Annotated in this window: 34 protein-coding genes and 1 pseudogene; 24 read left to right on the top strand and 11 right to left on the bottom strand. The window is 33.5% G+C overall.

All coding sequences use genetic code 11. The features are described 5' to 3' along the window. The 4 genes from A3EM_RS47735 to tnpA form a co-directional block, all read right to left on the bottom strand. Nucleotides 1-108: sigma factor-like helix-turn-helix DNA-binding protein (locus A3EM_RS47735; RefSeq protein ID WP_245576558.1), on the bottom strand; the 108-nt coding region annotated here is incomplete at its 3' end. Between the two features lie 162 nt (nucleotides 109-270). After that, nucleotides 271-1,563, bottom strand: a complete 1,293-nt coding sequence (gene tnpC, locus A3EM_RS43760; RefSeq protein ID WP_020531253.1) for an IS66 family transposase — start codon at nucleotides 1,561-1,563, stop codon at nucleotides 271-273. A 52-nt stretch (nucleotides 1,564-1,615) separates the two neighbouring features. Continuing rightward, nucleotides 1,616-1,960 (bottom strand): IS66 family insertion sequence element accessory protein TnpB, encoded by a 345-nt coding sequence (gene tnpB / locus A3EM_RS0126395; protein WP_020531252.1) that lies wholly within the window; start codon nucleotides 1,958-1,960, stop codon nucleotides 1,616-1,618. Then, nucleotides 1,948-2,253, bottom strand: a complete 306-nt coding sequence (tnpA, locus tag A3EM_RS43755; protein ID WP_020531251.1) for an IS66 family insertion sequence element accessory protein TnpA — start codon at nucleotides 2,251-2,253, stop codon at nucleotides 1,948-1,950. The genes tnpB and tnpA overlap by 13 nt, the downstream gene beginning before the upstream one ends. Before the next feature lie 376 nt (nucleotides 2,254-2,629). Between tnpA and A3EM_RS0126375 the strand changes: the two genes are divergently transcribed. The 3 genes from A3EM_RS0126375 to A3EM_RS48240 are packed head-to-tail and all read left to right on the top strand — an operon-like array spanning nucleotide 2,630 to nucleotide 7,802. Continuing rightward, complete coding sequence (locus A3EM_RS0126375) at nucleotides 2,630-3,943, top strand: TIR domain-containing protein (protein ID WP_020531248.1); 1,314 nt, start codon at nucleotides 2,630-2,632, stop codon at nucleotides 3,941-3,943. Continuing rightward, on the top strand, nucleotides 3,933-4,919 hold the full coding sequence (locus tag A3EM_RS0126370) for an AAA family ATPase (RefSeq protein ID WP_020531247.1): 987 nt from the start codon (nucleotides 3,933-3,935) through the stop codon (nucleotides 4,917-4,919). Before A3EM_RS0126375 ends, A3EM_RS0126370 begins: the two co-directional genes overlap by 11 nt. A gap of 51 nt (nucleotides 4,920-4,970) precedes the next feature. Continuing rightward, nucleotides 4,971-7,802, top strand: coding sequence for a sugar transferase (locus A3EM_RS48240; RefSeq protein WP_245576557.1), 2,832 nt, complete (start codon nucleotides 4,971-4,973; stop codon nucleotides 7,800-7,802). A 13-nt stretch (nucleotides 7,803-7,815) separates the two neighbouring features. On the opposite strand, the gene A3EM_RS0126360 is transcribed toward A3EM_RS48240, so the two are convergent. Further along, nucleotides 7,816-8,172: a response regulator gene (locus A3EM_RS0126360; protein WP_020531245.1), complete on the bottom strand. Its 357-nt coding sequence runs from the start codon at nucleotides 8,170-8,172 to the stop codon at nucleotides 7,816-7,818. A 741-nt stretch (nucleotides 8,173-8,913) separates the two neighbouring features. On the opposite strand from A3EM_RS0126360, the gene A3EM_RS48235 reads away from it, so the two are divergent. From A3EM_RS48235 to A3EM_RS47730, 4 genes are all read left to right on the top strand, one after another. After that, the gene (locus A3EM_RS48235) at nucleotides 8,914-9,210 is read left to right on the top strand and encodes a hypothetical protein (protein WP_157638097.1); all 297 of its coding nucleotides are present in this window, start codon (nucleotides 8,914-8,916) and stop codon (nucleotides 9,208-9,210) included. A gap of 975 nt (nucleotides 9,211-10,185) precedes the next feature. After that, the gene (locus A3EM_RS0126340; RefSeq protein ID WP_020531241.1) at nucleotides 10,186-11,157 is read left to right on the top strand and encodes an RHS repeat domain-containing protein; all 972 of its coding nucleotides are present in this window, start codon (nucleotides 10,186-10,188) and stop codon (nucleotides 11,155-11,157) included. A gap of 4 nt (nucleotides 11,158-11,161) precedes the next feature. After that, entirely contained in the window at nucleotides 11,162-11,644 is a 483-nt protein-coding gene (locus tag A3EM_RS0126335) for a hypothetical protein (protein ID WP_020531240.1), read from the top strand. A 190-nt stretch (nucleotides 11,645-11,834) separates the two neighbouring features. After that, nucleotides 11,835-12,014, top strand: coding sequence for a hypothetical protein (locus tag A3EM_RS47730; RefSeq protein WP_157638096.1), 180 nt, complete (start codon nucleotides 11,835-11,837; stop codon nucleotides 12,012-12,014). A 280-nt stretch (nucleotides 12,015-12,294) separates the two neighbouring features. Here A3EM_RS47730 and A3EM_RS0126325 read toward each other — a convergent pair whose 3' ends face one another. The 5 genes from A3EM_RS0126325 to A3EM_RS0126305 form a co-directional block, all read right to left on the bottom strand. Then, nucleotides 12,295-12,798 (bottom strand): hypothetical protein, encoded by a 504-nt coding sequence (locus A3EM_RS0126325; protein ID WP_020531238.1) that lies wholly within the window; start codon nucleotides 12,796-12,798, stop codon nucleotides 12,295-12,297. 41 nt (nucleotides 12,799-12,839) lie between these two features. Further along, nucleotides 12,840-15,086 (bottom strand): SulP family inorganic anion transporter, encoded by a 2,247-nt coding sequence (locus A3EM_RS43750; RefSeq protein ID WP_020531237.1) that lies wholly within the window; start codon nucleotides 15,084-15,086, stop codon nucleotides 12,840-12,842. A 44-nt stretch (nucleotides 15,087-15,130) separates the two neighbouring features. Beyond that, entirely contained in the window at nucleotides 15,131-17,002 is a 1,872-nt protein-coding gene (locus A3EM_RS0126315) for a proton-conducting transporter transmembrane domain-containing protein (RefSeq protein WP_020531236.1), read from the bottom strand. A 6-nt stretch (nucleotides 17,003-17,008) separates the two neighbouring features. Then, on the bottom strand, nucleotides 17,009-19,507 hold the full coding sequence (locus A3EM_RS0126310) for a YbcC family protein (RefSeq protein ID WP_020531235.1): 2,499 nt from the start codon (nucleotides 19,505-19,507) through the stop codon (nucleotides 17,009-17,011). 138 nt (nucleotides 19,508-19,645) lie between these two features. Continuing rightward, nucleotides 19,646-20,074, bottom strand: a complete 429-nt coding sequence (locus tag A3EM_RS0126305; protein WP_020531234.1) for a hypothetical protein — start codon at nucleotides 20,072-20,074, stop codon at nucleotides 19,646-19,648. A gap of 1,774 nt (nucleotides 20,075-21,848) precedes the next feature. Between A3EM_RS0126305 and A3EM_RS0126295 the strand changes: the two genes are divergently transcribed. The 12 genes and pseudogenes from A3EM_RS0126295 to A3EM_RS47355 all read left to right on the top strand — a co-directional run. Next, complete coding sequence (locus tag A3EM_RS0126295) at nucleotides 21,849-23,429, top strand: hybrid sensor histidine kinase/response regulator (RefSeq protein ID WP_020531232.1); 1,581 nt, start codon at nucleotides 21,849-21,851, stop codon at nucleotides 23,427-23,429. A gap of 338 nt (nucleotides 23,430-23,767) precedes the next feature. Then, the gene (locus A3EM_RS0126290; protein ID WP_020531231.1) at nucleotides 23,768-25,756 is read left to right on the top strand and encodes a sensor histidine kinase; all 1,989 of its coding nucleotides are present in this window, start codon (nucleotides 23,768-23,770) and stop codon (nucleotides 25,754-25,756) included. Nucleotides 25,757-26,108: 352 nt separating this feature from the next. Beyond that, nucleotides 26,109-26,687 (top strand): Crp/Fnr family transcriptional regulator, encoded by a 579-nt coding sequence (locus A3EM_RS0126285; protein ID WP_020531230.1) that lies wholly within the window; start codon nucleotides 26,109-26,111, stop codon nucleotides 26,685-26,687. Between the two features lie 118 nt (nucleotides 26,688-26,805). Continuing rightward, nucleotides 26,806-27,663 carry an SDR family oxidoreductase gene (locus tag A3EM_RS0126280; RefSeq protein ID WP_020531229.1) on the top strand — a complete coding sequence of 286 codons (858 nt, stop codon included), beginning with the start codon at nucleotides 26,806-26,808 and terminating at the stop codon, nucleotides 27,661-27,663. A 14-nt stretch (nucleotides 27,664-27,677) separates the two neighbouring features. Next, nucleotides 27,678-27,986, top strand: a complete 309-nt coding sequence (locus A3EM_RS0126275) for a hypothetical protein (protein WP_026210609.1) — start codon at nucleotides 27,678-27,680, stop codon at nucleotides 27,984-27,986. A 238-nt stretch (nucleotides 27,987-28,224) separates the two neighbouring features. Beyond that, nucleotides 28,225-29,277 (top strand): SDR family oxidoreductase, encoded by a 1,053-nt coding sequence (locus tag A3EM_RS0126270; RefSeq protein ID WP_020531228.1) that lies wholly within the window; start codon nucleotides 28,225-28,227, stop codon nucleotides 29,275-29,277. Between the two features lies 1 nt (nucleotide 29,278). Continuing rightward, on the top strand, nucleotides 29,279-30,472 hold the full coding sequence (locus A3EM_RS0126265) for an SDR family NAD(P)-dependent oxidoreductase (RefSeq protein ID WP_157638095.1): 1,194 nt from the start codon (nucleotides 29,279-29,281) through the stop codon (nucleotides 30,470-30,472). A 32-nt stretch (nucleotides 30,473-30,504) separates the two neighbouring features. Further along, complete coding sequence (locus A3EM_RS0126260; protein ID WP_245576556.1) at nucleotides 30,505-31,275, top strand: helix-turn-helix domain-containing protein; 771 nt, start codon at nucleotides 30,505-30,507, stop codon at nucleotides 31,273-31,275. Between the two features lie 2 nt (nucleotides 31,276-31,277). Continuing rightward, on the top strand, nucleotides 31,278-32,087 hold the full coding sequence (locus tag A3EM_RS0126255; RefSeq protein WP_044239900.1) for a helix-turn-helix domain-containing protein: 810 nt from the start codon (nucleotides 31,278-31,280) through the stop codon (nucleotides 32,085-32,087). An 82-nt stretch (nucleotides 32,088-32,169) separates the two neighbouring features. Beyond that, nucleotides 32,170-32,670, top strand: coding sequence for a hypothetical protein (locus A3EM_RS0126250; RefSeq protein ID WP_020531224.1), 501 nt, complete (start codon nucleotides 32,170-32,172; stop codon nucleotides 32,668-32,670). A gap of 10 nt (nucleotides 32,671-32,680) precedes the next feature. Beyond that, entirely contained in the window at nucleotides 32,681-33,493 is an 813-nt protein-coding gene (locus tag A3EM_RS0126245) for an oxidoreductase (RefSeq protein ID WP_020531223.1), read from the top strand. A gap of 458 nt (nucleotides 33,494-33,951) precedes the next feature. Further along, nucleotides 33,952-34,642: pseudogene (locus tag A3EM_RS47355) on the top strand (IS256 family transposase); the annotation flags it as partial. On the opposite strand, the gene A3EM_RS0126230 reads toward A3EM_RS47355, so the two are convergent. Continuing rightward, nucleotides 34,606-35,607: a transposase gene (locus tag A3EM_RS0126230; protein WP_083925308.1), complete on the bottom strand. Its 1,002-nt coding sequence runs from the start codon at nucleotides 35,605-35,607 to the stop codon at nucleotides 34,606-34,608. The pseudogene A3EM_RS47355 and the gene A3EM_RS0126230 sit on opposite strands and share 37 nt — an antisense overlap. Before the next feature lie 352 nt (nucleotides 35,608-35,959). On the opposite strand from A3EM_RS0126230, the gene A3EM_RS0126225 reads away from it, so the two are divergent. From A3EM_RS0126225 to A3EM_RS43740, 5 genes are all read left to right on the top strand, one after another. Then, nucleotides 35,960-36,538 (top strand): RNA polymerase sigma-70 factor, encoded by a 579-nt coding sequence (locus A3EM_RS0126225; RefSeq protein WP_020531221.1) that lies wholly within the window; start codon nucleotides 35,960-35,962, stop codon nucleotides 36,536-36,538. Nucleotides 36,539-36,728: 190 nt separating this feature from the next. Next, nucleotides 36,729-37,802 carry a FecR family protein gene (locus A3EM_RS0126220; RefSeq protein ID WP_020531220.1) on the top strand — a complete coding sequence of 358 codons (1,074 nt, stop codon included), beginning with the start codon at nucleotides 36,729-36,731 and terminating at the stop codon, nucleotides 37,800-37,802. Nucleotides 37,803-37,943: 141 nt separating this feature from the next. Further along, a complete protein-coding gene (locus tag A3EM_RS0126215; RefSeq protein WP_169513406.1) occupies nucleotides 37,944-41,558 on the top strand; it encodes a SusC/RagA family TonB-linked outer membrane protein in 3,615 nt (1,204 codons plus the stop codon). 26 nt (nucleotides 41,559-41,584) lie between these two features. Further along, nucleotides 41,585-43,165 carry a RagB/SusD family nutrient uptake outer membrane protein gene (locus A3EM_RS0126210; RefSeq protein WP_020531218.1) on the top strand — a complete coding sequence of 527 codons (1,581 nt, stop codon included), beginning with the start codon at nucleotides 41,585-41,587 and terminating at the stop codon, nucleotides 43,163-43,165. 565 nt (nucleotides 43,166-43,730) lie between these two features. Then, on the top strand, nucleotides 43,731-44,054 hold a 324-nt coding region (locus tag A3EM_RS43740), incomplete at its 3' end, for an FAD-dependent oxidoreductase (protein WP_044239897.1).

The raw sequence follows: 44,054 nt of genomic DNA, 5'->3' as shown, positions 1-44,054 counted from the left end.
CAAGGCCATATACTGATTGACAGTATTGCGGCTGATACCCAGGGTTTTTCCGATTTTACGGTTACTCAACCCATCTAAATGTAGCGTAATAATTTGTTTTAAATCCATAGGATCAAGTTTATTTGCCATATCACTGTCTTTTTTTTCAGCGATATAACACATTATACCTGATCTTTTAAAGTGGCACAGTTTAATCCGAAACCGATGGCACAACTTAATCCGAAAATGGCACAGTTTGAACCGAAATTACTGGCACGGTTCACTCCGTTTTTACTGGCACTGTTTAATCCGGTTTATCCACCTGCCCTCATTTATGTATACCTGAAGCTTGTTATATCTTTCAGCCAGATAATGCATGGCTTTGCCTATAGTGGATTTGGGTAACACTTTGGGATATTCTTCTACGATCCATTGTCCTAATCGCTCCATTATAGGCTGGGATTTTTCTTCTCGTAACTGCTGTCTTTGCTCAGCAGTGAGTTTTCGGTCTCGAGCTTCTTGTTCCACCGCATACAATTGTTGGAATAAGAGCATAGCATAGCCTGCTCTGGAAGGATCATTATCCAGTGCTTTTTCAAAATACCTGCGAGCATGGGCCATACAGCCTACCAGTACAATGTTGAGGCCTTCTTTTTTGAGTAATTCCTCATAAACCTGATAGCCATCAGTCTGCAAATAGCCTTCATAATTTTTCAGGATACCGGATGGACCTTCCCTGGAACGTCCTTTTTGGTAGTCAAACAATACCAAACGCTGTTCAGGAGCGTAATACACCCAATGGTAGCCCCTATGCGTTTTCCCTTTTTTATTTTTATCCAGTACTTGGATCGTTGTTTCGTCTGCCTGTAAATAATTGGTTTGAAGCGCTTCAAACTTTAAGGTTTCAAATACCGGTTCGAGTACATCACAGGCAGGGATTAACCAGTAACTCAGGGTACTGATCGGTATTTTCATACCCATCTGCATCAACCTGACCTGTTGTCGGTGAAAAGGCAGATGATGGCAGAATTTATCCACCAGAATTTGGGCGATTAAACCTGGACCTGGAATGCCTTTTTCAATCGGACGAGCTGGTAAAGCTGCGATATGAAAGGTTTCTGTTTGACTCACATAACGGGGTCTGATGTAACGCAGCACAATCAATTTAGCCGGGATCATTTCCAGTTGTTCAGTGACTTCTTCACCCACTTTGCGCATCTGGCTGGTATCCACATCGGGTTTCAGTACGATTTCTTTTCGGGGTAAATTGGCTGGAAGAGGCTGGCGACCCACATGCCTGGACGGCTGAGTGCCTTTTACCGCTCTTTGGTAAGAAATGGTTTGTTTTACCTTAGCCGGATCTTCTGCCGGCACATTGTCATCCAATGCCAAAGTAAGCTGCTGATCATTGGTCTGACTGGCCACAAAGCGTTCCCGTTTACTGCCAAACAACATGTGCTTCAATTCAGAAAGCTCTGACCTGAGGTTGGCTACCTGCTCAAGCAGTTGTTGCCGTTCGGCTAATAAAGCCTGTTTAGCCTGCTTTTCTGCTAATAATTGAGCGGTGAGTTCCTGTGTTGACATGCCTCTAAATACCCTTCAATGAGCAATTAGACAACTTATTCCCCTTTTATTTTTAGGATGATCCAAACCTTTTTCTACGTCTGGTGACCTGAACTTCAAGCCCCTCAATTAACAAACAAAATTCACTGTAACTCAAATGAATGGATGCACCCTGACCTTTAGGAAGATGGAAAGTACCGGATTCCAGGCGTTTATAATATAGCATGAAGCCGGTGGGTTCCCAAACCAGTATCTTTAACCTGTCCAGGCGTTTGCCCAGAAAAATAAAAGCATCTCCCGAAGTGAGTGCCCCACCCATATAATTGGTCACCAGGCCACTTAACCCATCAAATCCTTTGCGCATATCGGCAGGCTGGTCACACACAAAAAAGCGCTGCTGACCATTCAGACCGAACATCCTTTCAAGACTTGCTGTAGATAATTTACCGATACCGGTTGGCCAAAGCGAATAATAATCCCATTGGGTAAAATAATTTCCAAAGGACTAGTTGCCGGTTTTTCATAAGTAACAGGAATAAACTTGGCCTGATCTGAAACAGGAGATTTCAATTTGCGATACCGTACCGACCAGTAAGCCAATACATGAACCGGAATATTATGGACTTTACCATACTCCTTCTGGGTAAGCCCACTAGAATGCCAGGCTTCTATGATAGGAAACATCTCTGCTGAATTACGAATCTTTTGCATCTTTCTTTTTGCCCACTAAATAAACCCCTTCCTCCCAAAATCAAAAGGCTACTTCGTTAGATGGATACAATAGTCGTACCCAAAATTGGACTTTGAGCAACTGCCCATCTTCCCATTCTAGTGCCGCCCCAGGCGTATGCCTGATCTTGGGCTTTCTGACATATTCCTCCAAAATTTCCAATAACTTTATGTTAATTAAAAAAGCTGGCTATTTCGGAGGGTCCGAAATTACTGGCACGGTTCACTCCGTTTTTAATGGTATTGTTTAATCTGGTTTATTCAGTGTAACCATTGATAATCAAAAATTTATGTAAACTTTTCCTTTTTAAATTAATATTATTATTATTACCTTCTTTTTTATAATTTTTTTCTTTCAATGACTAGTAAAACAAATGTAAAAGCATTTATTTCATATGCTCATAAGGATAGAAAATACTTTAAAGCACTAGTTGAAGGGTTAAAGGTCCATTCAAAAAATTCTATCCATTTTAATTGGGAAATATGGGATGATAGAGAAATAGTTTTAGGGGAAGAATGGGATGAACAAATCCAGCAAGAGGTTAAAAAGTGTGATTTTGCAGTTTTATTAATATCAGCAAACTTTTTAAGTTCGCCTTATATCAAAAAAGATGAGTTTGAAAATTTCGTTTTACGACAGAAAAATGACGGATTTCTATTTTTTCCTGTTTTAATAAGTGATTGCGAATTTTCGAATTGGGAGAATTTATCTAGAATTCAGTTTTTTTTGCCAGCAGGAGAAGATTACGGATATCCTAAGTTAGGTGAAAAACCTATTTCTTATGATAGATTGATACATTATGATACTGAGGGTGTGGCTCATCATCAGCCCTCAATTCATACGTATCATAAGAACTTTGTCAAAAAAATAGAATTAGCACTAAAAAAAAAAGTCAATAGTATTTTTAATACTTCTAAAAATCTAATTCCAGAAAAATTTTATTTAGGTTGTAATAGAACAATACAATTTCAAGATTTACAATACATTCTTGAAATTTCAACAAAAAAGCCATGTATGTGCATTTTGTATGGTAATCGTGAAGATTGTCATAGAAGCCTTATTGAAAGGTTTTATTATTATCTTTTAAATAAAGGTAAGTATGTTGTTATACCATTAATAAATATTGGAAAGTGGGATGTAAGGAATAGAAAGGAAAGAATTATTAAGTCTAGTTTTGAAGCATTTAATTTAACTGATATTAAAGCTGTGCCAGATAATGCTCAAATGATAATAGATTCATATAATCAAAAATGTGATGTGTTATTAATTGAAATCGAAATTGATTGTAATGAACAAAAATGGAATAATAATCTTAAATCAACTCTAAAATGGTATATCAATGAATTTTGGAATGTTGATACACAAAATTTAAAAGTTCTCCATTTAATAAAGCTTGTTTCTAAACCTTCAAATAATTGGTATTTCAAATTATTTGATTTTTCTGAAAGAAGGATAGAAAAAGATTTAAGAGATTTATACTCCTCCGAAATAAGGTTCAAAGTATTACCTAAATTATCTCCAATTAAAAAATATCATGTTAAAGAACTTCTTATTGAGAAAGGTTTAGCAAGTTATGTTGATAAAATTGATAAACTTTTTTTAAAGAAGAGTGAAATAACAATGTTAAACTTTGAAATGTTTGTAACTAAAGAATTTTTAAATGGAGAATAAGTATAAAATTTATAAAGGACCAGAGAAAATTACTGACAACGTTGGTATATTAGATTTTGATAATCCAAAATACTATAAACCTTCAAAAAGTTTATCAGATGCAGTTAATGTGGCTATATTATTAGGTAAACCATTATTAATTACTGGTGAACCAGGAACTGGAAAATCTCAACTAGCTAATAGTATTGCATATGACCTTGAATTAAACCTTTATAAATACATTGCTAAAACAAATTCTATTTCACGAGATATATTTTATTATTATGACTCGATTAGACATTTTCATGATGCTAACCTTGCTAAATCGACTATAAATCAATTAGATATAGTTAATACTAGTGACTATACTAAATATATTAGATTTGAAGCTTTGGGAATGGCTATTAAAGAAGCTTCTATTAATAAAAGTGAAAAAGAAAAAAAAAGATCTGTGGTTCTTATAGATGAAATAGACAAGGCTCCTCGTGATTTTCCAAATGATATTTTATATGAGTTAGAAGAATTGTATTTTAAAATAAATGAAACTGGGGAGGAATATTTAGCTGATAAAAAATATAGACCAATTATTATTATTACGAGTAATTCTGAAAGGTTATTACCTGATGCATTTTTGAGAAGATGTTTATACTATCATATTGAATTTCCAAATGAAAATCAACTAATGGAAATTATTCTTAATAGAATAAAAGATGGAAATGCTAAAAATGGAGGGTTGAGGTTAAGTTATTCAAATCAGGAAATTGAAATAATTATCCAACATTTTTTTGAAATTCGTGAAATATGTACATTAAAACCCCCTGCTACTGCTGAATTACTTTCATGGCTTCAACTATTAGAGAAACTAAATTTAAATATTGAAAAATTAAAAGATATTTCATCATTAGGAGAAACAGAAAGAGAAATATTAGGATTAAGCTATTCAATTCTGGCAAAACATAAGGAAGATATTTTAAAACTAAAAGATAGGTTTTTATAGCAAATTATGCATTTAGCTTTTCCAAATACCGAATTGATACAACCTTTGTATTTGAAAAATTTTATTCAATTTCTGATTTCAGAAGGTTTTTATTTGTCTCCTGATAAACAATTAGAAATTACTTATATAACAGATACATTTGGTAAAGATGTAACAACTAAAAATCTTAAAAATATCTTAAGTCCTATTATTGTAAATAACAAACAGGAACAAGAAAGGTTTTTTCATTTGTTTAATTTGTTTTTTATAGAAAATCCAATTTTTTCACAAATTGAATCGGAAGAATTACCGAACTTAAAGGTTAGACCTCCTCATAAAAAAACTAGAAGTGTAAAATATAATAGTAACCTAAGTGCTTTTTTAGGTGTATTTATTACGATAATCACCCTAATTACAGCAGGATTTTTTTTTAATTGGTATATAACCTCAATATTTTCTCTTTTAGGTTTAATTACTTTTGTTATTGTTAAATTTGAATTATATAATTTTATAAAAGCCAAAGAAATTCTTTTTCAATTATTTAAAAAAAATGTCAAAATTAAAGAACCTCCTTATAAATTTAATTTTCAAATTAGTTTGCCAAAACTAAAATTGTTTGATAAAGAAAAAACAGATTTTTTATATTACCATTTCAATAAGAAAAGTAAAATCAATTTAGATAGTATAGAGGTTAATGTTCCTGGAACTTTACAAAAGACAATTAAGAGTGCAGGGTTTATTAATTTAGTTTACCAAGATAAAATTTTCCCAATACAATATTTGGTCTTGATCGATGAGAATTCGTTTAATAATCATTTATTAGGTTTTTTTAATGCAATTATTGATTGTATTAAAACTGAAGGAATAGATGTGAAATTAATGTATTACAAAAGTGATTTTAGAAGATGTATTGATGAAAATCGAGAGGTTTGTAATTTTGATAATATTGATTATCAAGGTAAACGATTAATTTTTTTTAGTGATGGAAATAGTTTTATAGATCATTTAAATGGGGGTGTTTTCGCTTGGATTAAAACCCATCTTTTAAGATGGGGAAAAGTCGGGTTAATTTCTTCCAAACCAATACATCAATGGAGTTATCATGAAAAACAATTAGATAACTTTTTTTATATTGCTCCAGCCTCATTAGATGCTTTTTTAAAATTAATAAGAAACTTCGATTCGACTAGTAAAACCGATTATGCCTATTGGAAAAATTATTATTTAAAGAATTCAACCTTTCAAGCCACGACAAAAGATTTGGAAGAAAGATTGAATGAAAAATTATTTCATTGGATATGTTCGTGTGCAATATATCCTGAAATTGATTGGAATTTAACACTAAATATTGCAAAAAAACTAGAAAGCTTTCCTGGTGAATTAATTAATTTAGATTCCATCAAGATTATCTCAAAAATAGATTGGTTTAGAGATGGTAAAATTCCATACTCCGAAAGACTAAAGTTACTTTCCAAGCTTCCTCAGGAATATAATATTGTAATTAGAAATTTCATAGTTAACCATCTCCAAAAATCTGTAATTATACCACCTATTAATTCCTTTGCAAATGATATATACACTATTCATCTGTTAAGAAACAAAATAGAAATAGCTAAAAACAAAAGCTCAAATTTAGATAAACAACTTATTAATAAATTTAAAACATTATATCTTTTAAGCTTAAAGGATAATCCTGATATTATTGATGAAGAACTGAAAGTTTTTTTTACAAACCTTAAAAGCAGAGAATTCATTAAGAATGATGAAGAATTATCATATAAAAAGACAAAATCTGAGTTTGAATCAATACTTAATGAAGGTAAAGGAGTGAATGTAAAGGTTTTGAAAAATCTAGGAGATAACATAACTATATTATATTTTGGTTCCTCAAGTTCATTTCTTACAAAAAATGAAAATTTTAATATAGTTAATTATTCTTCTTGTGAAGAAGGTTTAACCTGGATTGTTAATAATCAACATCTTGTCGTTAATAATAAATTATCCATATTCTGTGAATTAAGTAAATTAGATTCCTCTTTCTATACTTTTTTAGAAGTTCTTCAACAAAATGCAAAGTATAAAAGTATCCCAAAATTTGTTTTAACGAAAAATGATTTCATTAATTTAGAAGATAAAAAGCAATTCTTAAAAAAGGGAATAGATGATATTTTTTATTATAATAATCATCTTAATGATATAGAATCAAGAATTAAGATGATTCTAAATTTAAAATCAATTTTAGAGAAAGAGAAAATATTTAATGTTGATAAAGAGCGTACGTCGAATAGTAAAATTTTCAGAAGATTTATAGATATAATCTTTTCCTCATTATCATTAATAATACTGTCTCCAGTTTTTTTATTAATTTGTATAATGGTGAAATTAGACTCAAAAGGAGCTGTTTTTTATATTTCAAAAAGAGTAGGAATGAATTATAAGATATTTAATTTTTATAAGTTTAGAACGATGGTGGTGGATGCTGATAAAAAGATTAAATCACTTAGCCATCTGAATCAATATAGTTCAAAAAATGACTCAGGGGTCTTTTTTATGTTGAATAAGGACCCAAGTATTACAAGAGTGGGTTCTTTTTTAAGAATATCCAGCCTTGACGAGCTTCCACAACTAGTTAATGTATTATTTGGACAAATGTCTTTGGTTGGTAATCGACCTTTGCCAATCTATGAAGCGGCTTCTTTGACAAGAGATGAATGGGCAGAAAGGTTTTTGGCTCCTGCAGGTATTACAGGTTTGTGGCAGGTAGAAAAAAGAGGTAGAAGGGACATGTCAGTGGAAGAAAGAATAAATTTGGATATACAATATGCTAAAAAAAATAACTTCTGGAATGATATTCTGATTATGCTTAAAACAATTCCAAGTTTGATTCAAAAAGAGGACCTATGAAAAATCTAGTTGACTAAAGAATCTTTAATCTATATATTCGATGCAGCAAGTTAATTAAATCAACAGGTTTATTTAAAATAGTCTCAAACTGTGCATTTGGTTGATTATTACTAGTATCAGTTATAGCAATTATTGGAATATGATTAAATAATTCAATAGTAGATAATTTTTTACAGAGAGAATTACCATCTAATTTAGGTATATTAATTTCAGTAATTATTAGATCTGGCATATTTCCTTCATACAACCATTTTAAGGCTTGTAAACCATTTTTTTGGAGGTTTGCCTTAAATTTATTTTCGTTTAGAAAATTATAAAGCAACATTCCCATTCCTTCATCTGGTTCTATAATTAAAATTTCAGGTTTCATTTGTTTTTTAAAATAGGTAGTCTTTTACACATGGGCTAATATCACCTTCAACTTAAATTTATAATAAAATATATTAAGAGGTCACCATTTTTAAAAGTTTTTAGTTTCATAATTTTGGTTTATAGTAGGTCTGGCTGTAGCCTTCTCCTCCCCACTTCCCCAAAACCAGGCCTAGTCGACAGAAACAGGTAGAAAGTCGTGTAGAGGATAAAAAATAGAATTTATAAATCTCTAATAATCAGCAAGTAATACTACTTTTTCCTCTAATTTCCATGTCCAAAAATTAGATAGTTTTATAGAATTGAAATTTGGACATATTTTTAATATCATAGGCTATAATTTACTTTGAAACTAAATAAGTTGTATATATTAATTCAAAAGTATACCACGGGTGTACGAAGAACTTCCTGAAGGTAAAAAAACTAGGCATTGGGAAATAAAAAGTATTATCTTGTAAAAGTACAATAACCAAACCATCCAAAAAATGAATCAAGAACAGTTAGCCAAAAAATTTAAGGAAGAATTAGCCAACTGGTATGCTTCACAAGCCAACCAAACAAGTGGCTATGAATATGAAAAAAGCTTTACCGAATTGTGGTTAAAGTTAGGTCGGGAAGTCTTTCANGAAAGTCTTGGAGATGGTGTTTATCAAAAGAATAAGAAAAAAAAATAAAATCGCTTTATGGGACAGTAGTTTTGGAAAAGCAACATGTGTTGGCNAGTTGTCCAAATGGGTTTCGTATGAGCAGTTATTTACAAGATATAGTAGTTTATTTAGGGAGTAATTATGTGTTTGAGGAAGCCAGTGGGGTATTAAATAAGCTGTTATTCTTGGATATTTCGGCTAAACAAATAGAAAATGTTAGTGAAAAAATAGGGCAAATCCTGCAGGAAGAAGAACAGGAAAAAATAGATCATCAAGAAGCTCTTCCCAGTGATTTGATTGATAGTCAGGAGGTATTGACCTATGTAGAAATGGATGGCTCAATGGTATTTACAAGAGAAGAAAAGTGGAAGGAGTGGTCCGTCACACGGTGAAACTTGGGAGGATTTTTCAATTACCAATTCAGGAAGCACCTGCAGGTATAAAGCATAGTGAATATTTTGGCCATCTAGGTGATGCGGCAACCTTTCTAAAGGGACTTAAATGTTTAATTCCCTCAGTTAAATGTCCAATATTCATTGGAGATGGAGCTCCTTGGATATGGAATTGGGTAAGTAAGTGTTATCCCAAAGCTATCCAAATACTGGATTTCTATCATGCCATGGAATATGCTCATAGATTTGCCAAAGAAGCNTTTCCGGACGAAATAAAAAGAAAATCCTGGATAGATGGAGTTAAAAATTACCTGTTGACTGATCGGATTGGTGCATTGATTCGACACTTTGAATTACTGGAATCCCGAGTGAAACCAGAACATTTATCGCTACTTTTAACCTTAAAGGAATATTACCAAAGAAATCAGGAGCGTATGTATTATGGTTTTTATAAAGATCAAAAGTTATTGATAGGCAGTGGTGCTATAGAATCAGCCCATAAAGAGGTCATCCAAAAAAGAATGAAATTATCAGGGCAAAGATGGTCAAAGAAAGGGGCACAAGCCATCTTGCAATTAAGAACAACTAAGAAAAGTGCAAAATGGAATCAAGTTATCCAAATCGCAAAATATGGAAAAATGGCAGCATAATTGGGAAGTTCTTCGTACACCCGGGATCCCACTGAATTTTTTCTAGTGTTGAACAAACCTAATGGGGGTTAGGTCCGGAAAAAACGCTGTGTAATTTCAATTTTTTTCTTGCTTGTATGAGAGCTTTTTGGTGAGGTGATTTTGTTTGGAGTAACGTTTTTTGTAGCTAATTTCCATTTCAGTATTCATTTTTAGAACTTTTGAGGATGAGAAAACTTGATAAGGGGCTATATGTTAAGTAGGGGAGGGGAGAGCTGTAATTTTGCTTACAAAGGCTTTAATGGAAAATACTGAAGCACTTTTTTTATCCATTTATGGTAAATGAATGGGATTGATGATTATTCAAAATAAAAAACCTATAATTGCTCAGGAGAATCATTACTATCCCTTCGGCTTGAACCTTACCGGTATTGAGAAAAAAGGAACGCCTGATTTTAAGTATCAATATAATGGTAAGGAGAAGCAAGAGGAGTTTGATCTCAACTGGTCTGATTACGGAGCCAGGTTCTATGATAGTCAACTTGGGAGGTTTCATAACATTGATCCTCATGCTTTTAACTATGAATCAATTTCACCTTATGCATATGTTGCAAATAATCCGCTTCGTTTTATTGATCCAAATGGTAAAGATTTAGAAGAAGCACTTCGGTTAGCAAGTCTTGGAGCTTATTCAAATCATCAGGCAAGAGTACACCAAAAAATTGCTGCAGAAAAATGGGAAAAAGCTAAAAAGGCAATGAAGGATGGCAAAACAGAAGAAGGATTAACCTTACTTCAAGATGTTGCCTCAAACCTAGCTGAAGCCACTGGACATTTAGGTGTAGCACAATATTATTACATGGAGGCTGTAGGGGAATTACATGATGGGGGAGATTTAGTAGAAGATTTAGAACATGGAGTTCAAGAGATAGAGGATCTGTTTTCTAGAAATGAAGGAGGAAGTCATAAAAGAAATTTAAGAAATATCAAAAAAGATGATGATGGTAAGGCAATAGAAACCTCACATCATCTTCCAGCATTTTCCGCACTAGAAAAAGCAGGGTTAAAAATCAGCCGAGATGACGCAAGTGCAATAATTATGAGTATAGAGGATCATAAAAAAACAGCTAGTTTTGCTGGAGGTCCATATACAAATCAAGCTAAATACAGGAAACAACAGCAAATGCTTATTGAAAAAGGATTATTTTTTGAGGCCATCAAAATGGATATTGAAGATATAAGAAGTAGATTTGGTAATAAGTATGATAAAGGGATCAGGCAGGCTTTAGAATATACAATTGAAATATTAAGACCATAAAGTTATGAACTTTGAAATTATTCCATTTAAATCAGTAGGTTCTTTAGAATTCAATTTGACTAAAGAGCAAGTGAGACAAGTATTAAATACTCAATATGAAACTACAATTGAAGCATTAGAACCTATTATTGAGAGGGATACGTTTGATGAACTGGGACTTTTTGTTTATTATGATGAAAAGGGACTTTTAAAAACAATTTTAATTTTCAATGAAAAAGAAAATAAACTTCTTTTTCAAGGAAAAGATTTAATGAGTATGACTTTTGTCGAAATTATAACTTTTTTCAAGGATTTGGATGAAAATTTTCATCTTGATGAAGATAAAGTAAATTTGATAAGCCCAAAATATGGGTTGCAATTTTACTTTTTTGATATAAATGAATTTTTCTTTGAGAAAGGAAACCTTAGGGAACTGTATAAGTGTAGTTTTAATATCAATGTATTTCGAGATAAAGAGGATCTTTTATTTGATAAATCAAGTTTTTAGTTGAATCAAAATCAAGGCGTTCATTGTGATAGTTGGTTGGGTGTTTGTTTCATTCAAAAAACACCAATGGAGAATGTAAACTGAATTCTGTCTAAGGAAAAAAAAGTTTAAATTTATTATTCACTTAGACAAGAGACAGTAATGATACCAGAAGAACTAGCAGTTTTACAATCCAAGGCGCTTTCCCTCAATGGTGCAAGAGTTCAGCGAAGCGTCTCTTGTACCCAAAACCAGTTCGAAGGGAGATAGCAGAAGTCTTCAAGACTTCGAGGGTTTTATCAGGGCTACCCGGCTGCTTTGTGCGGAAGGGGGGGCAAAACAGTTATTCCTCATCAGTCAGAGATTCCTGGCTGGTATGGGTTACTTTTAAGACTTCCGCCATTGTTTCTGTCCTCTTCCCACTTTCCAAAAACCATTACGAAAATTACAAATTCCCACCCCATTAACAATCAACTAAAATATTAGTTCAACTTCCAGAAAATTCCGCAAATCCCCAAACATATAGGAAGTACTCCAAAAGGGGGAAATCACGAAATAATCTACGGTGCGAAAAAGAAAAAATGGAAAGTGGAATTTTGAAAATTTCTATATAACTTTAAAAAAGACCCCAAAACGGGTCTTTCAACAGTTTAAAAAACCACTTAACATAATTAGGGGTTATCATTCCTTTTGAGTCGTACCAAAATTGCAGATAAATTTATTTCTTGAATGGGCTCATTATTTTTGTTTAAAATTAATCCAATTAACTCAATATTAAACCGTCTTAAATTATTCCTCAGCATATCATTCTCCGTGATTTCGTAACCCAATCTATAAATGTTTTTTAAGGCCACTAATGATGCTTTTTCATTTATTTCTCTAATTTTTAATAATTGGTCCTGTATCCCTTTTTTTAGTTCACTGAGAACACTATCCACTTTTAAAGTGGAATCCATTCTATGGTTTATATTCTTTTGAATAAAAGAACAACAACTACTACTGACAATATAAATTTTTTTTATGCCTTCATACCGAATAAGATAAAGTAGCTCATTACTTATATCACGTTCAAATACAATTCCTAATGCAGTTAAGAAAAAATGTTTCCCTCCATATTGTTCTCGTATTTTCTTTTCCAAAAAACAATCAGGGCAAACAATAAATAGAGTTTCCATTAAATATTAGTTTTGGTTAAAAAATAGTGGGCTTTAATTTTTTATAGCTCTTCCATGTAAATTGCAGTATGCTTAGCGAATCTAAAGAGCTCTTTGGTTTTATTGATTTGCTTTGACCTATCAAAACGATGGATTAAAATTGAATCTCCATTGCTTTCTAAATGATAATCAGGGGTAGTTTGAATATGGTTAATGAATTCATCGGTGAAAAAATCTCGGATACCAAATTCATTTTCTCCCTTCAATAAAAATTTATTGGAAAATTCCGGATGATCATCAAAATCTATATCGTTAAAACCGGCAAATTCTAGTACTTTATCAAACATTTCCTCTTTTTCTAGGGTAAATCGAGGAAGAGAATGCAGGGTTATTTCAGGGGTTAGCAAAATAGTTGGAATTATGGTATCACGAGTATTTGTCGAAATGTTATTCCGTAATACTATTTCAGCATATTCAACTCTTACTCCATCAAAAACACTTGAAATTATATTTTGGGCATAATTTATTTTGACTCCTTTGGTAAAAGCAAATGATTGATATTTCCTCTGAGAAATTGATTTTTGACTTTCATATTTCCAGCCCAATTTTTTGGCTAAATCAGCAAGTTCTTTCTGCCGAGGGGTTATGCTTACCTTACCAGGGATATCAATATGATTTGGTTTTCTGGCTATTTTTGCAGCGGTGGGATGATCAGATACTGGTAATAAATGATCATCATTTACGATTTTGAGTTCTTTCCCCAATTTAGTCCATTCAGTAGCTAGTTCATGAAGATGCTCCTGAACGGTATGGTCAATTATAATAACTTCCTTAAAGTCTAATGTCAGCTTACTTTTTTCCATGTTCTTGGAAATTTCACTTTTTAAGGAGAGATAGTTGGAAAAAATTGCGGAGTGTTTCAAATGAATAATTCCAGCAGTTTTATCTTGATTTTCCTCATAATTGAAATTAGTACGGAATAAATATTTTACTGGAGCTCCATAAATCAGGTGAATGATTAATTTTGTTAAAATTCCTATTGCAATACCTATGATTAAATCAGTGGCAAGAACTGCAACCAGAGTTACGGTAAAAATGGTAAGTTGGGCTTTTCCTATTTCCCATACATGTTTAAATTCAATTGGTGCGGCTAATTTATAACCCACATGTATGAGCATAGCTGCCAAAGCGGCCATTGGAATTTGGCCTATTATAGGTTTACCAAAAAGCAGAAACAACAGTAAGAATCCACCATGGAAAAAGTTGGCCCATTGTGTTTTACCACCATTGGTAATATTTGCAGAACTACGAACAATTTCAGAGATCATGGGTAAACCTCCAATTAAACCAGAAATGGCAGAACCCCCGCCCATAGCGGATAAATCTGTATTCAAATTTGATTTTCTTTTATAAACATCCAACGTATCTACAGCCGAAGCACTCAATAATGATTCAATGCTGGAAACCAGACAAATACTTAATACAGCCACCCAGAATCCTCCCGTACCTATTTTAGAAAAATTGGGAAAGGTAATGCCTTCAATTATTTTATCGGGCAAACTCACCAGGTAATTAGGACCAACATTATAGGTTTGACCTGCTAATTCATATGTATGGTGTTCGAAAAGATTAAAGTAATGGGATAAAGGAATCGTAAATACAATTACCCACATAGGGGCTGGTATCAACGAAATTGCCCTTAATTTTATCCTGGGGTGGATAATTAGGATTAAAATACTTGTTAAGGCAATCACTGCAATATGGGGATTGAGAGTAGCAAAACCATGAGGGATTTCTTTGATTACTTCTAATATCTCCTTTCCTTCTGCTTTTGTACCCAAGGCAACGAAAAGTTGCTTGACCATGATAATGATTCCAATAGCCGCCAACATTCCATGAACAGCCGCTGAAGGAAAAAAATCTCCAAGTTTACCCACTTTTAGCCATCCAAATATAACCTGAATAATTCCGGCAACTACTATAGCAGCCAGGGCATATTGATAGCCTAAAGTAGCATCTCCACCTCCAAGACTTTCCACAGCACTTAAGGTGACTACTATCAAACCGGCAGCTGGGCCACTTATCGTTACAAATGAACCGGTAATTCGGGACATTAACATTCCTCCAACTATTGCCGCAATTAACCCGGCCATAGGAGGAACTCCAGAGGCAATAGCAATCCCTAAACAAAGTGGAAGAGCTATAAGGGAAACCAGAAATCCAGATAGCAGATCATCTTTCCAATGGGCCTTAAGGCCAGCAATTCCTGTAAAAGGGGTATTATTTAATGGTTTATTATTTATTTCCATTTCTTTTTAAATCTATTTTTATATAAAAGATTATGTCAATCGTATTAAGCTGTTAATTCAGGTTTTTCCTGAAAAAACTGGATGTGAGGACCAAGAAAAATCCTTGCATATATTCTTATCACTGAAATCCCGGTGATGATGAAAGTAAGTGCTACTATAAAGGCCAATACCATTTGGTCTTCATGAATGTGGGTAAGAATTATGTCCTCACCGAAAAATGTGCTGGTGATAGGAAATCCAGCCAAACCCAGACTTGAAAGCAAGAATAAAAATGCGATTAGCCTGTACCGGTGCACCAATCCGTGAAATTGGTTTAATCCTATCCCATGATGCTCAAATGCTTTAATTTTATGCAGGCAGCCATAACCCAAAATACCAGAGAAAAAAACACCACTGAGGTAAACAAATGTTTCTTCTGCATTGAATTGATCATTAAAAGTTATAGATAAGTCTATAAAGAAATGAGCTAATGCAATGAGTAACCAGGCAAGTCTTGAACTTGTACGTTCATTAAATGCTTTAACTACCATTAGCAATGCTAAAAAGGCGATACCTACCGCCAGGTAATATCTAATTTCGGGTGAAGCGGGTTGATTGATGTAGGAAAAATAAAAGCCTCCTAAATAAAGAGGAACAAAAAAATACAATAAATTTTTCAGATTAAGGAAGCCTAAAACTTTCCTGGTTTTCTTTAATGGTTTGAAGAAGAAGCGGAAAATAACCGAATCAAGATGCCATTCTTTTAGAGAAAGTAAATAAATTGTATTTCTTAACTTCTGATATGTGTTATTTTTTATCTTTCTAGTGTCAGGGACAAAATTGTAAAACTGTTCTCTGATCAGATAAGTAACCACTGAAGGAGAAATCAATAATTGATACGTTCTGAAAAAAGCATTACCTGCAAAATGAAAAAGGGCCAATTTCTCTAAACCAATTGCTATTTCAAAGAAAATTATTCCAATTTGAGCTGCGGAAGCATAAGCGATTTGACTTTTTATTGTAGGTTGAACTCTTGCTATCAAAGAAGTAATCACTGTTGTGGACAAACCCAAACCTCCTATAAGTACCCGAATCAAGAACTGGTGTTCCCAAAAAGGAAAAGTGCGCATGAGTAGAAAAGCACCAATGTGAACTGATAAGGATCCATAAAATATAGCACTTGAAGGAGTTGGCCCTTCCATTGCTCTAGGTAACCATGCGGAAAAAGGCAATTGTGCGGATTTAGCGGCAGCAGCAATCAGAATCATTAGGGAAATAAAAATTCCTAAACTATAATGAGATGATAATACTTTCTGAACTAACTCATAATTTGTCAATTGTTGAAAGGTAATATTCTCATGCCAAAGATGGTGGCTCATCCAGATCGCAAGCAAGATTCCTACATCTCCTATCCTGTAAATTGTAAATACTTTTACTGCGTTCTTTACAGGCAAATGCCTGTTCCTGTAGAAAGCAATAAGCAAAAAGGAGGAGATGCCAAGGATTTCCCAACCTATAAACAGGGTTTCAAAATTCCCGGACAAAATGGTAATATTAAACCCTAAATAGAAGAATAGGATGGTGGAAAAAAATCTTTTATAACCAGATTCCCGATGTAAATAATAGCGACTATAAATGGTTACTAAAAAAGTTAAAATAGCACCTACTAAAAGATAAATGGCTGATACTTCATCAAAATAAAAGTCGATAAAGAAATCATAATTAGCTGTCTGATAAATCGAAAGGTCCTTAATATTCAGGGCAGGGAACCTCTGTATTGCCCAAATAGGGATAAAAGCCATACAAACCATTAAATTTAATCCAACAGCGGTAAAGGCTACTTTAGAAATCAAAGCTTCTCCTTTATAAGGGATCAATAAACTGGTTATAAAACCCACCAAGGGGATTACAATAAATAAATGAATAGTATTTTCCATAGCTAATTAGGAGGTTTGTATTACAGGGATATTTCCTTGGTTGTTTTCAATGAAAGGAAAGATTTCTGAAATCTGTGGTAATTCTGATTTCAATGGAGAATAAGGATGGAAACTTCCTCCTTTGAAAACCGAAACTTCTCTTGTATCAGGATTTATTACAGCCAAATGGACCCAATTATTGATGAACCATTCATAGGTAGCTTTGTTCCTTTGTATGGTTTTCAAAACAACCTCAGGGTAATGCTCCACTACAAATAATAGTCTAATAGGATCATGCACTTCAACCATTTGACTGGGTAAACCGGGTCTTAAATCTCCATCTACACCATTCGCAACAGCAAACAAACCAATCACATTGTGAGAGAGCTTTGTACCTGCACCAAGCTTAGCATTATCTACGCGTGAAAAATAGTATTCCAAATTAATTCCACCACAAACAGGAGCTGCAGCATTTAGGATCGAAAGCAGATAATTACCTTCAGGGTCTATTCTATAATCGTAAGAATTCATGAAGGGCCTTCTATCCAGAAATAGCTTTTTAGTTAAAGCTCCTCTTCCAACAATACACAAGGCGTTGGTTGCATGATTTAGCTCAGGCCTGGGTTCAAATAAAGAAACCGACCTTTTTTTTACTTTTTCATGGATTTTTTTCAGTGATTTTTTGATATTTATTGTATCAAATCTACGTGCCCTTTCTTTTGCATTAATTTCTAAGGCATCAAGGAATATTGCCCTATTTTTGGTATGCAAGGAGGCATTTGCCGGGGAAAGTAAATCTTCATCATAAAATTCAATTTCATCCCTAGTGGTATCATGCATGCCTCCTAGAAACTGAGTAGTTGTTGGAATTGTAAACCCATTTATTTGCAAAAGAGCTCTTACTCTCGGATGGTTTGCCATATAAGAAAATGCCCTTGCATTTACAGCTCCTGGTCTACCACAACAAGCGCCACAATCATATCCAGCATAATGCGTATTATTAACTGAACTTGCCCCATGTCCTACGATATAAATAATAGGAGCAAAATTATCTACCAGTCCAATACTTTTTAGTGTATTTTCCACTCTTTCCGCCATCTCCTCAATGGAAAACCCCTGCTGAAGTCCACCTTCAGTTGGCTGAGCACTATCCCTTTCCAAACTAAGTTTTGAATGCTTATCCATATGTTGAAAAGAATAAGCAGTGGCAGGACTAATGGATGGCTTAAAAATATTTATGAAAAGTTTAAAGGCAGACCAAAAACCCATTGTTTGCGTAATTAGCCATCCTCGAATAGGAAAGTGGGCATGTTTACTATAGTGAAAATCTTTTTGATGCACACTTTTTCGAGCCACTTCTTTCACTAAATAATTGGGGTTGACTGGCGCTGGACAGGCTTTCGTATAAAATTTACTATTTTCTGGTTGGAAATAAAATTCCACTCCAAAAAAACCAGGAGTTGCAAAGGTTTCACTATTTGGGTCCGTTCTCTCGATATTTCTTCTAAAAGAATATTCCCGGTCATCAATACAAAACAGGGCTTGGAAACTTTTTTCCTTTGGTTTTTCTTGAATGGTTTGGGCCCGAACTCCGGCTAAAACCTCATCATAATAGGTCCACTCAAAAGCATCCTGCCAAAGCTCTAAAACTTCACTCAGCTCTGTAGATACTATTGTGGAAAATAATTCATCTGGCTTTTCTTCAATTTTATATCCCAATGGTTCCCAGTTTTCTCCCAATTTTTGATCTAAGGCATCTATTTCCAATAATAATTCAAACAGAATAAAATCCTTTAGGGAAACAATTTTAGGGTCGAGTAAAGAGTTTGGATTGTGCTCTATGTTATTAACCATTCCAGACCAGCCTGGATGGGCAAATTGTTGGTCAAATAGATATTGTTCAAAAAGGGATTCATCTCCTATTAATATTTTTAAAAGAGAAGAAATAGTAGTATCAGAATCTAATAAAAGGGTTTTTGCCCGCCTGGTTTTAAAAAGGCTTGAGTAAGCATTTTTTTCTAATTCAATAAGAGCTTCAAGAAATCCATCTTCTAATCCGGTTAATGGAAATTTTCTTATGGCTATACCCTGATCTAAATAACTACTTATTATTCTGAACAAAAACGGATGGACTATTTTATTCAAATTTATTTTATAAAAAGCTTTCCAGTTTTCCCGCAATTGCCCTATTCGTGAGGAAACCACATTATTATAGTCTCTTTCCAAAAGACTGTTTTTCCAATATCTAAATTTTGCACGACCTTTTTTGTCTAGAATTTTTTGATCCAGAATAGCTTCACTAATTTGGCCCTTTTGAAACAAGGTTCTAAATTCCTCCAGGGATAATGTAACCCTATAACCAAATATGGTGGATGCTTTTTTTAAAGCTTCAAAAAAGGGTAATTTTTGAAATGCATGCAAAGTATTATGATGGACAAAATCTTTTAAGACCGCCTGGGCTGGCAAGTAATTCCGCAGTCTTTGGATAGATTCCTGTTCATCAAATGAAATGGTATTTGATTCCATTTTACCTGATTTTATAATTTATAAGAAATTTTGATATACCTGCAATGGTTGAGGTATTCACTAACTCTTAGTGCTGTATTAAATGGCCAACACCTATTGCCTCCCATGATGGTTGGCAAGAAGAATTAGGATATGTGCTCAAATTAGATAATCCTTCCAGGAATGGAATAATACATAGAGGGGTATTAAGGTCTTTCTATTTTTAAAATGAGAAATACAGACCCTAGAAATATTAAATGTATCTCCAATTTTATTTGGAGAAAAATTATTTTGATGATAATCGTTTAGATCATTTTTCTCTTTTGTATTTTCTTTAGTCTCCTCATCACTATCTTCTTCTGGTTTATTTTCACTGAAAGGTAAGTTATCCCCTTTGGGGTCTTTTTTTTGATGGTCACTTGATGCACTTATCTTAGTGATTTCTACAAGATCTTTTTGATAATCAAGTGACGAATTTAGGAATGAAGATAAAGATTCTAAATGGCTAACATTAAATAAAATTAACAACAATACAGCTGTTACTTGTATTTTATTAATTAAAAAGGAAAACTTATTTTCTGTTACCATTTTGAGGTAGGCATTTTAAATTATGCAGCCAAAAATTACGCAATTTTATTTGATTAATATTTAATCAACAAGAAAATAAAGAAATTATTTTTCATACATGAAATACTAGTCTAACAAATATTTAAAAGATCAGGGATATACTTGGTTAAAATTTTTCATATAAAAGTATTTTTATCTTCCCCCTATAATCTTTTTTGCTTTCCCGAAACACCATATTCAATATATTGATGGTTAAAATCTATTGGAAAAACCCTTTAGACCATCCATCTGCAATTCAATGTTTTATTGCTTTGATAGAAACCCTATTGTAAATACCCACAGTATCCTGCATAAGTTTATTTTAGTTATCTCAAAACCTGGTTAGTTTTAGGATAGTAAAGCAGGAATCGGGGTCAAGATTTTGTAAAAAATTAATTAGCTTTAAAGAAATGCTCAAAACGGGCAATTGACCTTCAAGAAAATTTAGTTAACATAATTAGGGGTTATCATTCCTTTTGAGTCGTGCCGGAGGTGAAATGAAAAAAGTGGACATTTGTCCACCCCTTTCAATTGCTCAATTATTTTAAATTGCGAATGACATTCTATAAACGAATTAAAAAATCCCTATTGTAATGAAAATAAAAAACCACATCCTGAATGGATGTGGTCCTATCAAAAAAATAGGTGTTAATTACAATTGATTAATATATATAATAAGTGAACAAAGGAGTGTGTAACATATAGAGGTCTAAATATAAATACAATTTCAAGAAATAAAAAAGGGTTCAGAAAGAATCTGAACCCTTAAAATGAATTTGTAAACTTTTAAATCACCTTTGACATAAGTTAAGGTTATTTTAGTTTGAAAATAAGGAAAAACACCTAATATTCATTCTTTTTTCAATCAAAAACCTATAAATAATCTTTCAGCGCTAACGATGTGAATTAGCTTAATTGAGAAGAAATGTGGCATATTGCTCAAGGTTCCTATCATTAATTAAATGGAAATAATTTATTTTATTAGATCATCAAGAATTGTTTATTTTTTTATTTCAATTAATTTTATAGATCTATTCTGCAAATCATCATTTCTTAAATAACAATTTTATACTGTTGGGAATATTAGCTTTATTTTTCTAAGGTTTTTCCGATTGAAGTAAACTGTAACAACCAACTCCCCTTTTCAATCTTTACCTAGCAGCAAATTTGTGATGATGATATGGTGAAAGATGCTCAAATCTAAATTAAGAAGTGATTTGCCGACAAGATTTCATTTGAGGATTTGGTAAATGATCATGCTGTTTGCAGATGTAACTTTGCCCATAGGTTTATCAAAGTTCCAGGTATTACTCCTTTGGAACACCCTCCAACGGATAATGGTAGAATTTACAGAAAATGTCCTAAAAATGATTAGAAATTATATTAATGAAACATGCCATGGTGCAAATTGAAAAAATCTATCCTCTTTTAGGGAGGTATTCCAATACCTTGAGCATACTACTATTGTTTACCTTCCCTTCCAGTTGCTTAGCAAAAAATTCAAAAAGGCTTGAACAAACAAACAAATCTTTGGTTAGTAGAAAATAAGTTTAAAGAAATACTCAATAAGGACAGTCTATTTTAATAATTCCGTATTTTCTGCAAATCCAGGCTATGCTATTGGAGCTTTAAAATGAGAATTTTCTAATTCAAATAATTTCTCAATATGAATCAATACATCGAGTCCCAATTCAGAAACAGGGTATTTGAATACCCATATTTTATTTAATCTACGAAGAGAATTTGAACAATTATCATGGATAAAAAATATAATGTATTATATGTAGATGATGAATTAGGAAACATACAAAGCTTTAAAGGGATATTTCGATTTACCTATAGTGTTTTCACTTCTCAAAGTGCAAAAGAAGGACTGGAGTTGCTGGAAAATAATAATATCCATGTGGTGATTACGGATCAGCGAATGCCAGATATGACTGGATTAAAATTTTTGGAAGAAGCTATCAAGATTAATCCTGAATGCATTCGAATAATAGTTACTGGCTTTAATGATATTAACGTGGTGATGGATGCNNTAAATAAGTGTGGTATTTACCGGTACATTTCTAAGCCCTGGAATGTGGAGGAACTTAAAATAATTCTAAAACAAGCCACAGAATTATACAAACTGCGACAAAGTAATGCGCATTTAATTGAAGAACTTCAACAGGTAAATTCATCTTTGGAAGTTAAAGTTGCTGAACAAATAGAAAAAGTAACTTCACAGCATAAAGTGCAAATAATGAGGGAAGATAAATACAAACTGATCGCGGATAATTCTACTGATATAATCTGTTTGCACCATATTGACAGCACGCTATCTTTTATTTCTCCTTCTGTGAAGGATGTTTTGGGATATAATGCTGCAGAAATTATCAAAACTTCCCCAATAGATTTCTTCTTTGAACCTGATCGTATCAAGTTTAAAAAACAATTAGTGCACTTCAGAAATAACAATTTTAAATCTTTTACAGCCGAATATCGGGTGAAAAAAGCAAATGGGCGTTTAATCTGGTTAGAATTCAATATTTCAGCCTTATTTTCCAATGAGAAAAAACTGAAGGGCTTTCAGAGCTCATCCAGAGATGTTACCAATCGAAAAAAAGCAGAAGAAAAATTTCGAAAATCCTATCAAAAAGAGAAGGAATTGAATGATTTAAAATCCAGGTTTGTAAGTATTGCCTCACATCAATTCAGAACGCCCTTGACATCGATTCAGACCAATATGGATTTGATCTACTTAAGATTGGATAATGAGGAACCAGCGTTTAAGGATAAGTATTCAAAATATTTGGATCGTATGACCGAGGAGGTAAATAGATTAACAGATTTAGTAAATGATGTCTTAATTCTTGGGAAAATCCAAAATGGAAAAGTAGCCGTATCAAAACAATTTATTGATTTGGTGATTTTGGGAGAAGGGTTAGCATCTAAATATAACGAAATCCATTTGCATTCTGGGCGGAAATTAATTTTTACGGTGGTCAATAAGCCCTACCTGGTATTGTTGGACTTCAAATTAATTCACATTGCTATTTCGAATTTTATCAATAATGCTTTTAAATATTCTGCCACGAAAGGTGATCCGGAGCTTACTATTGTATTTAAAAAGAACCTTTTCCAGATAATTGTAAAAGATTATGGTATAGGAATTCCAGAAGATGAATTTGATAAATTATTTAATCCGTTTTTCAGGGCTACAAATGCGGAAAATATAGCAGGAACAGGCTTGGGACTTACTATTTCAAAAGAGTTTATTGAGTTATCAGGGGGGATCATAACCATAAAAAGTCAAATAAATATTAGTACAGAAGTAATTGTAACTTTTTATAAATAGTTTAAATATAAGTGGTATTATTTTAATTACCCTAAAAAATTTTATTGCCGTATATCATAGAATATTAACATAAAGCCACCTTTAATAGTATATCTAAATAAATTCAACCCGCGAAAAGGACATTTCACATAATTCTCGGCTTCAGGTGCAATTTTCCGTTTTATATTTATCAATATTAGCTAAGTAGTTTAATCAAGATAATCAGAACTTAGTATTTCTCTCATTTATAATTTTTTAATACAATAATGGAAGATATGTTAATACATAGTTAATAGCAATTATCTCCATGTAAAATCAAAGAAACCATTTCACCCTTGCATAAAATCTCATTTTTTATCATGGCTACAAAAACCCTTATAATAGTAAGTTGGTTTTTTTGTTCACTTAACCTGTATGGGCAGAAAATACTGACTTTTGATCAAAACAGGGAAATGGTTTCAGATATTTCTCCATTCCTTTTGGTATTTGAAGACATCAATGAAAGCTTTGTAAGTCTTGAAATCATCTCAGATACATTTCAACAGAATTTTAAACCGTATACCGATTTTAAAAAATCCATTGATCCAAATTCATGTTATTGGATAAAACTGGTTTGCCAGAATAAATCCAACCATTCTCAAGAATTTTTAATTACAGTTAATAAAAATAGTTTTGTAACATTATACCAACAAAAACCAAACGACAACTACTCAATAAAATATGCAGGTGAATTTGTGAAAGAATCTTTAAAGGAAGCTAAAGGACTGAGGAAGGATTGTATTTTTAAAATTTTAATTGAACCAAAGCAGACTAATAGTTTATTTTTTAAAATAAAAAGTATAACAGGCTTTAAACCCAATATCCTTCCTAAATTGGTTCAGGAAAAATCTTGGAGGGATAGAACTAATTTAATTTTCATTAAACAAAGCTTTTTTCATGGGGTCTTATGGATAATTTTTTTGTTAAGTTTTTTAATCTTTTTAGTTACAAAAGACAAAACTTACCTTTTTTATGCATTGTATGTTGTATCTGGTTCCTTATATTACCTTTGGAGTTTTGGATTAACTCAATTATTAATATTTCCAGATTATCCTTATATTAATAGTTATCTGTGGAGTGTTTTATTACTTGGTACCTGTTTCTATTTTTTATTCTTTAGAGCTTTTCTTGAAACAAATTTATCCATTCCATTTTGGGATAAGATATTAAAAGGTTCTATTTTACTCAGCCTTCTTACCTTTATAGTTGTAATAATCTTACAAAAACTATTATCACAGGCTTATTACCCTATCACAATTGCAAATATTGTAGTATCATGCCAGCTAATATTAGGCTTTTCAATGTTGGCTGTGGTTCCCAAACAAGTTAAGACTTTAAGATTTGCACTGGCAGGAAATGTTGCCTTGGCATTGGGAAGTATTGCTTCTATTATATTACATTTCCTTAGCCTGGAAGAATATGCAAATTTGGCTCAAATTGGTGTTTTGATTGAAATGGTAGTTTTTTCTTTAGGATTAGGCTATAAAATCAAATTAAATGAAGAAAAGAAACGTAAAACACAAATTGCTCTCATTCACCAACTAGAAAAAAATAAAGTATTACAGAAAAAAACAAATGAACATCTGGAAGAAACTGTAAGACAACGTACAGAAGAAATTCATAACATGAATCAAAATCTTGAGAAAATTGTTTCCCAAAGAACTGCTGAATTAGACTTGTTCCTCTACAGAACTTCTCATGATTTAAAAGGACCTTTAGCAAGAATTGAAGGGCTAATACAACTGGCCAATATGGAAAATAATAATTCTGTAAGAGACTATTTGGCGGAGTTTAATAACACCATTAAAGAGATGGGAAAAACACTTGAAAAACTTTTAGCAATTAGTACCATTAATAATTTTAATAATATAGATCGGAGATTCCCAATTGAAGAACTAGAAAAGTATATTCTGGAAACATTTAAGGATCAAACTGGAATTATCAATTTTGATTATGAGAGAGGAACAACTATATTTTCTAATCCAGTTCTTATTGAATTAATTCTTAAATCCTTAGTTGAAAATGCTTTTGTCTTCCGATTAAATACTCCCATAATTCATATCACTTTTCAATTAAAAAAACCAGATCAATTTATCATTAAAATTTTGGACAATGGAATAGGAATAGAAGCAAAATACTTTGCCAATATTTTTGATATGTTTTTTATTGGCTCTTTAAAATCAGAAGGCAACGGTCTTGGGCTATATATAGTAAATCAAGCTGTAAAAAAATTGAATGGCAAAGTCAAAGTAAAAAGCATTTTGGAAAAGGGAACTACCTTTATTGTTATTCTACCGATTGGAAATTAAATTAAAGTCTAAAATACAACTTTTCTGGTTGATAATTGTATGATTTATTATTAAAGATTATTTCACTTTCCGTAGGTTATATTCTTTGAGATGGTTACAGTTCCTTAACATAGCTAAACAACTCTCCACTCTATTTTTTTTGTATTATGATCGATGCTTTTGTTGAAACATGCTTTGATTTATTGGGAAAAGGTCGTGTATCCTTTTGCGGTCTAAGTGTTTAAAGTTTCGTATTTTTACTTCTGGACTGGGGATTATCTTTTAAAGGTGGACTTCCACGTCCATTTAGAAAGAGCGTTAGCGACAAGTCAATCGAATTTTATACCAAGACATCTTAACAGATTTAGAAATAATGTTTGACTTTTTTATCAAATACCTGCAAGACAAAATCTCACTTTCTAAAGAAGAAATTGAGATGATCCATGATGTTGCGATAGAAAAAAAGCTTCGCAGAAAACAATACCTTTTACAGCAAGGTGATATATGGAAATATAATGTTTTTGTGAGTAGTGGTTTGTTAAAAACGTTTTCCATTGACAATGAAGGTAAGGAACACATTATGAACTTATCGCCCGAAAATTATTGGACAGGTGACAGGGCAAGTTTAATGACTGGTAAACCTACACAATTCAATATTGACGCTATTGAAAACTCTGAAATCATACTCATAGAAAAAACAAATTTTGAAAATCTTTGTAAAAAAATACCGCAACTCAACGATTTGGTAAATGCTATTCTACAAAAAAGTTTTATTGTTTCGCAAGACCGTATACATTCTCAAATCAGTCTTTCTGCCGAAGAAAAATATCAGGACTTCTTAAAGAAATTCCCAACAATTACCAACCGAATTCCTCAACACATGATTGCTTCATACATTGGTATTACCCCCGAAACATTAACACGTATACGAAGAAATGCAACCAAAAAGTAAAAGTATTATTCAAAACCGTTGACATTTGTTTGCTTTTTTTTCAAGCATTTGTCAATGAAAAATAGCCTCTCGTAATAGCAACTTTGCTTCATCTAAAAACAATTTAAAATTTTAAAAGATGAACAAAACAATTTTCATTACAGGTACGAGCACAGGGTTTGGTAAACTTACCACAATAACGCTTGCAAATGCTGGCTACACCGTAATTGCGGGAATGCGTGGCACAACAGGTAAAAATGAAACAGTAGCTAAAGAACTTGCTGTATTGCCTAATGTAGAAGTAGTAGAAATAGATGTAATTGATGATGCATCAGTTAATAATGCTTTCAAAAAAACATTAGCAAAACACGGAAAAATTGATGTGTTGGTCAATAACGCAGGTGTATCTGGATTTGGTTTACTAGAAGCTTATTCCATAGAACAAATCAAAAAAATGTTTGAAGTGAATTTCTATGGAGTTATCAGGACTTATCAAGCCGTATTACCAAGTATGCGGAAAGCAAAATCCGGTTTAATTATTAATCTTACCTCTGGAGCAAGTGGGCATACACTCCCATTTATGATTCCATATCTGGCCTCTAAATTCGGTGTGGAAAGTATTGCAGAAGGCTTGCAGGCAGAACTGGCTCAATTTAATATTGAAAATGTAACGATACAACCAGGTGTATATCCTACCGAAATGAATAATGGCAGCAAGTCTGGTACTGGTGCTGACAAAGCCAGTATTGCAGCAGCATATGACCCAATAGCTACTGACATGTTTAATGCCATTGGTGCTGGATTATTTGGGAAAATGCAGGAGTTTGACATGAATCCACAAACCATTGCTGATGGTATTTTGAAGTTAGTAGAGATGGAAAAAGGTACTAGACCACTGCGCTTTCCTCTTGATGCAATTGCACAAGGTACTGACATTGAATTCATCAACGCTAGAGCAGAAATAAAAGAAAAATGGCTGGCTAACTATAGCAATTAAATCATTATTCAAGGGTGTTTGAACGAATAATAAACATCCTTGAATTTATTCTATCATCAAAAAATAATTTTAAGAATGCAGAAGAACTCTTCAATGAACATATAAACAATATTGGAAATCCCAAGTATTTAGCTTTCATTCTCGCAGCGGATGGCACTATTGAGCTACTTTATATGACATCAATGGGGAAAGGTTGGAGAACCGAAGTAAAAGAAAATATACAAAAAATGTTAACTGATCTGCGAGAATGGGCTCCCAAGTTTAGATTCCTAAACGTAAAAACATCTATTAGTAACTCCAAATCAGGTTTTTGCAGAGTTTGAAGTAAATATTATGATTGGCAAACCTTATAAACAATTGTATATGGGGAGGTTAGTTACAGAAAATGGTAGAATAAAATTGGTGAGAGCAGGAATGGACTTGGTATCCTTGCAAAAAATGTTCGACACTTAATGATGTGTCTGGTTAAATAGTGAAAATTTATACAAATCAACTTTGGACTTTTCAATAAAGTGGCCCAAAGCCTTTATAGCTAATTTTGTAGTATACAAATGATACTCAATGGAAAATAAAGAAACAGTATTAGTTACAGGCGGAACAGGTTTTGTAGGCATTCACCTAATATTACAACTATTACAAAATGGCTATAGAGTAAAAACCACCATTCGCAACATCAACCGAAAAGAAGAAATCTTTAATATGTTGAAAAATGCTGGTTTTACTTCTCTTAATAGCTTTCTAGATTATAATCTAGTATTCATAGAAGCTGACTTAAACAAAGACGATAATTGGGATGAAGCGGTGAAAAATTGCCTCTATGTATTGCATGTTGCATCACCTTTTCCCCAAGCCGAGCCAAAAGACGAAAAAGAATTGATAATTCCTGCAAAGGAAGGCACATTGAGAGTCTTGAAAGCTGCAAAAAATGCAGGTGTAAAACGTGTGGTAATGACTTCTTCTTTTGGAGCTGTCGGGTATAGCATCAATCCTACAAATTATATATTCACCGAAAACGATTGGACTAACCCAGATGAAAAAAATGCAGCCTATATAAAATCTAAAACAATAGCCGAACTTGCCGCTTGGGACTATATAAAACAAAATGGTGGAGATTTAGAACTTACAGTTATCAATCCTGTCGGAATTTTTGGGCCAGTTTTGAGCAATAATTTTTCAAGCTCTGTCCAATTGATTGCAAAACTTTTAACAGGAAAGATGCCAGCCATTCCAAAACTTCATTTCAGTGTTGTTGATGTAAGAGATATTGCCGTTCTCCATATCAAAGCAATGACAAGCTCCAAAGCCAATGGGCACCGTTTTTTGGCTGCCTCTGATGGTACCACTTCCTTACCAGAAATAGCGGAGTTGCTTCGTTCAAAACCAAACAAATTTGGCAGTAAAGTTTCAAGTAAAGTTTTACCCAATTGGCTTGTAAAGGTTATTTCTGTCTTCAAACCCGAATTAAAATCCATTTCAAAACAAGTAGGAATTGTAAAAATTTTGTCAAATGAAAAAGCTAAAAAACTATTGAATTGGCAACCTCAAAATTGGAAAACAACAATCATGGATACTGCGGATAGTTTAATGATTATTAATGAATATCAAAAAAATTAAAATGAAAAATATCAAGCATATTAAAAAAAAATGGTCGCTGAGAAAAAAAATCATAATAACATTAAGTATACCTCTAATATTATTTTTGTTTTTTTACTTCAGTATAATCTTATTATTTGTGAGTAAAGATACGTCAAAGGATACACCATTATATGTTGGTGAAATCATATCTGACACTTTGCAACAACCACTTATAAACAATTTTGGTCACAGTACCACTGCTATGGAGGTAGTTGAAGGGATTGACTTGTCAGGTAAAATTATTGTGATGACTGGTGGCCATACTGGTACAGGACTACAAGCTACAAAAGCTTTTATAAGTAAAGGAGCCACAGTGGTAGCCCTTACGCCAGATGTAGAATTGGCAAAAAATAACCTGGATGGACTTCCTAATGTAGAAATTGAATATTTGAATCTTTTGGATATTAAATCCATTGATGCCTTTGTAATCAAATTCCTAAATTCCAATAGACCTATTCATACTTTAATCAACAGTGCTGGTCTTTTTAGTTCTCCACTACACAAAGATGAAAGGGGTTATGAAAAAATATTTGCTGTAAACGTTTTAGGTCACTATGAACTTTCGCTAAAATTATTGCCTGCACTAAAAAAAGCCAACGGTTCAAGAATAATCAATTTATCCTCCAGAGGACATAGGCTGACAGACATCAACTTTGAGGACATTAATTTTGAATATACCAAATACGACAATTTCTTAGCCTATTGCCAAAGTAAAACAGCGGTATCTCTAGTGTCAGTAAAACAAGATGAGTTATTCAAAAAGTATAATATTCGTTCGTTTTCCGTTCACCCAGGAGCTGTACCTTCTTCTGATTTGTTCACTACGACTTTTAAATCATATGCTTCAATATTTCAAGTTTGTATGGCAGATATGGCAGCCAAAAGCCTAAGAGTTTTTTATGGCACGGAATTATTGAACTATCTGAGAAAACCAAAAAATGAAGGAGACATATACAAAACAGTGCAACAAGGTGGTGCTACCACAGTTTGGGCAGCTGTTGATCCACAGTTAAATGGTAAAGGGGGACAATATTTAGAAGATTGTAACATTGCGCAAATGGTGCCTAATGGTAGTGATGCTCCATTTGGAGTAAGACCTTGGGCACTTAATAAACAATCTGCAAACCAGATATGGGAAATTTGTGAGAAGATGACTGGTGTTTATTTTGAATAATAATCTGCAATAAATTTGATTATCTTATGGAAATGAACTCTTGTTATCTAGGTCCTAAAATATCGCCCGAACAGTTTATACCTGAACACATGTTTTTGTATTTGGTAAAGGGAAATATGAATGGTTATGATGGAAATTTGCACTACACCATAAAAGCTGGGCAATACTGCCTTATTCGGAAAAACCAATTGGCTCGTTACAATAAGGTTAAAGGTAGCGATGGTTTTGAAAAAATAGCCATTCTTTTTGATGAAAGTTTCCTTAAAAACTATCAGGAAAAGCACTTAATCCATATGCATAATTTCAACATATCAGAAACATTTTTGTTACTTAATCCAATAGAAAAAGTACCAAAATTTATAAACTCACTAAAACCCTATTACAAAGGCGAAGGTAGAATTGATGCTAAAATGGTGGATGTAAAACGGGAAGAATTGCTACACATTTTGTTACAATCCCTACCCGAATTAGCTAATCTATTTTTTAATTATGGAAATCCATACAAAATAAACTTAGAGGAGTTTATGAATCGGAATTATAAATTCAATGTAAATTTGGAACGTTTCGCTTTTCTATCAGGAAGAAGTTTATCTGCATTTAAACGAGATTTTAAGTCCATATTCAATGAAACTCCAAGTAGATGGTTAACCACGAAACGTCTGAAAGAAGCACATTTTCTCATTGATAAAAAGAATAAAAAGCCGTCTGAAATTTACCTTGATTTAGGTTTTGAAGATTTGTCACACTTTTCTTATGCTTTCAAAAAGAAATTTGGTTTTACACCTTCAGAATTAGGCAGATGAATATGGACAGTACGAATTATATATCAAAATCAGGATTATTTTTTTCTTGTAGCGAGAAACAGGAATTTGTAACAGAACAAATTGTTCCAGAGCATCTTCTTACCTATGTTTATTCAGGCAAAATCTTAGTGACTACCGCCAATAAAACATATTATCTCCCCGCTGGGCAGGCAGCCTTATTTGGTCGAAACCAATTAGCAAAATTTACTAAAATACCTAAAGATAATGAAGCGTGTAAATCGGTTACTGTATTTTTCACACAACAATTCCTTCAAAAATTCTATGCTACACAAACACCCCAAAAACATAATGCCAATCGTCCCAAATTACTGTTTCTAAAGACAAATGTCATATTAGATGATATGTTTCATTCTATTAAAGACCATGTGAACTCGAATACTATTTTTATTACAGATAAACAAGCAATACTAAAAATAAATGAAATTTTAAAACTAATAAGGGAATTCGATACCCAGACAGATGATTTACTATTAGATTTTTCTGAGCCTCATAAAATTGACCTAGCAGGATTTATGCAAACAAACTTTATGTTCAACATCCCTATCTCAAAATTCGCATATCTAACAGGCAGAAGTTTAGCAACTTTCAAAAGGGATTTTAATAAAATATTTGCTACCTCTCCACAAAAATGGCTTACTGAGAAACGGTTAGAACAAGCCCACTTTTTAATTGCTGAAAAACGAATGAAGCCGTCACAAGCCTTTCTAGAAGCTGGTTTTGAGAATTTCTCTCACTTCAGTAAAACATTTAAACAATTTTTTGGCTATAATCCATCTTCTATTATTCCTTAGCAAGTTCTAAAAGTTGAGCTTCTGAGCAAAGGCATCCGTTTTTCTACCCTTTATTTTTGCAGTGTATATAAATTGATAAGCAATGGAAATGATAGAGTACATGTATCAATATTACCAAAGTGAACGAAGTACCGCCATTCTTGCTGTTGCTATAGGGGTAGTCTTCCTTATTACTTCTTTCCTGTTCTTTCAGTATTTCGGCAACTACAAGCTAGTAAAAGGATTGCTATATACTTTGTGTGGTGCAGGCTTATTTTTTCTTGTCACAGGAGTCGTAGTTACGATTCACAATAATCGTAAAATGGAGGAAGTGGCGCTTTCACCACAAACCAATTTTGTACTTCACCAATCCGAAAAGGCAAGAATACAATTGGTTTTAACAACTGGTTATCGCTTCAGTTTAATCCTATTCTCAACTTTAGTCGTAGGTGGACTTAGTATAATACTTACTTTTTCAAATGATCTATGGAAAGGAATTGGATTGGGGTTGTTGATTGTAGGCACAGTGGGACACGTAATGGAGGATTTTTCAATGCAGAAAAACCAGGCTTATCAACAAAAATTAGATTTGGTTAATTTTTAATATATTAAACATGAGTAAAGTAGTATTAGTTACTGGAGCTTCTTCAGGGATGGGAAAAACAACAGCCGAATTGCTCTTGAAAAAAGGGTATGTAGTTTATGGGGCAGCTCGTAGAGTTGAAAAAATGTACGATTTGAAAAAGGCTGGTGCAAAAATCCTACAAATGGATGTAACAAAGGAGCAATCGATGGTTTTGGGGATTGAAAAAATAATTAAAAATGAGGGACATATTGATGTCCTTCTAAATAATGCAGGATTTGGGCTATATGGGGCCATTGAGGATGTAACAATGGAAGGTGCTAGATATCAAATGGAAGTCAATGTTTTTGGATTAATGCGTCTTATCCAATTAGTTTTGCCATATATGCGAAAAAGACAAAATGGAACAATAGTGAATATTAGTTCTATTGGAGGAAAAATAGCCAACCCAATTGGAGGTTGGTATCATGCCAGTAAATTTGCTTTAGAAGCTTTAAGCGATAGTCTGAGAATGGAAGTGAAACAGTTTGGTATCAATGTAATAGTCATTGAACCCGGTGGTGTAAAATCCGAATGGAGCGAAATAGCTATGGAAAACGCTCATAAAATCTCTGCAAACGGGGTGTATGGAAAAATGATACAGAAAATGATAGAAGCAGGAAAAAAGTTTAAGGACAAAAATGCCGAACCAGAAATTATTGCTAACCTGATTAACAAAGCAATCACGTCCAAAAAGCCCAAGACAAGATACAGCGGTGGATTCATGGCAAAACCATTGCTCTTTTTAAGAAAAGTGCTGTCCGATATACAAATGGATAAAATGATTTTGGGACAGTTTAAATAAAATACCTGTCACTTATAACAAGGGATCAAATTCTAGTGGGTCCTAGGGAGTTTTTTCTCTTTTTGAACAAACCTAATGGGGGTTTGATTCGGAATAAGCCGCATGTAATATAAATTTTTTTTCTGGTTTTTAGGGAAAGCGACAAGATTAAGTAGAATTTTAAATATTAAAATGGAAAATTTGGCTTGTGAGAAATTACAGTTTTTCTAAAAGTTTATTAAACAGAGGTATCTTACCTTTACTTAAAAATAAATTAAAATTATTTTTGTATTTTCCTGTAATGGCCTTACACAAAAGTGTATAGCCCGAGAAAACTAGCAAGAAAGGGTTAAACGAGAGTGCAATTTTCCTTTATGAGTCATAGAACATTATAAGGTGATCCAGTCTTTTTTTGACCAGATCATTCACCATCGGTTCAAAACTATAGATTACTTTGTCGTTCTTCAAAACCAATATAAAATAGGGTTGTTTATAATGTTTTGGGTATCAATCTGGAAGGCTATAAGGAATTATCAGGCTGCTATGTGGCAGAAAGTGAAGGGGCCAGATTTTGGTTACAGGTATTGACTGATCTGAAAAACAGAGGGGTGGAGGATGTATTAATAGGCTGTATCGATAATCTGAAGGGGTTTTCTGAGGCCATAGCGAGTGCATTTCCAAAAACAGAAGTACAAAGTTGTATTGTACATCAGATCAGGAACTCTCTGAAATATGTGGCCAGCAAAAATCAGAAAGCTTTTATCAAAGACCTCAAACAGGTTTATCAGGCTATCAATAAGCAAGTTGCAGAGGATGCTTTGTTGGATTTGGAAGAAAAATGGGGAAAGCAATATCCTGTGGTAATCGTCTCCTGGCAAAATAACTGGGAGAAACTTTCTGAATACTTTAAATATGAGTGAGGGGATTAGAAAAATAATTTATACCACAGCAGCGGCTGCCGCCAATGCAGTGGAAGGCTACCATCGACAGGTCAGAAAGGTGACTAAAACAAAAGGTGTTTTTCCTTCAGATATGGCTTTATTGAAATTAATTTATCTGGCCTCAAAAAATATTTCTAAAAAATGGGTACAGCCTGGGCAGAACTGGGGACAGATTTTACAGCAATTAGCCATTCATTTTGAAGGAAGGGTACTATCGGGGTTGTGGTAATGGTTACTTATTCCATAATCTTTTAGTCCTTCCACTACAGATAAGGTATAAGCAAGCACAATAAGGGAAATCAATAACCTGGTTTTTTTCTCACAGGAAAGATTAATTTTTTCCAGTTGAAACCCGGCTGATTTCATATGCTTAAAACAACATTCTATACTCCATCTGATCTGATAAGCGGCCACGATCGCTTTACCATGCTTTTCCAAACTGGTTAACAGGTAAACAATAGGTTCTTGATGGTCAGCCTGGTGATTTTTACTCATCACTAACCTGAGGGTTAACTTTTTGAGTTCAAAAGGTTTAGCTATGGCTTTATCTGCTGTTTTACTTCGGAGAATTTTATGTTCCAATGCGGAATATCGTAACCCTTCAGTCTGATTAACCAGCTGTTTGTAAGCCCCTTTTTTAAGCCAAATGATAAAATCAATTTGATGAGCCAGCAGAAACTCAAACCATTCTATTCCGATATATTCCCGATCGGCCAATAAAGTTTTCCCTTTCAAATTCAGTCGCTGCATGGCCGTGAGCAAAAGGGTTTGCCTTTCCTCAAAATTACTGGTTCCCTTTTTGGCCAAATCCATCCAAAATACAGGAATAGCCACTCCTTTATATACTACACACAAGGTCAACAAATGTAATTTACGTTTCCCATATTGCCAGCTGGTTCCGTCCAATACCAAATATTCTACTTTATGTCGAAGCATTACTAATCCCATAGCCAGAATATCTATCCAGATACTCGATAGGGCGTGGGCTGTGAAAAAGCGGGTGATCCTGCGATAATGGGAGGCTGCCTGGGTGTCAGGTTTTTCACTGATAGCCCCTATATTGCCTTTCAATTTGTAAAGACAAATCGTCTCCTTTTGCAGGATCGCCTGAACTATCATCAACATATTATTTAGCGTGCTTAGCTTATACTCTGCTAAAACTTCCTTAATTTTGTACAATAGTGCTTGAGTCATTTCTTCTTGTTTTGTCCAATTCAAATTTAATGATTCATAGCACTTTTTTCTTTTTTGTCCAGTGAATAAATTAATAGCTCTTCCCTCTGAAAATTAATGGATGTAATGATGGAATTCACAAATTTTTCTGAAATTCCATTATGAGATTAAATTGCAACTTATAGTCTTTTACCAGTTATTCAAAAGTGAATATGAACGAAGGTGCACCAAAATATTATTCAATTTTAATCCTCAACAATTAGGAGACTGTCATCTCTTTTTGTTGAGGATTTTACCTTTCTAGTAAGATCTTCCTGTTACATTTTTCTCCATATTTTATATATATTGCAATTTGATTAAGAGTAAGTAATATATGAAAGAGGGTATCCACCATGATGAGCAGGAACTTACTATCGCCTTAAAGGAAGGTGATACCCATTCATTTAGGATAATTCATCGGCTTTATCGACAAAAAATGCTCAACTACTCCTATGGTATTTTAAAATCGAAAGAAGATGCCGAAGAAATTGTTCAGGATGCTTTTTTAAAATTATGGGAGAATAAACAAAAACTTGAGGAGGGAAAAACATTTAGTGGGTACTTATTTATCATTGTTCAAAATCTTACTATAAAAAAATTAAAGAAAAATGCTAAGGATTATTTTCTAAAGGATATTCCTGAAAATTTAATTTCTAGATATCAGGCGGATAATAACATGCATTACAAAGATCTCTTGGCAATATTTAATGAAGCACTCGAAAACCTCCCTGAAAAGAAAAGGACAGTTTTTCAATTAAAACGGGAAGAGGGGTTGACAAACAAGGAGGTTGCAGATCAAATAAATGTATCCGTAAAAACTGTTGAAAAGCACATGACACAAGCCCTTAAGTTTATTGAAGAGTACCTGCAAAAACATAAAAAATTCATTTTAGTCATCACATTATTTTTTTAAAAAAAATTAGGGTAAGGGTAGGGTTGATTACTTTTTTAGGATATTCATAAGTAGAGACTTGTTTATAAGTGATTTTTAAAAATTAGATTTTTTTAAGCCGCAAGGACTTGGGGGTAGGTAAACAGTAGCACAAATCCCTGAATTAAGATACTTAAAAGGTGAATTTGAATGGTTTCAAATCAATTTTCCTATGAAAGAAATAATTTTTATAAAGACATTATTTAAAAAACAAATAGCCGAAACCATTACCCATGCTGAGCGTGAGGCGTTATATGCATGGTTAATTCAGGATAGGAATGAAATCAAAGCCAGACAAATCATTGAAGAGGTTTTGGAAGAGGAAGAAGATATTACGGAATTACAGGAAGGGTTATTTAAATCTGAACCAGAAGCCTGGGAAATCCTGGAAAACAAATTAGGCTTAAAAACCACCCCGCAAATCATTGAAAAGACCAAACCGGTATTATTTTTTAGAAGGGAAATCTGGAAGTGGGCAGCTGTCTTTACATTATTGTTAATGGCCACATGGTGGCTTTACAAAAAAAATGTGTCCGAGCCTGCAATTGCTGAAACTGTCCAAACCATTATAAAAAGCACTGAGTTAGGGCAGAAAAAAACACTTACTCTCCCAGACGGTTCGGTGGTTAAACTAAATGCTGGATCATCAATTTCATTTTCTCAACCCTTTACAAATGGGGGCACAAGATTGGTTTCACTCAAAGGGGAAGCTTTCTTTGATGTGAAAAAAAATAAGGCTCATCCCTTTAAGGTAATTACTGAAAATATGGAGATTAAGGTATTGGGAACCTCCTTCAATGTAAAAGCATATCCGGAAGACCAAAACGAAAAAGTAGCTTTAGTTGAAGGAAAAGTAAGCGCGTATAACAAAGAACAAAATGAAAATTTGGTTTTTAATGAAATCTTAATGCCGGACCAGACTTTGTCATTAAATAAAGTAAACGGTGAGGTTAAAAAGATTCCTCTTCAACAAGCTGATATTGGATGGAAAGATAATGTTATTTACCTGAATGAAGCAGGTTTTGAAGAAATTATGGAGGTTTTAAGCAGATGGTATGGGGTGAAATTTGAAATAGAAAAAGGGGATAGGATTAAAATACCTGATAGGTATGTGGGGAAATTCGAAAATAAATCACTGATGGAAGTTTTAGAGGGACTTAGCTTCTCAATTCACTTCGATTATGAATTTGATAATGATAAAAAAATAATTTATATCACTAAATCCGCAATAAATGAAAATAAATAGCTCATAAAAGAAAGGGTCATTAATTAAAACGACCCTAAATTTTGTATCATTATTTCCTGTAAAAGATTGCCGTCCTCCAGGAAATAATAGAAAATAATTTTTGATGAATTTTTTCCACCAAAAACATATAAAAATATGAAAATGAAATTACTTAGACAAATTAAGTATATGTCGAGAATTGGTTTTTATGGTTTAATTCTTCAACTTACTTTATTTGGAATGATATCCGCAAAGGATGGAAATGCCCAATATAAAGTGAGCATGGAGAATGTCTATGTTTCCATAGATGTAAAAGAAAAATTAAAATTAAAACAGGTTTTTGTCCAGATAGAAAATAAAACTGGCTTTGGATTTTCCTATAGTAAAGAATTGGTAGATGAAAATCAAAGATTGAAATCAGATTTAATAGATGGATCAGTTGCCAATGTCCTTAGAAGTATTTCCAAAGAGACAGGTCTGACTTTCAAAAGGATCAATGAAAATATTTATGTAACCAAAAGGGGAAAGGGGGAACCTAAAATTTCCGAGTTTTTTGCTCCAGAGGCTAATCAACTGAAAATTTCCGGTACCATTTCCTCCTCAGTAGATGGAGAGCCTCTACCAGGGGTTAGTATTTTAATTAAGGGGACATCAAAAGGTACAACTTCAAATTTTGAAGGCCATTATACCTTAATCGCTGGTCCTGAAGATATTCTTCAGTTTAGTTTTATAGGATACAAGAGCCAGGAGTTATTGGTGGGTAACCAAACTGAGATCAATCTTGCCTTACAGGAAGATCTCGAGCAATTGGATGAGGTGGTAGTTATTGGTTATGGTACGGCAAAAAAGAAAGATTTAACCGGATCTATTTCTACCCTTGAAGCAAAGGATTTAGTGAATGCAAATTCGGTATCACCTCAATTTGCGTTGCAGGGGAATGTTTCAGGAGTCCGTGTAATTAATGCTAGTGGGGATCCCAATGAAGCTCCAAGAATCTTTGTCCGCGGAATAGGAACCTGGAATGGAGATTCACAGCCCTTATATGTAATTGACGGTCAGATATTTGAACCTCCAAGAGCCGGAAATGAGGATGAAATTTCAGGACATGGGTTGTCAACTCCTCCAAACTTATTTAACATGATAAACCCATCAGACATTGAGTCTATGACCGTATTAAAAGATGCTTCAGCATCAGCAATTTATGGAAGTAGAGGTGCCAATGGGGTAATTTTAATCACGACAAAGAAAGGTAAGAAAGGTAGGCCCGTAGTTGAATTTAATTCCAGATGGGATAGCAGGAGTATGCCAACCTACAGCATGTTAAACACTCAGCAATATGTAGATCTTACAGAGGAAATGTTTGCCAATAATCTCAACCCTGATATAACAATTGGGGATGAATTATATGGAAATGATCAACCTGATGATGCAGCCAAATTAGTTAACAGATCTCCACAATTTGATCCTGGTAGTCCTTTTTATATAAGTGACAGAACAACCTACAACCATCAGGATGAATTGCTACAAAACCATGCATTGAGTCAGAATTATGACTTGAAAATTTCTGGTGCGACTGATATCGTAGATTATTATGTTTCAGGAAGTTACTTAAAACAAGAAAACTTATTTAAAAACAATAATCTTGAGAGATATACAGGCGCATTTAATATTAATGTGGATGTTACTGATTGGTTAAAAACAGGAGTCAATTATAAATTCACATGGCAGCGATCAGAATTAAATATTGATGGTGATTTAGACAACTTTGCCGCTGCTGCGCCATGGCAGCCTATTTTTAATGCAAATGATCCCCTTGGATTCCAGCAGGTGATAGATCCATTTGGCTATAGTCCAAATTGGCAGAGAGCCAGACTTTATGGACAAGGAACAGTTTCAAATACTCTAGCCTTATCAGAGATCAATACAAAAGAGTTTACAATAAACAGGCACATAGCACAACTATATGCTGAATTTAAACCCATTTATGGCTTAACCCTCAGAGGAAGTTTAAACCTTGATTATTCCTATCAGGACAGGTTTCATTTAGATGTATGGTCCGTAGGAAATTATTATAAAATTGATGGAGATGATCCAAGCACTGAAGCGCCAAACGCTCCAAATAGTTTAGGAGGGATGAATGACAGGGTTAATAAAATATTAAACTATCAGGCTGATTTTACTGCAACTTATACAAATACTTTTGCAGGGAAACATAATATGACATTAACTGGTGTTGTTCAAGACCAAAGACATGTTAGAAACTTATTCCATTATGTAGGCAATAATTTAACGAACCTAAATGATGATCCAAGGAAAAATAGCTATGGAAATGATCTGGCGAATAACAGTTCATTCGTAGGTTGGAATCAACGGTTTTGGTTCGGATTTGCTGGACGGGCAAGCTATTCCTATGAGAGTAAATATTATATTGATGCTTCCATTAGAAGGGATGCCAGTAATGGATTTGATGATGAATACAGGTGGGGTACTTTTTATTCATTAGCGGGAGCCTGGAGAGTGAGTGATGAATCATTTTTCTCCGATGTTACTTTTATTAATGATTTGAAACTTAGAGGGGGTTGGGGAGAAGCTGGAAATGACCAGGCGGCTGTTGGAAGTTATGCATTTCTTTCAGGAGTAAATACTTCCTTGTCGTCAACAAGATGGGGATCAGGAATGGGGGATGCATATGGCAATCTTCAATTAGGAGCTCTGGTAAATGATTTTCCTAATTCTTCATTAAGTTGGGAAATTGTCACTACTTCTTATGCTGGTTTTGATGCACTCTTATTAAACAATAAATTAAATGTAACTTTTGAATGGTTCAACCGGAAAACCTCGGGTATTTTACAACGAGTTAATTTACCATTAACCGTAGGAACAAATTCACCATTATTTAATATTGGAGAATTAGTAAACAAAGGGATTGATCTTGCTATTGGTTATAATAATAAGTTAGGTGATTTTACCTATGGGGTAAGTGGTAACATTAGTTTTCTAAACAATGAAGTAACCAAGCTATATAACAGCCAGCCACTTTCTACCGGATTTGGAAGAGTGGAAGAAGGAAGATCTGTAGGACATATCTGGGCTTATAAATTAGGTGGAATTTTCCAAAACCAGGCGGAGATAGATAACTATTTTGCAGAGAAAACAGATGAAACTATTGGGAATGTTGATTTTGTGGCCCCAGGTGATATGTATTTTTTGGATGTACAGGGAAACCCTACGGAAGATGAACCTTTCTATAGCAAGAATCCTGATAATCTGATAAATTCATTTGATCAAACTGAGGTTGGAAAAACCATTCCGGGATTTACATATGGTGCAAATATTAATTTAGGTTGGAAGGGTTTTGATTTTTTTGCAGGTTTTTATGGGGAAGGAGATGTTCAGAAGTATAATAGTGCAAGAGCACGATTCGAAAACATGGCTGGTGCCGGTCCAAATTATACCGTCTCTACACTAAACCGCTGGACACTGGAAAATCCAAATACTGATATGCCCAGAGCGGTAATTGGTGATCCTGCAGGCAATAACAGGTATTCTAACAGGTATGTGGAAAGTGCGGCATTTTTCAGATTAAATAACTGGCAAATTGGTTATTCTTTACCTGAATCAATTCTGAATGGTTTACAGAATACCGTGCAGTCATTGAGAATCTATATTGGAGGCCAAAATAATCTTTATTGGAATAAATGGTCTTCCTTGGATCCAGTTAATGATGCTTTCCCACTTCCAAAGACCTATTCTGTCGGTTTAAATGCCAGATTTTAATTTTTAACATTTAAAATTAAAGAACTATGAAATCAAAAATAAAATCCCTTTTTATATTATTAGTAATATTTAATTTTAGTGCCTGTAATCCTGATCTTGTTGATTCCCCTCCTCTTGGGCCTACAGAAGCAATTTATTTTTCGAATGCAAATGAGTTTAGGGCTCAACTTGTAGGTGTATATGCTTCCTATTATGACTGGTATCATTATTCTGCTCCAAGTTTTAATCCAGGTGGATTTGTTACCGGCACGTTTTTATTGCCCGGAGATGATTTAACAGAATCAAATGGAAACAGAACAGAAGTTGAATTATTTGATGGTGGTCTCAATCCAACACAGAACAGAATTGGATTTATTTTTCAAGCCTGTTATAAAGCAATATCCAGAGCTAATGTGACTATTGAAAAGGTTAATACCATTGACTTTTCACAGTTTGATGGGGCAGATGAAATTGCAAAGATGGAAGGAGAAGCATTGTTTTTAAGAGGATATGCCTATTATACATTATTTAACTTGTTTGGAAGCGTTCCTGTGATTACAGAAAGAATTTTGGATAAGGATAAAACAAACAATCCGAAAAGCCCTGCAAATGATGTGATTTCTCAGGCGATTACTGATGCTGAAAATGCCATAGCTTCATTACCAGATTCCTGGGATGCGGCTAATGTTGGCCGAATTACCAAAAACTCTGCAAGAGGATTACTAGTGAAGGCGCTGATTTTCAGAGCAAATTACAATAATGATGATGATGATGATTTAAATAAGGCCAAGCAGGTGTATAGTGAAATCACCCGATCATTAGTGCCTGATTTCATTGATAATTTTAATTCGTATACTGAAAACAATGAAGAATCACTTTTTGAAATTCAGGCAGCTAAAGCATCTAGTTTAAATAATTTAATTCTACATAATGATGGAGCCTGGAGAGGGGTGGAAAATATGAGTGTATACAGGGGATATATGATGCAACCCGGAGGCGGTGGATTTAATGATGCTTCCACCAAGTTTCTTGTAACCGAAAAACTAATGAATAATTTTGGTACAGATCCCAGGATAAGTGTATTTTCTAACCCTGAAGATGGAAGGGATGGAAGAATATTTCAAAAATATAATCTTCCTTTAGGAGTAAATGAATTAACACCACCGCACGGAGGATCTGCTAACAATGAAAGGTTACTACGGTATGCAGATATTAAACTTTTAATTGCTGAAGCAGAATTAAAAACAGGGAATGCCGCTGCTGCAATTAGTCAGATTAATGAGGTTAGGACTCGAGCCAGGGCCTGGGGAAGTGAATCGGGATATGGGGATGGTGTAATTCCTGCTAATTATAATATAGGTGAAACCGATGAAAATACGATCATGCAATGGATTATGGATGAACGATTTGTTGAATTAGCTGGTGAAGGACAAAGATGGGATGACTTGAAAAGATGGCATGCAAGTGGAGATATTAATTTAACAGGATGGGATGGAAGTGTAAGTAATTTTAGCACAAATTTAGCATCTCCCGTGCAGTTTGATGTAAACAAACATTTGCTATTTCCCATACCTCAAACTGAAATTGAAAGAAATAGTGCGATTAACCAAAACAATCCTGGATATTAAGGATTAATTTGAAAGATGTGGTGTTAAGAATTAATGTACTTTCTTAACACCCATTTTTCGATAAAAAAAATTGTTTGACTTTGTTCAGAGGTTCTTTTTTTTAAAACATATTTTGCTTTCCATCATCAAATTATTCACAACTTTAATCCAAACATTAATTAATCATTTTAAAGAAAAATAAAACAGGAGAGGATTTTCATTATTTTTAAGGTTGTGTTATCTTACTTATCTCAGGTGCTAATGTGAATGCGAATACCCATGGTAAATATCAGCAATGCCAAACCATTTTCAGACANAAAGAATGTGGGTAGCTGGGTAGAGCAATTAGTGACATATGGACCTTGGCGTATATTCAGGAGAGTGCGACCAGAATTTTGATTCAAAAATAAGCTAATTTTTTGGAGATGAGATATTTATAAAATATTAGCTCCGCTNTATGCATAGAAGAGCTACTTGTTAAACTTAGTTCTGGAAAGCAAAATTTAAAATATTTGTCCACTTACACTTTTTTGAGAAAACCCTTCTTTTTCAGATTTTAAATTAAAAAACTAGACATATAAACAAAATGAAATACCATTTNATATTCACCTCCACTTTGATTGTATTACTACTCTTTACTTTATTNCCTTCCTGTTCCTATAAAAGCCCGGATAATAAATTTGATGTGGTCATATATGGAGGAAGTTCTGCAGGGATTTCAGCGGCTATTCAAACCCGAAGAATGGGTAAAACCGTGCTGGTGCTTGAACCAGGCAAAAGAATAGGAGGATTAACAACAGGAGGACTGGGGCAAACAGATATAGGCAATAAAGCAGCAATNGGAGGAATTGCGCTTGAATTTTATCAGGGGATAAAGAAGTATTATGAACATCCAGAAAATTGGAAATGG

This window comes from Flexithrix dorotheae DSM 6795 (assembly GCF_000379765.1).
GTDB classification, from domain to species: domain Bacteria; phylum Bacteroidota; class Bacteroidia; order Cytophagales; family Flammeovirgaceae; genus Flexithrix; species Flexithrix dorotheae.
The sequence above is the reverse complement of the archived record's forward strand: the minus strand, read 5'-3'. Positions and strand labels throughout refer to the sequence as shown.

Coding starts and splice junctions, on each gene's coding strand:
- A3EM_RS0126270 (WP_020531228.1), top strand. CDS start 28,225: ATGGAAAATAAAGAAACAGTATTAGTTACAGGCGGAACAGGTTTTGTA.
- A3EM_RS0126310 (WP_020531235.1), bottom strand. CDS start 19,507: ATGGAATCAAATACCATTTCATTTGATGAACAGGAATCTATCCAAAGA.
- A3EM_RS0126215 (WP_169513406.1), top strand. CDS start 37,944: ATGAAATTACTTAGACAAATTAAGTATATGTCGAGAATTGGTTTTTAT.
- tnpA (WP_020531251.1), bottom strand. CDS start 2,253: ATGCAAAAGATTCGTAATTCAGCAGAGATGTTTCCTATCATAGAAGCC.
- A3EM_RS0126305 (WP_020531234.1), bottom strand. CDS start 20,074: ATGGTAACAGAAAATAAGTTTTCCTTTTTAATTAATAAAATACAAGTA.
- A3EM_RS0126250 (WP_020531224.1), top strand. CDS start 32,170: ATGGAAATGATAGAGTACATGTATCAATATTACCAAAGTGAACGAAGT.
- A3EM_RS48235 (WP_157638097.1), top strand. CDS start 8,914: ATGAGCAGTTATTTACAAGATATAGTAGTTTATTTAGGGAGTAATTAT.
- A3EM_RS0126375 (WP_020531248.1), top strand. CDS start 2,630: ATGACTAGTAAAACAAATGTAAAAGCATTTATTTCATATGCTCATAAG.
- A3EM_RS0126220 (WP_020531220.1), top strand. CDS start 36,729: ATGAAAGAAATAATTTTTATAAAGACATTATTTAAAAAACAAATAGCC.
- A3EM_RS47730 (WP_157638096.1), top strand. CDS start 11,835: ATGGTGCAAGAGTTCAGCGAAGCGTCTCTTGTACCCAAAACCAGTTCG.
- A3EM_RS0126225 (WP_020531221.1), top strand. CDS start 35,960: ATGAAAGAGGGTATCCACCATGATGAGCAGGAACTTACTATCGCCTTA.
- A3EM_RS43750 (WP_020531237.1), bottom strand. CDS start 15,086: ATGGAAATAAATAATAAACCATTAAATAATACCCCTTTTACAGGAATT.
- A3EM_RS0126260 (WP_245576556.1), top strand. CDS start 30,505: ATGAACTCTTGTTATCTAGGTCCTAAAATATCGCCCGAACAGTTTATA.
- A3EM_RS0126325 (WP_020531238.1), bottom strand. CDS start 12,798: ATGGAAACTCTATTTATTGTTTGCCCTGATTGTTTTTTGGAAAAGAAA.
- A3EM_RS0126280 (WP_020531229.1), top strand. CDS start 26,806: ATGAACAAAACAATTTTCATTACAGGTACGAGCACAGGGTTTGGTAAA.
- A3EM_RS0126340 (WP_020531241.1), top strand. CDS start 10,186: ATGGGATTGATGATTATTCAAAATAAAAAACCTATAATTGCTCAGGAG.
- A3EM_RS0126370 (WP_020531247.1), top strand. CDS start 3,933: ATGGAGAATAAGTATAAAATTTATAAAGGACCAGAGAAAATTACTGAC.
- A3EM_RS0126255 (WP_044239900.1), top strand. CDS start 31,278: ATGGACAGTACGAATTATATATCAAAATCAGGATTATTTTTTTCTTGT.
- A3EM_RS0126360 (WP_020531245.1), bottom strand. CDS start 8,172: ATGAAACCTGAAATTTTAATTATAGAACCAGATGAAGGAATGGGAATG.
- A3EM_RS0126285 (WP_020531230.1), top strand. CDS start 26,109: ATGTTTGACTTTTTTATCAAATACCTGCAAGACAAAATCTCACTTTCT.
- A3EM_RS0126290 (WP_020531231.1), top strand. CDS start 23,768: ATGGCTACAAAAACCCTTATAATAGTAAGTTGGTTTTTTTGTTCACTT.
- tnpC (WP_020531253.1), bottom strand. CDS start 1,563: ATGTCAACACAGGAACTCACCGCTCAATTATTAGCAGAAAAGCAGGCT.
- A3EM_RS0126315 (WP_020531236.1), bottom strand. CDS start 17,002: ATGGAAAATACTATTCATTTATTTATTGTAATCCCCTTGGTGGGTTTT.
- A3EM_RS0126245 (WP_020531223.1), top strand. CDS start 32,681: ATGAGTAAAGTAGTATTAGTTACTGGAGCTTCTTCAGGGATGGGAAAA.
- tnpB (WP_020531252.1), bottom strand. CDS start 1,960: ATGTTCGGTCTGAATGGTCAGCAGCGCTTTTTTGTGTGTGACCAGCCT.
- A3EM_RS0126230 (WP_083925308.1), bottom strand. CDS start 35,607: ATGACTCAAGCACTATTGTACAAAATTAAGGAAGTTTTAGCAGAGTAT.
- A3EM_RS0126335 (WP_020531240.1), top strand. CDS start 11,162: ATGAACTTTGAAATTATTCCATTTAAATCAGTAGGTTCTTTAGAATTC.
- A3EM_RS0126210 (WP_020531218.1), top strand. CDS start 41,585: ATGAAATCAAAAATAAAATCCCTTTTTATATTATTAGTAATATTTAAT.
- A3EM_RS0126265 (WP_157638095.1), top strand. CDS start 29,279: ATGAAAAATATCAAGCATATTAAAAAAAAATGGTCGCTGAGAAAAAAA.